Origin of the sequence: Flavivirga sp. 57AJ16, assembly GCF_028736925.1 — a bacterium.
GTDB lineage: Bacteria > Bacteroidota > Bacteroidia > Flavobacteriales > Flavobacteriaceae > Flavivirga.
In genome coordinates, this window is record NZ_JAQZAT010000016.1 from 1 (window position 1) to 57,671 (window position 57,671).

At 36.9% G+C, this 57,671-nt stretch carries 29 protein-coding genes and 1 pseudogene (1 of these 30 running past the window's edge); 20 read left to right on the forward strand and 10 right to left on the reverse strand.

The window, feature by feature from the left end; all coding sequences use genetic code 11:
* Positions 1-356, reverse strand: a pseudogene (locus PQO00_RS16175) (hypothetical protein); the annotation flags it as partial.
* Positions 357-1,545: 1,189 nt separating this feature from the next.
* Between PQO00_RS16175 and PQO00_RS16180 the strand changes: the two are divergent.
* From PQO00_RS16180 to PQO00_RS16190, 3 genes are all read left to right on the forward strand, one after another.
* Positions 1,546-2,979, forward strand: coding sequence for a glycoside hydrolase family 125 protein (locus PQO00_RS16180; protein ID WP_274185897.1), 1,434 nt, complete (start codon positions 1,546-1,548; stop codon positions 2,977-2,979).
* A gap of 84 nt (positions 2,980-3,063) precedes the next feature.
* Positions 3,064-3,882 carry an alpha/beta hydrolase gene (locus tag PQO00_RS16185; protein ID WP_274185898.1) on the forward strand — a complete coding sequence of 273 codons (819 nt, stop codon included), beginning with the start codon at positions 3,064-3,066 and terminating at the stop codon, positions 3,880-3,882.
* A gap of 21 nt (positions 3,883-3,903) precedes the next feature.
* Entirely contained in the window at positions 3,904-5,046 is a 1,143-nt protein-coding gene (locus tag PQO00_RS16190) for an ROK family protein (RefSeq protein ID WP_274185899.1), read from the forward strand.
* A gap of 64 nt (positions 5,047-5,110) precedes the next feature.
* Here PQO00_RS16190 and PQO00_RS16195 read toward each other — a convergent pair whose 3' ends face one another.
* Complete coding sequence (locus tag PQO00_RS16195; RefSeq protein ID WP_274185900.1) at positions 5,111-6,136, reverse strand: LacI family DNA-binding transcriptional regulator; 1,026 nt, start codon at positions 6,134-6,136, stop codon at positions 5,111-5,113.
* A 472-nt stretch (positions 6,137-6,608) separates the two neighbouring features.
* On the opposite strand from PQO00_RS16195, the gene PQO00_RS16200 reads away from it, so the two are divergent.
* From PQO00_RS16200 to PQO00_RS16245, 10 genes are all read left to right on the forward strand, one after another.
* Positions 6,609-9,719 carry a TonB-dependent receptor gene (locus PQO00_RS16200; protein ID WP_274185901.1) on the forward strand — a complete coding sequence of 1,037 codons (3,111 nt, stop codon included), beginning with the start codon at positions 6,609-6,611 and terminating at the stop codon, positions 9,717-9,719.
* Between the two features lie 33 nt (positions 9,720-9,752).
* Entirely contained in the window at positions 9,753-11,570 is a 1,818-nt protein-coding gene (locus PQO00_RS16205) for a RagB/SusD family nutrient uptake outer membrane protein (protein WP_274185902.1), read from the forward strand.
* Positions 11,571-11,755: 185 nt separating this feature from the next.
* Positions 11,756-13,576 carry a discoidin domain-containing protein gene (locus tag PQO00_RS16210; RefSeq protein ID WP_274185903.1) on the forward strand — a complete coding sequence of 607 codons (1,821 nt, stop codon included), beginning with the start codon at positions 11,756-11,758 and terminating at the stop codon, positions 13,574-13,576.
* Positions 13,577-14,159: 583 nt separating this feature from the next.
* Positions 14,160-15,230 carry a hypothetical protein gene (locus PQO00_RS16215; protein ID WP_274185904.1) on the forward strand — a complete coding sequence of 357 codons (1,071 nt, stop codon included), beginning with the start codon at positions 14,160-14,162 and terminating at the stop codon, positions 15,228-15,230.
* A 1,078-nt stretch (positions 15,231-16,308) separates the two neighbouring features.
* Positions 16,309-19,059, forward strand: a complete 2,751-nt coding sequence (locus tag PQO00_RS16220; RefSeq protein WP_274185905.1) for a sugar-binding domain-containing protein — start codon at positions 16,309-16,311, stop codon at positions 19,057-19,059.
* 26 nt (positions 19,060-19,085) lie between these two features.
* The gene (locus tag PQO00_RS16225; RefSeq protein ID WP_274185906.1) at positions 19,086-20,234 is read left to right on the forward strand and encodes a glycoside hydrolase family 130 protein; all 1,149 of its coding nucleotides are present in this window, start codon (positions 19,086-19,088) and stop codon (positions 20,232-20,234) included.
* 56 nt (positions 20,235-20,290) lie between these two features.
* Positions 20,291-22,102, forward strand: coding sequence for an FAD-dependent oxidoreductase (locus PQO00_RS16230; RefSeq protein WP_274185907.1), 1,812 nt, complete (start codon positions 20,291-20,293; stop codon positions 22,100-22,102).
* A gap of 50 nt (positions 22,103-22,152) precedes the next feature.
* Positions 22,153-25,359 (forward strand): SusC/RagA family TonB-linked outer membrane protein, encoded by a 3,207-nt coding sequence (locus tag PQO00_RS16235; protein WP_274185908.1) that lies wholly within the window; start codon positions 22,153-22,155, stop codon positions 25,357-25,359.
* A gap of 28 nt (positions 25,360-25,387) precedes the next feature.
* Complete coding sequence (locus PQO00_RS16240) at positions 25,388-27,421, forward strand: RagB/SusD family nutrient uptake outer membrane protein (protein ID WP_274185909.1); 2,034 nt, start codon at positions 25,388-25,390, stop codon at positions 27,419-27,421.
* Positions 27,422-28,251: 830 nt separating this feature from the next.
* On the forward strand, positions 28,252-28,416 hold the full coding sequence (locus tag PQO00_RS16245) for a hypothetical protein (RefSeq protein WP_274185910.1): 165 nt from the start codon (positions 28,252-28,254) through the stop codon (positions 28,414-28,416).
* Between the two features lie 84 nt (positions 28,417-28,500).
* Here the strand turns inward: PQO00_RS16245 and PQO00_RS16250 are convergent, their stop codons facing one another.
* Genes PQO00_RS16250 through PQO00_RS16260 form a run of 3 tightly spaced genes read right to left on the reverse strand, consistent with a single transcriptional unit; the run spans position 28,501 to position 32,311 of the window.
* Positions 28,501-29,733 (reverse strand): glycoside hydrolase family 105 protein, encoded by a 1,233-nt coding sequence (locus PQO00_RS16250; RefSeq protein WP_274185911.1) that lies wholly within the window; start codon positions 29,731-29,733, stop codon positions 28,501-28,503.
* Between the two features lie 15 nt (positions 29,734-29,748).
* Positions 29,749-30,894, reverse strand: coding sequence for a glycoside hydrolase family 105 protein (locus PQO00_RS16255; protein WP_274185912.1), 1,146 nt, complete (start codon positions 30,892-30,894; stop codon positions 29,749-29,751).
* 43 nt (positions 30,895-30,937) lie between these two features.
* Entirely contained in the window at positions 30,938-32,311 is a 1,374-nt protein-coding gene (locus PQO00_RS16260; protein WP_274185913.1) for a family 43 glycosylhydrolase, read from the reverse strand.
* Between the two features lie 291 nt (positions 32,312-32,602).
* Here PQO00_RS16260 and PQO00_RS16265 point away from each other — a divergent pair, with 291 nt between their 5' ends.
* The 7 genes from PQO00_RS16265 to PQO00_RS16295 all read left to right on the forward strand — a co-directional run bounded on the left by PQO00_RS16265 (position 32,603) and on the right by PQO00_RS16295 (position 51,081).
* Positions 32,603-36,685, forward strand: coding sequence for a hybrid sensor histidine kinase/response regulator transcription factor (locus PQO00_RS16265; RefSeq protein WP_274185914.1), 4,083 nt, complete (start codon positions 32,603-32,605; stop codon positions 36,683-36,685).
* 37 nt (positions 36,686-36,722) lie between these two features.
* Positions 36,723-37,883: an Ig-like domain-containing protein gene (locus tag PQO00_RS16270; RefSeq protein ID WP_274185915.1), complete on the forward strand. Its 1,161-nt coding sequence runs from the start codon at positions 36,723-36,725 to the stop codon at positions 37,881-37,883.
* A 313-nt stretch (positions 37,884-38,196) separates the two neighbouring features.
* Entirely contained in the window at positions 38,197-39,201 is a 1,005-nt protein-coding gene (locus PQO00_RS16275; protein WP_274185916.1) for a DUF4861 family protein, read from the forward strand.
* A 66-nt stretch (positions 39,202-39,267) separates the two neighbouring features.
* Complete coding sequence (gene kduI, locus PQO00_RS16280) at positions 39,268-40,101, forward strand: 5-dehydro-4-deoxy-D-glucuronate isomerase (RefSeq protein ID WP_274185917.1); 834 nt, start codon at positions 39,268-39,270, stop codon at positions 40,099-40,101.
* Between the two features lie 4 nt (positions 40,102-40,105).
* On the forward strand, positions 40,106-40,870 hold the full coding sequence (locus tag PQO00_RS16285) for an SDR family NAD(P)-dependent oxidoreductase (protein ID WP_274185961.1): 765 nt from the start codon (positions 40,106-40,108) through the stop codon (positions 40,868-40,870).
* Between the two features lie 962 nt (positions 40,871-41,832).
* On the forward strand, positions 41,833-49,719 hold the full coding sequence (locus PQO00_RS16290; RefSeq protein ID WP_274185918.1) for a LamG-like jellyroll fold domain-containing protein: 7,887 nt from the start codon (positions 41,833-41,835) through the stop codon (positions 49,717-49,719).
* A 426-nt stretch (positions 49,720-50,145) separates the two neighbouring features.
* Positions 50,146-51,081 carry a leucine-rich repeat domain-containing protein gene (locus PQO00_RS16295; protein ID WP_274185919.1) on the forward strand — a complete coding sequence of 312 codons (936 nt, stop codon included), beginning with the start codon at positions 50,146-50,148 and terminating at the stop codon, positions 51,079-51,081.
* Here the strand turns inward: PQO00_RS16295 and PQO00_RS16300 are convergent, their stop codons facing one another.
* The 5 genes from PQO00_RS16300 to PQO00_RS16320 all read right to left on the reverse strand — a co-directional run.
* Positions 51,082-53,052 (reverse strand): cytochrome-c peroxidase, encoded by a 1,971-nt coding sequence (locus PQO00_RS16300; RefSeq protein ID WP_274185920.1) that lies wholly within the window; start codon positions 53,050-53,052, stop codon positions 51,082-51,084. It abuts the gene before it with no gap.
* A gap of 10 nt (positions 53,053-53,062) precedes the next feature.
* Positions 53,063-54,907 (reverse strand): cytochrome-c peroxidase, encoded by a 1,845-nt coding sequence (locus PQO00_RS16305; protein WP_274185921.1) that lies wholly within the window; start codon positions 54,905-54,907, stop codon positions 53,063-53,065.
* A 404-nt stretch (positions 54,908-55,311) separates the two neighbouring features.
* On the reverse strand, positions 55,312-55,458 hold the full coding sequence (locus PQO00_RS16310; RefSeq protein WP_274185922.1) for a hypothetical protein: 147 nt from the start codon (positions 55,456-55,458) through the stop codon (positions 55,312-55,314).
* Positions 55,459-56,080: 622 nt separating this feature from the next.
* Positions 56,081-56,881, reverse strand: a complete 801-nt coding sequence (locus PQO00_RS16315; RefSeq protein ID WP_274185923.1) for a discoidin domain-containing protein — start codon at positions 56,879-56,881, stop codon at positions 56,081-56,083.
* A gap of 11 nt (positions 56,882-56,892) precedes the next feature.
* On the reverse strand, positions 56,893-57,671 hold the 3' portion of the coding sequence (locus PQO00_RS16320) for a RagB/SusD family nutrient uptake outer membrane protein (protein ID WP_274185924.1). It continues 844 nt past the right edge of the window; the window shows 779 of its 1,623 coding nt (coding positions 845-1,623); its start codon lies off the right edge, out of view; it ends in the stop codon at positions 56,893-56,895.

Below are 57,671 nucleotides of genomic sequence, written 5' to 3' on the forward strand. Positions count from 1 at the left end.
AAGTTCAGTAAGGCATAAGGCACTATAAAAAACAGCATCCATCTTTCCTTTTTGTTCTTGATGATGTCATAGATGGTATACCCTAAATAGACCAATAGCGTGACGCCTGCCAGGACTTCCCCTATAAACAACCATATGTTTTCGCCAAAGCCGTTGACGTCCTCTACGATCTGGAGCGTAATAAAAAACAAGTACGGAATAAAATAGAGGAGGTCCCTGAGTTGAAATTTATCTTGATTGGAACTGTGGTACCTTATTAGTAAAAAGAAGAGTGTGATGATCAATGGAGATTGGAAAAAATACCAGTTCGCATTGGGCAAGAACAGATTGAAATCATCATCCCCGATAACGTTCAAAAGCAATGCAATGATTGAACCTAAAAGTAGCAGGAAATTTACCCGCTTGTAACTTTCCCGCTTGACGAGCAGGACACTCAAAAGGAACAGGCCCTGGATCAGGGCGGTTATCTGGATTATATTTAACATAAATAACAGGACACTTTCTCCAAAAGGGCTAAAATAATTCAAAAAAAACTAAAATAGAATGATGATTCATTAAAAAGCACCAAAACCTAGTACCATCGTTGGCCCGATCGCCGATCGGTTTTCTTGAACAGCCCTGCACCTTTTTCAGGTTCGTTTTATAGATTGGATAACGAAAATTTTTGCGGATGATTGTTCCTGGCCTTCAATATTTTTCGCAATTTGAACCTACCTTTTTTATCTATTACAGCTGCCTGATTGGTATTCTTAACATGGGCAGTTGTGGTAATCACAGGTTGACTATCGGCATCAATAATTTTCCTAGAAAGTTGTCTAGTTAATAAGACCATTTAATTAGTGTGCTATAAGCTTTTATTTGTTTTAGAAAGCTGTATAAGCATATTTAGTGCATTGCAAATTTCGCAGTAAATGGGGGTAAATAATAGCAATATAAGAATGAATGAATGTTTTTATTTGCATAGCTAAAACGATTTAGTATCTTTGTTTGTAAGATATTATTAAAAGTATTTTGTCTTGACAATTTCGTGGAAATTTTTCTAAGTAATAAAAACCATTTCTTGAAAGAAACCATAGGTGGTGATGAAGTTGATGATTTTGAAATTAATTGGGGGCGACTGCGGGCTCTGTTCAAGTAGCTACCTATATTACCTATTTAGGTTCACAAGGTACCTTTGTTACAAACAATCAAGGGGAAAATAGCTTTCAATACGGGCCAAATGCACATGTCCTTTTGCAGGACCAGATTGGCGATTTTTATCTGGAGATAAAACGGATTTAACCACTCAAATAAGTGGTGGGACCCTTATTGAAGCTGCTGCTTTATTAGGACAAAAGAACATTTTATAATTAAAACCAAATCAAAAATTTAAAATTTTATATATCAATAGTTTTATTTTGAGTTAGTTATGTTAGGGGTGGTCGAGCGGTCAATAATAATTTTGACCACCCCTTTTTTAGAATATTTTAATTATTGATTATTACCTCTTGAGTCTGAATAAGCAAAATGTTGATAAAATTTACTTAGAATAATAATTAAAAGAAAATGAAGAGAAGAACTTTTTTACAGAACACTGCCTTGGTAGGAAGTATGGTAACTTTAAATCCATATGAACTATTAGCATCTAATAAATTTATGGATTCAAGCTTTCCTGAAGTTAGAGTAGCTAAGGAATTTAGGAATTTTGAGAGCCAAGATATAGAGAATGCTATAAAAGAATTTCAAAAGAACGTTAAAGATAAAGAGTTAGGTTGGCTGTTTAATAATTGTTTTCCTAATACTCTTGATACTACAGTTACTTATAGTGAGGTTAATGGCAAGCCCGACACCTATGTTATAACTGGCGATATTGATGCCATGTGGCTAAGGGATAGTTCAGCTCAAGTTTGGCCATATATGCAATTTGCGGATAAAGATAAAGATTTAAAAAAACTTATTGCCGGTGTTATTAATCGGCAAACACGGTATATTATTAAAGACCCATATGCCAATGCCTTTTATAAGGACCCCAATAAAGAGGGTGAATGGATAACCGATGGTACTGAAATGAGTCCGGGAGTGCACGAACGCAAATATGAAATTGATTCTCTTTGTTATCCAATTAGATTGGCCTACAATTATTGGAAGACTACAAAAGACACCTCTCCCTTTGATAACGATTGGAAGAAGGCTATAAAAAACACATTGCAAGTTTTTAGGGACCAACAACAAAAAGATGGTTCTAATCCATATGCATTCATGAGAACGACACCATTTGCAACGGATACACGACCATTAAAAGGAAAAGGATATCCAGTTAAGCCAGTGGGACTTATTTGTAGTGCTTTTAGACCTAGTGATGATGCAACAGTATTTTCTTTTTTAATACCTTCCAATTTCTTTGCGGTAGTTAGTCTCAATCAAGCTGCTGAGATGATAGAAGAGATAAGCAACGATCAACAAACAGCAAAAGAATTAAGAGCACTTGGTAAAGAAGTTTCGAATGCCCTTAAAGAACATGCCGTAGTTGAACATCATAAATACGGAAAGATATATGCCTTTGAAATTGATGGATTTGGAAATCACTTATTGATGGATGATGCTAATGTCCCAAGTTTGTTATCACTACCATATCTTGATGCTGTAGACATTAATGATCCTATTTATCAGAATACAAGGAATTTTGTGTGGTCGTTAGATAACCCATTTTTCTTTAAGGGTGAAGCAGCCGAGGGGATTGGCGGACCACATGTTGGAATGGATATGATCTGGCCGATGGCCACTAGTATGCGAGGATTGACCAGCACTAATAACAAGGAAATTAAGGCGTGTATTAAGTCACTTAAATCAACGCACGGTGAAACGGGCTTTATGCATGAATCGTTCCATAAAGATGATCCAAAAAACTTTTCGAGAGCTTGGTTTGCTTGGGCCAATACACTTTTTGGGGAATTCTTATGGAAAACGTATCAAACTAAACCGGAATTATTAAACGAATAAATATAATATCGATTTGATTTCAATGTATAACCGCATCTTTCAACTAACAATATGTTGTTTAACTCCTTACCATAATGTAACCAAATGAAACTTCATCGATTAATAATTACGACCCTATTTTTTATTTCTGTTTTGACCTTAAAGGCTCAAACTGGTGGCTATATTGATATTAAGGACATTGATTATTATGGGGCCGAAATGAAATCAGATGACTATCGTGAAACTCAGTGCAAATTGGATATTTATTATCCTCAAAATGAGGAAGACGTGCCGGTTGTTATTTGGTTTCATGGAGGCGGGTTAACGGGTGGTCAAAAAGAAATTCCAGCAGCTTTAAAGGGAGCGGGTTTTTGTGTTGTTGGGGTTGGATACAGACTTTCTCCAACAGTCCCGGCCAAAACTAGTATAGAAGATGCTGCTCAGGCGATTGCATGGGTTTTTGAGAATATTGAAAACTATAATGGAAGCAGGAAAAAGATTTTTGTTTCTGGTCATTCTGCTGGTGGTTATTTGTCACTGATGACCGTTATGAACAAAGAATATTTGAATAAATATGGGATAGATTCTAATAAAATTGTTGGACTTGTGCCATTTAGTGGTCATACAATTACACATTTTACAATTCGCTCAGAGAGCAACATACCAGATTATCAACCTATTATAGATGAATTTGCACCACTTTACTATATTCGTAAAGATGCGCCATCCATTTTACTAATTACTGGTGATAGAGAGTTGGAAATGCTGGGGAGATATGAGGAAAATGCGTATTTCTATAGAATGATGAAAGTAATCGGGCATAAAGATATTGAAATTTTTGAAATGGATGGATATAATCATGGCATGACATACCCTGCTTTTCCGTTGTTAGTTAAGTTTATTAGATCCAAATGTCAAAACTAAACATAAATACAAATATAGAAAATGAGAGACGTTTATTCAGATGATCGAATTGTCATGACACTAGACGCGGGAGGGACAAATTTTGTGTTCTCTGCAATTCAAGGGGGAAAACATTTAATTAAAAAAAAGGTGCTGCCTTCTAATTCTGATGATATCAACAATTGTCTAAATACGATAGTAAAGGGTTTTAAAGAAGTTAGAAATACGCTGGGAGCAAATAATAGCCCATCAGCAATAAGTTTTGCTTTTCCTGGACCTGCAGATTATAAAAGAGGTATTATTGGTGACCTTACTAATTTCCCATCCTTCAACGGAGGTGTCGCTTTAGGGCCCATGCTTGAGAATATTTTCAAAGTGCCGACCTTAATTAACAATGACGGAGATCTTTTTGCTTATGGTGAAGCCATTGCAGGTTTTTTACCATATGTTAACTCTACGATGAAAGATAAAAATTTAGAGCGTAGATACACCAACTTAATAGGTATTACCATTGGAACCGGTTTTGGAGCAGGTATAGTTGTAAATAATCAAGTTTGTTTTGGTGATAATTCTGCAGCAGGGGAAATATGGTTGACCCGTAATTATTTGGCGAATGATCTTATTGCAGAAGAAGGGGTAAGCATTCGAGCCATCAAGCGAACATATATGGAGCTATCCAACTTAAAGGAATGTCATTTGGAGCCTAAAGAAATTTACCTCATAGCAAAAGGGGTATTAAAAGGTAATAAGGAAGCGGCCATAGAAGCATACGGAAAAGTGGGCACTGTAATTGGAGAATCACTTGCCACTGCAATAACACTTATGGATGCTCCAGTCGTTATCGGTGGTGGAATATCAGGTGCTTCAGAGTTCATAGTTCCTAATATAGTTGAACATCTTAATGGAACTATCCTTGATGGTAATGGGCGACATATAAACAGGATAATATCAAAGGCCTTTTCTATAGACGATCCCAAATCCTTTCCCAAATTTTTAAATGACAACTCTCAAATTCTTGATGTACCGTTTAGTGATAAGAAGGTGCGTTATAATCCACAAAAATTAATACCTATTGGTCTGTCACGATTAGGAACAAGCGATGCTATTTGTTTAGGGGCCTATACCCTTGCAATTAATTATTTGGAAGAGAAAAGGGCTTCTACACCAGTGTATAGTAGAAAATAATATTCCTTAAGACGGAATTTTTGTTGTGTGGATCTTTATTGAGCTTGAATGGTTTTTTTCTTCCCTATTTGGCCAAAGAGGAAGTTCGGATAATTAATTCAGCTTTAAGCTTGATTTGAATGGCTTTAGATATTTTATTTTGTTTTTTTAGTAATTGAAGCATGATACTCATCAACTGTTTGGCAATGTCATCCATGGGTTGGGCAATAGCCGTAATGGACGGCGTATTGATTCTATAAAGATCGTTATCATCAAAGGCAACCAAACCTAAATCCAATGCGGCCTTTTCACTATTTTCTTTTATTATTTCCAAACCGTTCCTAGTAAGATAATTAGTTGAAAAAAATACAGCGTCAATATTCGCATTCTCCTTAAAAAATGTACGCATGATACGCTTACCTTTTTTAGACCCGGTTTCCTCAAATGGAATTTGCAGGACAATGGGTTCGATATCATTTTCAATAACGACATCTTTATATCCTTTTAAGCGATTGAGCATCTGTACTTGTTGAACATCCGTTGTAATAAAAGCTATATGTTTAAAACCATTTTCAATTAAATGTTCAGTGGCATTTTTTGATGCTTCATAATTGTCTATAATGACATAATTGGTTTTTAAATCTTCAAAATATCTATCAAATAAAACAAGAGGTATATTGTTTTTGATCATTTTAGAAAGATCATTTTTTATGCCACTAGAGGGTATTACTATGTATCCGTCAACCTGCATTTCACTAAACAATTCCAAAAGTTCCCGAGAACGCATATCATCATTTTCATTACTACAAAACAATACCTTATAGCCTTCTTTATAAGCAATGTCTTCAATTAAGCGGGCAATTTTAGCAAAAAAGAAGTTGCCAATATCTTCCACCATAAACACTAAAGTCTTTGTAGAACCAGTTCGTAAGCTTCGAGCAACTAAATTAGGTTTATAGCCAACAGACTCTACATAACTCTCAATTTTTTTAATAACCTCATCTGAAATTTTTTTTTCTTTCCCTTTCCTATTTAGTACAAATGATATGGTAGTGGGGGAAACATTGAGTTCTTTTGCGATATCTTTTATAGATAATTTTCTGTTATTCATGGGCTTTTGGCTAAAATTAGATCTTTAGTAAGCTGTAAATTTAAATAAAAAGCAGTTAGCCTTCTATTAAACAAGAAAAAAAGGCTAATAAGAATAATTAAAACCCAGTAAACCAAATTTATTTTAATATCCATTAATTGTTTTCACTAGAATTAATTTGGTTAAACCCAACTATACATTATCTGTAATACATTTGTTCTTTCTTCGTTTTAAGAAGCTGCTACAGAAATAAAAATGATCTCCTTAAAGGTTAATAAAGTTTTGATCATAAATTAATAATCAAAATAAATTAGATAGATAACGGGGTTTTGGTTTGTATCAAAATGATAAATTTAACAAAAAAATAACTCTAGGGATTGTTGTTGTTATATTTTTTTTATGTAAAAATTTGGCTCAACTAAAACGTTTTAGTAGATTTACGATCAGTATTTTTTAAAAACTAAACTATATTCTAACTAAATTAACTTGTATTATGATTAAAAATTCTTTTTTATCTCGTAATAGTCTTGTGACTATAACGACATTTTTTTTGTTTCTAGTTGCATTGTTTGATCCAATATATGCTCAAGATTCAGAATCGTACTCTGTAACGGGAGTTATTACAGATTCAAAGGGACTTCCCTTACCGGGCGTAAATGTTGTAGAGAAAAACACAACTAATGGAGCTCAAACGGATTTCGATGGTAATTATACCATAAAAGTTTCAGATTCAGAATCCGTTTTAATATTTTCTTATGTTGGGATGAAAACAGCAGAGATTCCTGTAAAGGGGGAGAGGCAAATAGACGTTCAAATGGCCGAAGATGCCCAATCCCTGGACGAGGTGGTTTTGGTTGGTTATGGCACCCAGAAAAAAATTAGTGTGGTTGGTGCCCAATCAACCATAAAAGCAGAAGAACTTCAGCTTCCCGTGGCCAATTTGGGCACCATGCTTGCTGGAAGAATTTCGGGTTTGACCGGGGTTCAAAGATCAGGCCTTCCTGGTTTTGACGGAGCAGATTTATGGATACGGGGTATTTCTACTTTTGGAAATAACAGACCTCTCATTTTAGTTGATGGTGTTGAGCGATCTTTGGATAATGTCAACCCCATTGATATAGAATCATTCTCGATTTTAAAAGATGCTTCAGCAACAGCTGTTTATGGTGTTAGGGGAGCTAATGGTGTTATTTTGATTCAGACTAAACGAGGTAAAATAGGTAAACCAAGTGTTTCGCTCGATTATTTTGAAGGGATCACTTACTTTACCAAAACCCCCGAATTAGTAGATGGTGTAACCTATATGAACCTTGCTAATGAAGCCCTCACTACAAGGGGTCAGGTTCCTAGGTTTTCCCAGGAATATATTGATAGAACAGCATCTAACGAAGACCCATTGCTTTATCCAAATGTGAATTGGTTAGACGAGGTGTTTAATGATTTTGGTCGTAATAGACAAGCGTTGGTTAATGTTAGGGGCGGTGCTCAGGATGCACAATATTATGTCTCTCTTGCTTATTACGATGAGACAGGCCTTTTTGTAACCGATGGTGTTGAAGATTATGATTCGGATACGCGATTTAAACGTTACAATTTTACTTCAAACACCACTATCGATATCACAAAAACAACTAATGTTAATGTCGGCATTCAAGGGTATCTTTCTGAAGGTAATTATCCTGGTCAAGATGTTGGGGCCATATTTGGTTCTGCATTAGAGGTGTCCCCAGTTGAGTACCCGAAAATATATCCAGGAGGTTATGTGCCAGGAAAAAGTGCGAATGGAGGTCTTAGAAATCCTTATGCGGAAGTTGCATTAAGGGGGTATAGAACGCTTACACGCACTCAATTAAATACCAATTTGAATATAAATCAAGAATTATCGTTTATTACGGAAGGCTTGTCCCTACGCGGCTTGTTTTCCTTTGATTCTTATAACGAACAAAATACATCAAGATCAAAACGGGAAAGCACTTACTTTGTGGACCCTAACTTTCCCTATACAGAAAACGGGGAACTGCTTTTAAACGAAACATTTAATAGTAGTGATAATTTTCTTGGTTATAGCAATAATAATGGCGGTAATAGACAATTTTATATGCAAATGTCATTAAATTATGAAAGGAAATTTGGAGAACATTCAGTAAGTGGTCTTTTGTTAGCTAACCGTGAGGATTTTGTCAACGCGTTTGCCGGCGATGTTATTGGTTCTATACCATTTAGAAATCAAGGTTTGGCTATGAGAGCGACTTATTCCTATGATGATAAATATTTCCTTGAATTTAATGCCGGTTACAATGGTTCGGAAAATTTTGCCCCTTCCGAACGATATGGCTATTTTCCAGCACTTGCATTTGGTTGGATCGTATCAAACGAACCCTTCTTTGAGCCTCTAAAGGAAACTATTAATTATTTAAAGTTAAGGTATTCCCATGGTATTGTAGGGTCAGATTCTGGGGCTAATAGATTTGCTTATCTAAATAATGTTAGTGCGGGTCAATCAGGCTATAATTTTGGTTATAATAGACGTTTTACAGGTGGGATAGCGCAAACAGCATATGCGGTTGATGTAACCTGGGTGGAATCAACTAAAAAGGATTTGGGTATAGAGATTAATGCATTTGACAATAGATTGCGCATTATATATGATATTTTCACAGAACGGACTAAAGGGTCATTTTTACGACGTGCTGACATTCCAAATTATATAGGCCTCACTACAGATCCTTTTGGGAATATAGGTGAAATGGAGAATAAAGGTTTTGATGGCTCGATTGAATATAGACAGCCCATTAATGATTTGACCCTCAACTTTAGGGGAACCTTTACATATAATGATAATAAAATATTGGAAAATGGGGTGCCGGAACAACCATACCCATGGCTGGAAAGGCGTGGTACAACGCTTCTAGCGAATGTAGGCTACGTGGCAGAACGGTTATTCTCATTAGAGGACGATGTGAATGGAGATGGTTTTATTACTCCAGAAGATGGATTTCCTACCCAGTTTGGTAGAATACAACCAGGGGACATTAAATATCAAGATTTGAACGATGATGGACAGATAGATGACTTCGACAGAAAGGTTATTGGAAAAGGTGATGTTCCTGCCTTAACCTATGGTTTTGGTTTAACTGCAAAATACAAAAATTTTGATTTGAGTTTATTTTTTCAAGGACAAAATTCAGCCGAGCGCTTTGTGGGAGGACAAGGAATCCAACCTTTTATCGGCGATGGTGGTGAAGGAAATGTTTACAAGGCAGCGCTAGATAGATGGACACCGGAGAATGATAATATCTATGCTACAACACCTAGATTGTCTTTTGGTTCATCTAGTGACGGACAAACCAATAATACACAATTAAGTACTTGGTGGCTTAGGGATATAGATTTCTTAAGGCTTAAGACTGCCGAAGTAGGATTCACGTTGCCTTCTAAAATAACGGATAAAATAAATATAGTTAGCTTTAGGTTATACGCACGGGCGACGAACCTCTTTACTATTGGTAATTTTGACCTTTGGGACCCAGAACTGAATACTAATAATGGTTCTCGCTACCCTAATATTTCGGTTGTATCTATAGGGGGTACATTTAACTTTTAAAAAATGAAAAAGCAAAATTTAAAAATATATATTATGAAAAAATCATTTTTGTTAATCTTGATCGTTATGGCTATTTTTTCCTGTAATGATGAGTTTTTAGATCAAGTACCGGACGACCGATTGACCTTTGAACAAACATTTTCCGATCGTGTAACAGTAGAACAGTATCTGGCAAATACATACTCTCAAATTCCCAATGAATTCAATCAGAGATATACTACCAACGAAAATTCGGGACCTTGGACAGGTGCTTCGGATGAGGCTGAATATGTATGGGGTTTTCATATGGGGAATTCTCTTAATGTTGGTGATTGGAATTCGACTACCCAAGGAGTAAGTAATTTGTGGTCAAATTTTTATAGAGGCATTCGCTCTGCGTCAACCTTTATTCATTCTGTTGATCTATGCACGGACTGTGGTCAGGATTTAATTAGTCAATATAAGGCTGAAGCTAGAGGTCTTAGGGCGTTCTACTATTTTAATTTAATGAGAAGTTGGGGGCCTGTAATAATTTTACCGGATGAACCAATTCAACCGGATACTGATTTAAATACACTAGGTCTTGAGAGAAACTCAATCCCTGAAGTGGTTGACTATATTGTGTCGGAATTGGATATGGTAGCAGCAGCATTAGAAGACGTGCCTTTTCTGGAAAATAATTTTGGACGTATGAGCACACCATTTGCTATGATCATCAAGCAAAAAACCCTATTGTTTGCTGCGAGTCCTCTTTTCAACGGAAACTCAGATTATTCAGATTTTGTGAATGACAATGGAGAGCATCTTATACCAGTTAACTATGATGAACAAAAATGGAAATTGGCAGCCGATGCCGCAAAAGCATTTATAGATAAATATGTGCCTGGTGTATTTGATTTATACCGAGAAAATAATGAAGATGGTTCTTTTAATCCGTTCTTATCTTCAAGAAATGTGCATATTGTTGACCCTGGCCTAAACGGTGCCAACAAAGAAATTATTTATGCCAGACCAGGCGGGGGTAATACCTATCATTATGATGTCACGCCATATCATTTTGGCTCTGCTCCAGAAGTTAGGGGAGCTGGTGGTTTAAGCGCTACGCAGGAAGCTGTGGATGCATTTTTTACGTCCAACGGCCGGTCAATTGACGATCCACAAGCGAATTATGAGGCCGATGGATTTTCACAATTTCAAGCGCCTTACGATTTTACTTCTCGATCTACCTATAATCCATGGACGAATAGAGAGCCTAGATTCTATACTAGTATAACATATAATGGCAGTTTATGGCTTAACCGAGATTTCGGAGATATCATTACTAAGACTTGGTACGGAGGAAATTCGGGTCGACAAGTAGGAACTAACGATTATCCGCCAACTGGTTATGTGGTAAGAAAAAAATTGCCTTTAGGAGATCGAAGAGTAAATCTAAGAATGTTCCCAATGGTAAGGTTAGCGGAAGTTTATTTAGATTACGCGGAAGCATTGAATGAATACAACCCTGGCAACCCTGATATTCTTAAGTATTTGAATTTGATTAGGGAGCGTGCCGGTATCCCAGAATATGGTTCTCTTGAAATTGAGGCTCCATCAAACCAATCTGAAATGCGGGAAGCTATAAGAAAGGAAAGATTCGTGGAGTTGTTTGTGGAAAACCATAGATATTTTGATGTGAGACGATGGAAAATAGCGGAAGAGGTCTTAAATGGGCCAGTACACGGTATGGACATCAATGCAAGGGCAGAAGAAGATTTTTATAATGTTGTTACTGTTGAGGATAGAGTGTTCGAATTTAAGCATTATTTGTGGCCAGTGCCACAGGATGAAAGAAATACCAATACAAGTTTGGTGCAAAATCCTGGATGGTAAGTTTGTTGAATCCACATTAAATAATACTTGAACGATTTGGCTTCAAACCTGAGGGCACTCAATCGTAGAGTTAAAAAATAGAAATAAGTATTAATCAACCTCTTTTTAATTTACAAATTAAAAATGTAGTTAATTATATAATACAAATGAAAACAGCTGAACTTTAACAAATTAAAAATATTATCATGAAAAAAATATTATTCAAATTATTTACACTAATAATATTATCTTCATTAACTTTTTCATGTGAAGAAGATAATAACTCTGTAATTGATGGTCTGCCTGATGCGGTAGTCAACGACGACCCAGAGGGGTCGCCACCTCGCGGACTTATTGAAAACTGGAACGGTCACGATGAAACTGTGCTCAGACAGTTCTTGAGTACAAATGTCGGGGTCTATTACGACCCAGAGGTAGATCGGTCTATTGAATGGGCTTTTCAGTTTTTAAACGATGCATGGGGGCATACGAGAAGTACGTATGGTGATTTTGGGTCAAGTGCTTTGTATATAGTTGCCCATGGTGAGCAAGACGATAGTTTTTATAAAACTTATTTTGAGTCTGAATCCGGGAGTGTAAATCTCATAGATTTTTCATTACTGTCCGATAATCCTAGTGGTGATGCTATTGATGAGCCAGCCAGACTGATGTCCTTGATAGTTGAAAATGCTAATAATGGGGTTCTGGGCTCTCCAGGTTCAATGATATGGGGAGACGCTTTTAAAGAAATCTATATTTACGATTTATATCTAGCATTAGGTTTAGATCAAGAAGCCCAAAGAGTAAAATCAGACTACCTTAACAGTACCTACGATACTCCTAATGGAGGAACTTATTGGTTTAGGGATTGGCTTTTACCTATTTATGAAAATTATAGCGAAGGTGAGACTATTGCGAATTTTTTCAAACTTTTATCAAATTATTATCCAATCGATGGTATTTCTTATGCACGAGACATGAATATTGGAGAAATAGTTCATTTCTTTAGTGGAGCGACTGGTGAAGACCTGGAACCTCTTGCCATTGAGGCTTTTGGTTTTAATGATGCTGATAAGAATTTGCTATTACAAGCTAGAGCTGAATTTCCAGAATTGAATTATCCGTTTGAACCTGCATCAGAAATCATTGACGTAACCTCTGAAGCGAATGCCGCCATTGTAGTTAGTAAGGATAATGATGGTGGAGCGACAGCTGGCGAGGGATCACTTAAACTTATAGATAATGACATAACAACAAAATTCTTGACTGGCGGTTTTCCACAGACGTTCTGGATGCAGCAAAATCTTGAAACAGCCTCAGTTGTAAATCGTTATACCTTTACCTCTGGAAACGATGCCCCAGAGAGAGACCTCAAATCCTGGGACCTACAGGGTTCGAATGACGGAATTAATTTCGTGACACTCGATACAAGAACGGACCAAGTATTTACCGAAAGACGCCAGACAAAGGAATTTACGTTTGAAAATGACACACCTTACCTGCACTATCGAGTAAATGTGATTGAAAACAATGGCAGTAGCTTAATACAGTTGTCGGAATGGAGATTAATAAATCTTAAGCTCTTATCTTTTGGTCCAGAGGACGTAACGGATTTGGCAACCTTAACAGTAAACCAGGAAAATAGTAATGGAGCAAATTCAAATGAAGGGTCTTCAAAATTAATAGATGGGAGTACTGGTACAAAGTTTTTAGTTTTTAACGTAACATTTCCATTAAACGCGACGTTGACCTTTCAGGAGGCATACCGGGTAACTAAATACTCAATGACTTCAGCGAATGATGCCCCAGGAAGAGATCCAACAGCATGGACGCTTCAAGGATCCAATGATAACGTGAATTTTGTTGACCTTGATACAAGACAAGATCAATCATTTTCCGAAAGAGACATGACCGTTGATTATTTTGTTAATAATGAAGAATCATACCTGTATTACCGTCTATCAATTACGGCCAACGGAGGTGATTCACTGTTTCAACTTGCTGAATGGCGTGTTTTAGCAGAGTAGTCGTTTAATTTAATTAATAGAGTATAGCTTTGGTAGTATTAACAAAGCTATACTCTATAATACTTATTTTTTTCTGTCATGAAAAAAACATAGTAAAATAATTTCTCGACTTATCTTATGCATCTTTTAATGGTTTTAATCAATTATTTTTTATGTGCCATTTAATCGCTATTGCCGCCCTTTACTTGATTAAGCCTATGCTATCTATATATACCATTAAAATTCAATTTAATAGATGATTCCAATATGTTTTTTTGTATATTCGTTCTTACAACTAAATCGATTTATCTATAAAATGATTTTCGAATTAAATCTGATATTGAATTTTAATTAAAAATTTATTGTTGTCCCCTTAAAACTATAGACTATAATAAGAAGCCCATCAATAATAGTAAAAGCATTACAGATTAGACACCTTGCTTTAAAAACAAGTAAAAACAAACAAGAAATATTTAGGTTTCAGGAAGTAAAACAATAGAGGAGTCTGTGTTTGTCAGTTAGTTACAATCAAGTCTTTGTTCTTGGTTCAAATAGCGAAGCGGTCTTACGTCTTTAGTCGGACACTAATGTTAAAAATTATAATATGAAAAATTTTAAAATATTATCAATTCTCTTAATTGTTTTTTTTACTATTACTTTTTGCTCAAAAGATGAGGGCTCAAAGGATTCTAAAAATAATAATGCTTCAGTAAATGTTGAGAAAATTACTGTTAAGAATATGGACAACGAAACGCCTAAAAAAGGAGATGTTCTTCGTTTCGATATTGTTCTTAAAAATGAAGGGAATGTGACATCAACAGTGGTTGTGTCTCCTAAAATTTCAAGTAAAAGATTTGAAGATTTTGTTAATGTATCGGTGGCTTTCCAAGAAGTTTCTTTAGGAGCTAATGAGCAAAAGACTATTATTGTAGAAGTGGGGCCATTTTTACATGATGAGGCTAAAGCAAAACATTATGCTTTAGGGCGTGGGGATTATACTGTAGACTATGTGGCAATAGATGAAAAACGGGATTTTGATTTTGAAGGTAAAGATTTTAAGATTGAGGGTAGTAATGTTATATTAACCCCAGTTATTTATGATCAAAATTACTTAAGTAAAATTAATTATTTATATAGTATAAATACTTATTTAACCTCTGCATTTACTCGTAAAGTTATGCTTTATGAATCTGGAAATTATACTGAGTTCGCAGGAGGGTTTGATGACATGCTCAATACTAAACATCTTTTTCACCCTATCTCTGCTCCAAATGTTTCAGACTATCCTATTGAAGATGGAAAATGTGAAAAAGCAATAGCGTTGGCGGGAGATAAACTTGGTCTTAATCATGATTGGAAGGGGCCTAATGTGGGTACACAGATTGAAAATCATGGATTTGATTATTTAATGGTACTATCACCAGATTCTTTTGGAGGCGTGACATGTGGATGGATTAATGTACAAATATCGGGACTTTTCGATTTTGATCTAAGTCTCGATAGATCACAGGTTATTATGGTTCATGAAACAGGACACATTTTAGGAGCACCACATTGTGATCCGCTTCAAGGATATGTGATGTGTTCTGGGGAAAAGCATGAAAAATATATTAATGAAGGTATTTTTGTATTTCATATTGATTCTAAAAATCACATGGAAAATAGGTTTGATTAACCAAGAAATACAAACCTCACAAATTTTTTTGTAAATCGAATAGGGTTTTTAAATAAATACACGGTTCGTAAAGTACCGCCTCAACCATTTCATATATCTTGAAGTCTACCGACTGTCATCTTTCCTTTGGCATCGAAATTTATCAAGATTTTTTTGAAATTGTAAAGAATGTAACCGTTACAAAACCCAATAATTCTAACACCCCCCATTCATTTAAACCGCTTCTAAGCGTTTTTTCTATTTTGAGACTGCTGCTATATCAGCTTGTTAAAACGTATCTATAGGCTTGCTTAAATGCTTTTTGAAGTTTTAAAAACAAGCCGAGCACCCCTGCTTCGCTTTTTACCCGTTTTTGAGTGAATTTGAGGTACTTGTGTAGGATTCCCTAAAATAGTTCTTATTCTGTATTAGGACTTGTACCTAATTACGGGAGGAGACCGTTTCATTTAAATTTTTAGAAAATGTAGCAGTTCTAGTCTGAGAAGCTTATAAGTGTTATCAACATTTCAGAATAATTAAATTATCACAATCCGTTCTATGTTCAAATTGGTATAATACCATACTGGGTAGGGACTTTAAATAAATCTGAGAGCTATTCAAACTAGTGTGTCCTAGCATCTCCGATATCGCTTGTAACGGCACTTCCTGCAGCATCGCTTGTGTAGCAAAACGGTAACGGCTACATATGCAGTGAGTGTCTGTTGAATCTGGTATTTTTATCAATTTTTCGTAAGTCTGAATTATAGAGACGGCTTACACCGTGTAAGTCTTATTGATGATTTAAGCCAGACATTTCGGTTTAAATCGAATCACATAAAATCTTCCAAAATTGGTGGTGCCTATTAATTATGAGTCCAATTAAAATTGTGTTATTAAAGCTATGCTAACGAGCGGGGTGCCCGGTTAGGTTAAATCTTTCTAAGAATATATATTCAAACTTTTCATTTAACATGTAATTGTACTTGGATTTCGCCAAAAGTGTTTTCGACCAAAATTACCCTCAAGAGGTTAAGTTTGGCAAATACGAGAACAATTCTTAGCTGCATGACTGTGTATATTTGGCTGTTTAACTACAACTATGCCGAATAATAAGACTAAAAAAGTACTATTACTAATTGTATGTTCTATTATAACGATTTCTTCTTTTTCACAAGAAGAGATTCAAGAACGTACATATAATTATACGTTAAGTTCAGTGGAAGGTCATAACGGAATGTATGACTGGAAAATGAAAAAAGCCGATGAATTGACTACGCGCTCTGAAGCTATTTCAACGCTTGAAGTAAGTACAAAAGATTGGATGCCGGCCATAGTTCCAGGAACCGTTTTAAATTCTCTTGTCTACAACGATGTATATCCAGAACCTTACTATGGGTTGAATAACAAATTGGAGTCTCAGCTCATTCCGGATTTATACCATGCCGGCAGGGATTTTTATACCTATTGGTTTCGAACTGAATTTAATGCTGACGAAAGCTTGTTTAAAGACCAGAAGGTTTGGATGCAGGTTGATGGTATTAATTATCGAGCTGAAATATGGTTAAACGGAAAGATGGTAGGTAATCTCTCGGGCATGTTTTTGCAAAAGCAACTTGAGATTACAGATTATTTAGTTTATGATCAGCAAAATGTACTTGCTGTAAAGGTTTATCCCGTGGATTCTCCGGGAACGATCAAGCCTAAAGGCGGAAAATCTTTCGGAGCTGAAGGAGAATTCCAAAACGGAGGCAATGGTGAGATAGGTAGAAATATAACACAGTTAATGACTGTAGGTTGGGATTTCACTTTTCTGGATGGGATCAGGGATAGAAATACTGGTATATGGAAAGACATCAAGATTTTCACAACCGGAAAAACCATTTTAAATCATCCCTTTGTAAAATCAGAACTGGCAAAACCTAATTATGATAGCTCCAAGCAAACGATTTCAGTAGAGGTGGCCTACCCTAATTATCTTCCCCAAAACAGGCGACAAAAAGTTAAAGTTATCGGAGAGATCAAAGGGGAAAATATCCATTTTGAAAAAGAGGTAGCTCTTTATAGGGAAGAAGTAAAGAAGGTAGTATTTAACCCAGAAGAGTTCCCGCAACTAATCATAGCTAACCCTCGCTTGTGGTGGCCTGTAAATAAAGGAAAACAAGAATTATATGATCTGGTCTTAAAGACCGAAATCGATGGAGTAGTGACCGATTCTATTCTTACACGCTTCGGCATACGGGAAATTACCTCAACTACAGACACTCCAGACCAATCCAGGACTTTCCATGTTAACGGCAAACCTATGTTTATTAGAGGAACAAATTGGTTGCCTGAAAATATGCTTCGTACATCAAAGGAGCGAACTTATGCTCAATTAAGATACTCCGCGCAGTCCGGGATAAACCTCATTCGATTTTGGGGAGGTGGCATTACCGAATCTGATTATTTTTTCCAGTTGTGTGATGAACTGGGTATACTGGTTTGGCAGGAGTTCTGGATGACAGGCGACACCCAACATCCGCAAGACATGGGGTTATACCTGTCTAATGTTACGTCAACGGTAAAAAGAATACGCAACCATCCCAGCCTTGCTTATTATGTGTCGTCTAATGAAAGCACACAGATGCCCTATATCGAATCTCTGCTGAGTTTTTTAGATGGTACCAGAGGGTATCAAATGCAATCTGAAACCGATGGAATTCATGATGGAAGCCCTTATAAGCAGGTAAATATTATGAATCATTATGAAAATACGGCCTCAGAACGAGGAAGCCGTATTGATGGGTTCAATCCAGAATATGGAGCGCCTTGCCTTCCAACAGTAGAGTGCCTTCGAGAGATGATGGATGAAGAAGACCTTTGGCCCATAAACAAAGAAGTTTGGGATTATTTAGATGGTAATGGGTTTCACTTAATGACCTCTATGTATACCGAGATGACCAATGAATACGGTGTGTCTGGCAGCATTGATGAATTTGCGATGAAGGCTCAGTTTGTAGGAGCTATGAATTATAAGAGCATCTGGGAGGTCTGGAACTATAATAAACTTAATTATGGTGATCGATATGCTTCAGGGTTTCTATACTGGTACCATAATTCTCCTATTCGGCAGGTATGTGGGCGTATGTGGGATTGGTCCTTAGAACCTACAGCTGCATTATACGCCGCGCAAAATGCTTGTGAGCCGTTGCATCCCCAGTTTGACTATTTAAAAAATACAGTGTCAGTAGTTAATGACTACTACCGGTCTTTTGAAAATTATAGGGTGACAGCAGATGTGTATGATTTAAATATGAATAAACTATTTACCAAATCTGAAACAATAGATTTATCGGAGGCTGCTGTGGCAAATGATATTTTTAAAATTGAGTTTCCTGCTAATACTACTTCCATTCAATTTATTAAACTCAGGTTGTTTGATGCTCATAATAATCAGGTAGGAAGTAATTTTTATTGGCGATCAAGCAATACTTATAAAGGTCGAAATACACTTACCGGGCCCGCTACAGCCGGATTTCAAGATATCAATAAACTGGATCAAACCACAATAGATGTTAACTATACCACTTCGGTCAAATCAGGCAAGCATTTCATCAATCTCGATTTAAAAAACACGGGAAAGACCCTTTCCTTTTTCACACAGATACAATGGTTGGATGACAAAGGGAAACCAGTAAGGCCCTCTTTTTATTCCGATAATTTTATGAGTTTATTGCCAGGTGAGTCCCAATCTGTAACTATAGAAACAGCTGTTGATAAACTTTCTGAAGCATCATACTCCCTGGTTGTAAAGGGAATTAATATCAGTACCAAAAAATTCAAGATAAAACCTTGTGCAGATTGCTTTTGATAAAATCAAACTAAGAATACAAGTATATGAAAAAGCAGATCATTTCTATTATTGTTTTAATACTATTCTTACTCAGTGTTTCATGTAGCACAATGAAACAAACTAAAGAGGAGAAAAGTGATAGTATCCCCTCTTGGGCACTGGGTGAATTTGTACGGCCTGATATAGATCATCCAGTCATTTCACCGGATCCTGCCAGTACGTTTTATTGCCCTATGAATCAGGCTGAAGTTAAATGGGAAGAGAGTGAGACCTTTAATCCAGGAGCGATCGCACATAATGGTAAAATAGTCGTTCTCTACCGGGCAGAAGACAATTCAGGGCAAGGTATAGGCAAACGTACTTCACGTATAGGATATGCCGAAAGCAGTGATGGTATCAGTATGGAAAGAAGGGGAGAGCCGGTGCTTTTTCCTGCTAATGATGATTATGCAGATTTAGAATGGCCCGGAGGCTGCGAAGACCCAAGGGTTACCATGGCCGAAGACGGCCTGTACGTGATGCTCTACACCGCCTGGAACCGTAAATTGGCCCGTTTAGCCGTGGCTACTTCAAGGGACCTTATTCATTGGGAAAAGCATGGTTTAGCATTTGAAAAAGCTTACAACGGGCGGTTTAAAAATCTGTTCTGTAAATCAGCCTCTATGCTAACAGCCATTAAGGATGACAAAATACGAATTCAAAAATTCAACGGCCAATACTTCATGTACTGGGGTGAACATGCAATCTACGCGGCTACTTCTAAGGATCTGATCAACTGGGAGCCCGTATTAGATGACAATCAGGAGCTCAAGGTAATAGCGAAACCTCGTAAAGGCTTTTTTGATAGCATCTTTACAGAATGTGGCCCCCCTGCCTTAATCACTGATAACGGAATTGTTTTACTGTATAATGGTAAGAATGCGCGAACCGATGGTAACGGGGACCCTAACTATCCTTCGGGCGCTTATTGTTCCGGTCAACTGTTGATGGATGCCCGCGATCCCCTCAAAGTATTGGACCGTTTAGATAAACCGTTTTTCTATCCGGAAGCACCTTATGAAAAAAGCGGGCAATATGCTCAGGGTACCGTATTCATTCAGGGCTTGGCTTATTTAAATAATACACTGTATCTCTATTACGGTTGTGCCGATTCTAAAGTTGGGGTCGCTATGTGCCGCTATAAGAATAAATAAAAAAATAAATCTAATTGAAGAAGATAGTCAGTCCTATAATCATCTTAATCCTTTGTGTGAACAAACTGTTTGCATACGAGTATGATGTTGTTATTGTGGGGGGAACACCTGCTGGAATAACCGCAGCAATTGCAGCAGCCCGGGAAGGGAAGGATTGTCTTATTTTAGAACGAACGCCATATATAGGAGGGCTTCCGGTAAATGGACTGGGTGCAACTGATATCGCAACAAGAGATGCTACTACCGGTTTGTTTAAGCAATTTGTTAGCTTGAATAAAGAATACTATAAAGCTCAATTTGGTATTGATTCCCCACAGGCAAAACAAAGTAGTGATGGCTACCATTTTGAGCCGCATGTGGCTGCTGCATCATTTGATAAAATGATAGGGATGGCCGGGCCAGGTAAGATAGAGGTTTTAGTACTTAGACAATTTGATTCTGCACCCAAATATGTAAACAAAGAAGGGAATACAATTCAATCCATTCGAATACTTAACAGACAAACCGGACAAGAGGAGTATTATAGTGCTAAAGTATTCATTGATGCAACTTATGAAGGTGATCTTGGCGCTGCTGCGGGTGTCCCCTATCGGTTAGGGAGAGAAGGAATCGATGAATTTAAAGAACCTTGTGCGGGTAAAATTTACCGTTGGTGGAAACTTGGACCTGATGAAGAAGGAACTACCTATCAAGGTGATAATGCCATACAGGCATATAATTACCGTTTATGCCTGACCAACAACCCTAATAACCGTTTGCCAGTGGTTAAACCAGAAGCTTATGACAGGGAAGAATTTGTGTCACTAATTGAAGATGTGCTTAGCGGACGGAACACCGATATCCGTTTCAGTCAGGTTGATAGTGCCCAAATACAAGCAAATAGAAGAAAAATTCTTGCAGGGGAGAAAACTGCCATTCCCGGAGACCCTTGGGGTATTTGGAAACTTTGCAGCATGACCTCCTTGCCAAACAGAAAGGTAGATGCCAATAATCAGCACCTTGCCTTAATATCTACAGATCTTCCCGAAGAAAACTGGCCTTGGCCCACATCGGGGTGGGCATGGCGCGATCAATATGCTAAGCGACTTAAGTCATATACGTTAGGGTTATTGTGGTTTGCTCAAAATGATAAAGCCCTTCCTGAACATTTTCGGGAGGCATGTAAATCATGGGGCTTTGCTAAAGATGAGTATCAGGATAATCATGGATTTCCACGTCAGGTTTATGTGCGTGAAGGTAGGCGCCTTGAAGGAGTACACCTCTTTACAGCACATGATGCGTTACCTGTAAATGAAGGAGGTCGGCCACCCATTTATAAGACATCAGTCACTGCCAGCCACTATGCGCTTGATTCGCACGCGGTACGTAAGCGTGAGCTGGGACGTGTACACCTAGATGGTTTTTTTAGTCATTTTTCTGCCCCTTATACCGTTCCTTATGAAGTGATGGTGCCAAAATTTATAAACAATTTGTTATTTCCCGTGGCAGTTTCTGGGAGTCACGTGGGGTTTTCAACCTTGCGGATGGAACCCTGTTGGATGGCTCTAGGTGAAGCGGCAGGTATTGCAGCAGCTTTGATTGTTGATAATGGGGTGACCGTAAGGGAAATTTCAATAAGTACACTTCAGAACACTCTACTCAATAATGATGCTACATTAATCTATTTCAAAGATCTCAAAACTACAGATGCCGAATTTAAGGAGGTACAAAAATTAGCCCTGCGTGGTTTTTTTACCGAATGGGAGGCTTCTCTTGATGAAGACTTAGATGAAAATACAAGCCGCTTGTGGAATAATTTAATCAATAAATCTATACCGTATAAAGGAAAAACAAAAAGGGAAATAATTGAAAAATTTATAAAACAATGAATGCCAAATTGAAAACTAAATATGATTACTAAACTTAAATTTAAATAAATATGATTTCAAAAACTACGTATTATATACTGATTTGGTTCAGTATTATGATGTGTGTGACTGCTAATGCACAAAATGATAATAAGGAAATTTCAGGTGTGATTTTAGATGTAAATAATGTGCCTATAGTTGGTGCAACTATTTTAATAAAAAACACTAATCAAGGCACCGTGACCAATTTTGATGGAGAATTTAATATACAAGCTCCAGAGAATGAAATACTTGTGATATCTTATATTGGATATCTTACTCAGGAAGTGAAAATTACTGATCAATCAAATTATAATATAATCTTAAAAGAGGATTCTTTTGAATTAAATGAGATTGTAGTGATTGGATATGGATCCATGAAGAAAAAAGAACTTACGGGAGCAATTACACAGATTACTCCTGATAATATTGTCAATGAGAATCCCAATACCGTTCAGGATATTTTAAGGGGAACTCCCGGAGTGCAAGTAGGTTTTAGCAATTCTGCAAAAGGGGGAGGAGGTATACAGATTCGGGGACAGCGTTCTGTTTATACCGCAGGAAACCATAACAGTCCCTTGTTAGTTCTTGATGGGATGATATTTTATGGTGAACTATCAGAAATCAACCCCGATGATATAGAGCAAATTGATATTCTAAAAGATGCTTCCGCGGCAGCCGTGTATGGAGCGAAGGCGGCTAATGGTGTCATTATTATTACCACAAAAAAAGGTAAGAAGGGGAAACCAAGTATCAATTTAAGTTTGAATACAGGCGTTTCACAGGTAACGTCCCTCAGGGATAGGTGGGGTCCTGATGATTATTTACGTCATCGTCAAGATTGGTTTGAAACCTCCACTTATGGGGTAAATTACCTGACTGAAGGTTATGAGGCCTATCAAGTTGGCCAGATGGCTTCTAAACCGGGATATTATACAAACCCAAACAATCTTCCAGCCGATGTAGCTTTGGAAGACTGGCGAGCTTATACTCAAAATTCAGGAGATGAATCCGATTTAAGTATCTGGGCTCAAAGGCTTGGCATCAGAGGGAATGTCCTGGAGAACTTATTAGAAGGAAAAACAGTTGACTGGAAAGACCATGCTTTTAGAACAGGCTTCAATCAGGATTATAATGTAAGTGTAAGTGGAGCCGGAGATAATGCAGATTACTATTTCTCCATGGGTTATTTAAGTAATGAAGGCGTTGTAAGAACAGATAATTACAGTGCGATACGAAGTAATTTAAAAGTGAATTTAGATGTTACAGACTGGTTACAGATTGGGGCTAATGTGAATTTTCAGGACAGATCAGATGATAATATTGGTTTGAATGTAGGGTCTACCTTAAATAATAGTCCATTTGCTGATTACGCTGATGAAAATGGTAACCCGGTTCAATATCCTTTTGATGATAACTACAGCAGAAGAGGGTATAACTTTGATTTTGAAAGAGAATATGCCCAACAGGAAAGTGGTTACACTACGCTTAATAGCATTTTCAATGTTAAGGTCAAATTGCCCCTCGATATTACATATACATTTAATGCTTCACCTCGATATCAGTTCTATTACAACCGAAAGTTTACTTCAGCAGATTTACCCTTTTCAAACCCCAAAGACCGAGGTGTAGACAGAAATCAGGCAAAACGTTTCAACTGGTCGTTGAACAATACTATAGAATGGGATCATATTTTTAACAAAAAACACCATTTCATTCTAACACTCGTGCAAGAAGCAGAAGAGCTTCAGTATTGGAGTGATGATATCTATGCACGTAATATACAGCCTTCGGATGCTTTGGGGTTTCATAATACACAAAATGGTACAAAGGAAGATAGTTCGTTTTATTCTTCCGATAGCTACCAGACAGCAGATGCACTATTGGCACGCTTATTTTATTCTTTTGATAATCGTTATTTGATTACCGGCTCTATACGTAGAGATGGTTATTCTGCTTTTGGATCATCTAATCCACATGCTATTTTTCCTTCTGTATCTCTGGCATGGACATTTACCAATGAAAAGTTTTATAATTGGAATCGTATTATGAATTATGGGAAATTACGCCTTTCGTATGGTAAAAATGGAAACCGTTCATTAAGCAGCCCATATTTAGCATTAGCAAATTTATCTTCCGGTGCCGGTAAAATGCAGGGGTATTTAAACGGTAGCGGGGATGAAGAACTTTATCGTTATTTAATAGTTGATCGTATGGCAAATCCTGGCTTGCAATGGGAAAAGACAGTTTCATGGAACGCTGGGCTTGATTTTGGCTTTTTAGATGGGCGTATAGGAGGGAGCCTAGAGTTATATTATGCAGAAACTCAAGATATGATTATGTCGCAACGATTGCCTGAGTTCACGGGATTCTCAGATATTACAACAAACTTAGGGCAGGTAAATAATTCTGGTATTGAATTTACACTGAATACTAAAAATATTGCTAAAGAAGATTTTCAATGGAATACTACTTTAGGCTTTTTCTATAATAAAAATGAAATTAAGCACCTGTATTACGAATATGAAAATGGAGAAGAGGTAGATGATATCAGCAATGGTTGGTTTATTGGAGAGCCTATAAGCGCAATTTGGGATTATAAAGTAACCGGTATCTGGCAAAAAGATGAAGTGGACGCAGCAGCAGAGTTTGGACAAAAACCGGGAGACCCTAAGGTTGCTAATGTGTACACAGAAGATGATATCATAAATAATGATGGCTCTGTAACGCCGGTGTATAACAATAACGATAAAGTAATCCTTGGTCAGTCTGCACCCCCTATTAATTGGTCATTGCGTAATGATTTTACATTCTGGAAAAATTTGACATTCTCGTTTAATATGTATTCGTATATGGGACATAAAAGTTTAAATAATGTATACCTTAATGATGATGATCATGGGTCTAATATGTCGCTCGGTTTTATAAACCTGCCAGAAAAAGAATATTGGACTGTTAATAATCCTTCCAATACTTACGGGCGTATAGGTGCCGTAGGCCCTACCGGCGCACAGGCACCAGGTCGACTTATTGATCGTTCCTTTATACGTTTGGAAAATATAACTGTTGGGTATTCATTCCCAAAAAGAATAATTAATAAATATAATTTAGAGCGTCTTAAGGTTTATGCTGCTTTACGAAACGTGGCTACCTGGGAAAAGGAATGGGAGTATGGAGATCCGGAAATTGGTTCATTTGCGCCTCGCATAGGTACTTTGGGATTGAATATTACTTTTTAAAACCTAATATAAAATAAGATAATATAGTATGAAAAATAGAATTAAAAACACAAAATACACACTACTTTTAGCCTTAATGGGGTGTCTGGTATTGCTTAACGGGTGTTCTGATGATTTTCTAGAACCCGATCCCGTATCAATTTATGAACCAGGTCAAACGTTTTCGACCGAGTCAGGGCTTAGGTCTTTATTGGCTTTTTGCGATCGACATTTAAAATTGTTTTACACTTCAGGAGATAATAATGCCATAAACCCAATTGGGACGGAGTATATCTTCTCTGATTTGATGGTACCGTCTGCACATAATTATGAAACGATGCTGCACAATGTGGCTGAGGGGCTTACACCTACTAGTGTAGGGATTGGTGGCGGAAGGTTATTTAATTCTTTGCTCCAAAACCATAGTATATGGCACTTTTGGCATGAGAGTTATTATACCATTATGCAGGCTAATACCATCATTCAATATGTAGATGATATTGAGTCGCTAGATGAAGAGACTCGAAATGCCTATAAAGGTAGAGCGTTTTTTCACCGTGCTTTTCGTTATTACAATTTAGTATTTCAGTTTGGAGATGTACCCTTGTTAACCAAGGTAACCGAAGTTCCTAAGCAAAATTACAGGAGTACAAAGCGCGAAGCAATTTTGGAGATGTTAGTTCAAGATATGGAACAGGCTGTTGAGTGGGTACCAAATCAGTCTGAAGAGCCCTTAGTAGGTATGGTAAACAAAGGGGCTTGCCGTATGTTATTGTCTAAATTGTATTTAGCAATGGGGGAATATAGCTTAGCTGAAGAACAACTTGATATGTTAATTGATGGATCAGAATATTCATTGATTCAGGGAGATGAATTTGGTTCTTTCAATGATGGTGGGGAACCTGAAGCGTGGCCAATTGACCGTAACGTTATTTGGGATATGCACCGTGCCGAAAACAAATTAATCCCTTCAAATACCGAAGTTATACTTGGCATTGTAAATCGTGGTTCAGATACGGAAGGTTTTGTTCCTATGCATAGTATGCGTATTTACTATCCATTTTACTTTGAAAATACCACAAGTGCTCCAAAAACTAAAGATGGAAAGCAGGCATTATTGAATTTATCCAGAACCAATAGCGACTACGTTGAAGAATATGACTATTTGCGGTCTTTAGGCCGGGGTATTGGTACATTTCGTCCTACTTATTATCAAACCCATACTATGTGGAAAGTTAATGGCAGAATGGACGATACCGACTTGCGCCACAGTTCTGAAACTGGAAATTGGGTACATATGGAAGATCTTAAGGTTAATAACAAAGCATCCGCTCAGTACGGGGAACCTCTAACCTTATATGATGATTCTGGAAATTTACTATGTACAGATACCATTAGGCGCTGGTATGATGTACCGCATTACAAATTCTTTTTGAATGATCCCATAAATGAGGCTCGATTAAATAGTACCAGTTATAATGGTGCAACCAATGGAGGTAATGCTGATTTTTACCTGTACCGTTTGGCAGAGGCATATCTGTTACGTGCAGAAGCTAAATTTTATCAAGGTAACCAAGGTGGCGCGGCATCAGATGTAAATGAAATACGTAATCGGGCAAAATGTACCGAGCTTTATCAAGGTACGGTAACCATAGGCGATATTATGGATGAACGCGCTCGTGAATTATATATGGAAGAGTGGCGTAATGTTGAATTAACCCGAGTATCATTATGTCTTGCCCGTAGCGGAATGCCAGACGAGTGGGGCAATACCTATAGTCTGGATAATTTTGATAAACAACAAGGTACAGATCCTAATGGGGGTAGCTATTGGTATCAGCGGGTTACTAGATGTGGTAAAATTTATAATGGAGAGCCTATTAGTGTAGAAGGTGGAAAAATAAACCCGATAAATTATACTATGGATAAGAAGAATATTTACTGGCCTATTTTTAATCAATCCATTACTGCTAACAGAAAAGGTAATTTGGCACAAAATTATGGGTATGACGGTTACAACTTCGCAACTCCTAAATGGAATACTTGGGAGGAAGCTGTAGCAGATGAAGATAGAATAGAGTAGAAAATTATATAGTATCTAAAATAGACTGGTCATTCAGAGGTATGGCCGGTCTATTTTGTGAATAATACCAAATTATGAATTAAAATACGCAATTCAAACATATTCATTAATTCGTTTTATCACTTATATCAATTTGAGTATAAAATATCGTATAAAAGCCGAAGTTATTTTAAAATATAAAAACGCTGTGATTAGATTGCATAGAGTAGCTACGGAATTTAAGAACAAGGCCTTTAAATTTAAAAAAAGCCTGTACTCAACTTGATTGGGTAAACGAGTCGACATGTGACATTTTATATTCTAATTGGTATTGCTCATCATTTCCATAGCTTAGGCTATGCAAATAACTCGCAGCAGGCAAAAACAAAAAAGCAATGTCGTTTTCAGTAACTCATTTTAATTCATAATTGGTATAATACCTAAAAATAAATGAAGAAATTAAAGAATTCATTGAGATTGCTTGTTCTAATAGCTATATATCTATTTTCGTTATAGCTTGTGGAAATAAGAAAAAAAAATAACGATACGGGAGTAGCCTACTCAAATCCCTTAGCCGTCAAATATGGCGGTCCTTTTATACTTAAGGCCTCTGATGGTAAATAATATATGTACGGTACCGATGGCAATGCTCCAGGCTTTAAGGTTTATTAGTCTGAGGACTTGGCAGATTGGAAGTATGTGAAAATGGCTTATGAGGGTGGTTAAGAAGATTCTTGGACTAAGGATAGTATTGGGCACCTGAAGTTTATGAGCGCTATGGTAAATATTATATGTTTTTCAGTGCTAATCAGGAAATACAATCCCAATAATGAAGCCCATTATAGATGCAAATGTCTTATTTGATGACGTTGGATAATAAAACCTACTTGTATTATTCTAGATGTTGTTACAAACATCCTGTAGAGAGCGAGGTTGCCGATTGGGCAAAAGACAAAGGCTGGTATGATGAGATTGAAGAAAGTTGGGTTTATGGCGTTGAGATAACTGTGAAATAAATAGAAAAATGAAATCAAAGAAATTAAGAAAGCCATTCTTTAGAATTAGAGAATGGCTTTCTTAATTAAGCGTAAAACCAAGAATTAGGGTTTATCTAATAAAGCATAGGCACACCACATCAAGGCTGCTTGTCCATGAAGATCGCCCACCCATCTGCGACGGTCTTTATAGTAATCATAAGAGTAGCCTATACCTGTTCCTTCGCATACTTCGATTATATCATTTTTGCTATCAAGATACGTGAGTAATGCCAGCCAACCCTTACGCGCAACCGTTCCATACTTTTCTTCTTCAAGCCAACCCTTTTTCACTCCCGTAATCATTGCATACGTGAACATGGCACTTCCGGAGCTCTCGGCCCACATGTCACTGGTATTGGGGTGATCTACCAGCTGTGACCACATTCCGTCAGGACGTTGATATTTCGCCAATTCGCTCATCATTTTTAGGTAAGCATTCATAATTCTTGAACGGTCAGGATGATTTTCGGGGAGTAATTTAAGAACCTCTACCATACCTACGGCCATCCAGCCATTACCCCGTGCCCAATAATACGGCGCAGAAGGAGCATGATAAAACAAGCCATTATCACGTTGTATTCGGTCAAGATATAGTACCATTTCATTGGCTGTTCGCTCCCTGTATTTCTCATCTTTAGTAACCTGATAGGCCTGAGCTTGTAGCGCGGTAATCATAAACATATCATCAATCCATAGACGTGTTTGCCACGAGAACCCTTGGTCATGCCATTCTTTTTCTGTTGAGCTAGCGTTGTTGGGTAAAGTCCACTGCCGGTCTGCATACGTCATCCCCAAATCAAAATATTTGGCTTCTTTTTTTCGCTGATATATCTGTAAAGGAATAGCTCCAAAAACATAGTAATCTACTTTGTTACTAGCCGTAGGTGTTAGCGTGGGTTGTAGATCTTTATCTGTTGTAAAAAGAGGGGCAAATTTGTTAACCACACCATTATACAACAAATCATCGTCTACAGCATCTGCAAACCACAGTGCGCCGAGCCAGGCACAGGCATCTGGATAAGTGACGTGGTCTGCAGTATAATTAGAGTATATGTTTCCCCAAAAGGAATAGTCAACATTTATAAATCTTTGGGTCAACTTTTTACCCACTTCTACAGGTCCCTGACCTTTACGGAAATCAATCAGATTATAACTGGTAGTATCTTTCTCTTCTACGATGGGATCATCATCATCAGTGGCTATGGGTTTATCTGTTGAATCACTGCCGCAAGCACCCAATAGCAATGATAAGTGCAAAACGATAATTATCGAGGCTAATAATTTTATAGTTTTCATGGTGTTAGTTTATCGTTACTTGCTTAAGGCGTATGAACACCAAATTAGGGCTGCCTGACCGTGAAGATCTCCGGTTAATTTTTTACGGTTGAGGTAATGATTATAATCATTCTTAGTTCCTGTACCTTCACAAACATTCCGCAGATTATAATCCTCGTCCAGATAGGTCAACAATGCAGACCATCCTTTACGTGCTGCTGCCCCATACACTTTTTTGTCAAGCCATCCGTTTTTAACACCGGTAATCATTGCGTAAGTAAACATCCCCGTACACGATGTTTCTTTCCAGGAATTAGGATCGTCTATTAATTGATGCCACATGCCGTCATAACTTTGATAGCGCAGCAACGTCTGCATCATACTTTTATATGCTGTTTCTATTTTTTCTCGGTTAGGGTTGTCTTTAGGCATTAGACGTAGCATTTCGGTCATGCCAACCGCCATCCAGCCATTACCCCGCCCCCAAAAAAACGGAGCATTCGGTGCATGATAGAAAAGACCATTCGGGCGTTGTATATTATCTAAGTACAGTGCCATTTCATCCACTGCCCGATTTATATATTTCTTATCACCTGTAACCAGATAGGCTTGAGCCTGTACGGCAGTAATCATGAACATATCGTCAATCCAAAGACGTGTTTGCCAAGAATATCCCTGGTTGTGCCATTTTTTTTCGTCTCCTCTGGGGTCGTCAGGAAGTATCCATTGTTTATCTGCATAAGCTAACCCCAGATCAAGATATTTCTTGGCTTTTTCTTTCTTATATATCTCTAAAGGAACAGCGCCAAAAACATACCAATCCACTACATTGTGAGGTTTAGGACGAAATTCGGGTAGCATATCCTTTTGCGTCGTAAAAAGGGGATCGAACCGATCTACCAATTGGTCATATAAAGCGTCATTATTAGTGGCTTTTGTGAGCCATAGCGCTCCCAGCCAGGCACATACATCTGGATAGGTAACAAATGGGGCTTTGTTTTTTGAGTTGGTGCGTCCCCAGTCAGAAAAAGGTGTCTGAAGTAAATGCTCAACTAGTTTAGCGCCTATTTCTTCAGGTTGGCTACCCTTAGGAAATTTATTCAAATCTGAACTTTGAGAGTGAGCACTGAAAACAACCGTGACAAAAAATAAAATGTTTAGAATAAGAGTTCGAATTTTCATTTTTAGGAATATAATGTGTTTAATGTTATTAATTAATAGGTTTCTATCGACTTTCTCCAGAGGGCAAGGCTATGGGCTCTTCCCATCCTACGGGTCTGCCAAAATAGGGCGTACCGTCTTGCTCATCCCATGTAAACCTCTGAAGAAATGTATAACGGTTGGACCATCCATTTTCATTGAAAGCTTTAACGTGGTAAGCAATCCAATCTTCAGTACCGTCGGGAGACTTGGTAAAACTGCAATGTCCTACTCCATTCACTCCGCTGGTAGGGTTTACGGTTTCATCATTACGGAAGAAGACTTCGTTGGCCGATTTTGTCCAGTTGGAAGCAACAAGAGGATTAGATAGGGTATCACTAAGTTCTAAATAGCCCAATCTGTATTGTTTCGTCCAAGACCCGTTAGTGGAGTACACGACAAAGAATTTTCCTTTCTCCTTATTTTTAAGAAATGCAGGGCCTTCATTTACTTTCCCGGAAAAAAGTTCCCAGGGTTTATCAGGTTTTGATATGGCAACTCGAGAAGATGATATAGTATAGGGGTTATCCATTTTTGCTATATAGAGCCATTGGTCCCCACTATCTTCCGGGTTTCCAGACCATACAGCATATAACTGGTTGTTTAATTTGAAAACACCTAAATCAATAGCGTAATTGGTGTTTTCGGTGGTAGCTACAATTCCCGGCTCATAATTATCTCCTGTATAAAGCATTCCTAAATCCTCCCATTCACCCTGCGGGTCATCAGTTTTAGACCTCAGAACTCCACTGCGTTGCTTGGTATAGGAACCGTTAGATTCACCGGTAGGCCTGCCAGCGGCATAGTAGATGTACCATTGCCCGTCAATAAAATGCAGCTCGGGAGCCCAAATATTGGTAGGGTTCCATACTTTATTGTCATTAGTATCAGTAGGGGCATTCCACACCTTACTGGTTAATGGGAAGCTGGTTAGTTTATCTGATTTGGCTATGTTAATACCATTACCTTGAGCCTTGCATATATAGTAACTGGTGCCATGTTTAATAATCCAAGGGTCAGGGATGCCTGCAATAGGATTTGTGAAAGTAAGTTCAGTCTGAATAATTTCAAGCTCAACAGGAGGCAATCCATCGGCAGTAAATTTTACTATGCCCGAACGCTCGTTTGTCGTATTGTCACTATAGCTAATCCTAACACCCATATTGCCTTCTCCTTTATTAATATCAAGCGTTAACCAAGAAGCTTGCGATTCAACCGTCCAGTTAGTATTAGATACCACGTGAACAGTGATGTTTCCTGAAGAATTGGTAATAGTAAGGTTAGTACTGCTTAAGCGCAGGCTGGGATCTGGGGTGTTTTCTGATAGCTGGTCACCACCACCACAAGATCCGGTTGCGAAGACCATCAAAAAAATAAAAATAAAATGAGTATTTTTCATAAAGCAACTATTTAGTTTATGGGGTATTAATTATGGTGATTTAGAAATTTTTATTTTTAATCTCTAAGCAATTTCGAGCAGTGTGTAAAGCGCGAAGTACAAATATAGAAGGCCCCCCTAAAAACCTATAATCTCATTTTTGCCAAATGTGCTCTATCCGGCATAATTTTACTTAAGGACACTTTTGGCTATAAACGATACATATTAGGGCTCTAGAAATATCTTATTTAACTTATAATTATTGTTTATTTGTGTATGGTTCACTTTAGACCTAAAATATCTATTACTTCTATGAAAGGCTTAAGTCTGATAATAGTATTCATAATTTTTATAAGCCAGTTATATGGAAATGACGTCCGTAATATCAACAGTAGACATGGCTTGTCTAATAGTGCAGTGACCTGTCTGTTTCAGGATAGTGAACGCTACTTGTGGATGGGTACTTATGACGGTCTCAATAAATATAATGGCATTGATATAAAAGTTTACAAGCCAAGTATTAATAATACTCATAGCCTTTCTGGCAATGTTGTGAAATCTATAATAGAGTCAGAGCATGGGTACTTATGGATATTAACCAAATCTGGTTTGGATCAATATTCAAAGAAAAGCGACCGGGTAGAAGCCCATTTTTCAAACTTTGGTGTAAACAGCTTGATGGCAATTGACAGCAATGGGACATTTTATGTCATGAATCAAGAAGGTAAGCTGTATTGGTTTGATTTTAAAGAGCAGGTATTTAATGAAATAAGGCTTCCGGATACAAAACAATATAAAAATTGCGAGAATTTTATTATTGATTCACATGATACTATCTGGATTTCCAATAATGGGATAATTAAAAGGTTTGATATTAGCTATTCTCCTAATTCAGAGCCTCTTTTATCCCCTATGGATAATTTTAAACATACACAAGCCATTTCAGATACATTCTATGATAACGACGAAAAAAGTGTCATTTTTATTGATGAAAAAAGGGATTTATATGTTGTCAGACAAGATACTGTTGAATATATCAAAAACATTTCATCTTTAATAACTCAATATGGAGGTATATCTTCCATTTTATATGATGATAAGGATATCCTGATAGCATTTAGAGTGAGTGGATTAATCAAGCTGACCAATAAAAATGATTATCAGGTAGAAAAGATGTTTATGAATTGTGGTGTTTTTTCGCTCTTAAAAGATAAAACACAAGATATAATATGGGTGGGAACTGATGGACAAGGGGTGCAAGCCTATATTAACGAGGAGTTTGTATTTAATGGGATCGATTTTAATGAATTACCGATAAATATACAAAGGCCGGTACGTGCTATTTATACCGATAACAACCATGACTTATGGTTAGGGACTAAGGGTGACGGTATTGTAAGGGTAAAAGATTACCAGAAAGGTATAGAAAAAGGTAATAGAACCAATATCCAACACATTACGAGTTCGGAGGGGCTAAGCGGCAATGCTATTTACGCCTTCGAGGAAAGTAAAAAAAATAAATTGCTGTGGATAGGATCAAATGGCCCCCAGCTTGACTATTATTCTTATAAAGATCAAAAAATCCATCGTCTGATCAATAAGACCCCCACCCGGTTTGTTGATGTACATAGTATACTTGAAACATCTGATTCTACATTATGGGTTGCCTCTTATTTTGATTTGCTTAAGGTTAAAATTCAAAAGCACGGTGATGAATTAGAAGTTAGAGAAGTTAAGAAATATGATTTTGATAGGGCTAAAGGGCACCATTACAATCAGGTATTTTCAATCAAGCAAGAAAATGATTCTATTTTATGGCTTGGGATGCGCGGTAGTGGAGCTTTAAGGCTAAATCATTTTACAGGTAATTACCACCTTGTGAATTTTGAAAAAAATGGAATTGCGCCTATGAATGATATTCTAAGTGTTTGTATTGGGAGAGATGGCAGCAAATGGTTTGGATCTAGTTATGGTCTCGCCAAAATAGGAAGAAACCGTGATAGCATTTTTCAATATGAGAATTACAACGAAAGCGATGGATTGCAGAACAATACCGTACATGGAATACTTGAAAATAAAGAGGGTAAGTTATGGTTAAGCACCAATTCAGGTATTGTGCTGTTTGATCCCCAAGAACATATCTTTAAAAATTTTGACCAAAGAACAGGTTTAAAAGTTATTGAGTTTAGTGATAATGCCTACTATGAAGATAAAACTACCTCAACCTATTTCTTTGGAGGGATTGATGGGGTGGTCTGGGTCAAACAGGGCCAAAAAACCGCAAATGATTATGTGCCGCCTGTCTATTTTACAAACCTTCGATTCTTTAATGAAGACCATAATATAAATGATTTTATGGTTAATAAAGATAATCAAGAACAGCTTCGTTTAAACTATAGTCAAAATTTCTTTACCGTTTCATTTGTAGTAAATGATTTTATAAATGGTAGGAATGGCAAATACTCCTATAAATTAGAAAATTTCAGTGAGACCTGGATGGATGCAAATAACAGGGAGGCCCAATTTACAAATATACCTCCTGGGGACTATATTCTTAAGGTTAAATATCAGGGCGGTGTTACAGGTCAAATCCAGACGGCTAGCTTGAATATTTCTATATTACCACCTTGGTATTTGAGTGTTTATGCGAAAATTGTATATGGCATAGTTGTAGTCAGCCTGTTGTTTTTATTTAATTATTACAAGAGAAGAAAGTACGAAGAAAAGCAGAAGAAGGTAGCGCAGCGTTTAGATCAAAAGTACAAGGAAAAAGCATATGAAAGTAAACTTCGCTTTTTTACAAATATCACCCACGAGTTTTGTACTCCCCTAACTCTTATAAATACACCCAGTGAACGGATACTTAATTATGAAGGAAGTGATTCGTTTATAAAAAAGCATGCTTTAACTATCAAATCCAATGCAACAAGGCTAAATAATTTAGTGCAGGAAATCATTGATTTTAGGCGTATTGAAACAGGCCATAAAAACTATGTCATAAAGAGTTGCAATATTAATACGATCTGTGATGAAATAGTAAAATCTTTTGCTGATTTGGCAGAAGAAAACAATGTAACACTTAGTTTGAATTTGAAGTCAGAGATTATATGGAACCTTGATCCAAACAGTTTTTCGAAAACCCTTACCAACCTTATTTCGAATGCTTTTAAATACACCCCTAAAAATGGATTGATCAGAGTAGCAGGTTATACAGAAAAAAACGAACTTATTTTGAAAGTTTACAATACAGGTAAGGGTATTGATCCGAAATATATACCTTTTATTTTCAATCGATACTCAGTCTTGGATAATGTTGACTCTAACTCTATTAAGGGGCTTTCTTCCAGAAACGGATTGGGACTTGCAATTTGCAAAAGTCTTGTAACTAAACATGGAGGAACGATTGATGTAACAAGCCAGGTTGACCAGTATGCAGAGTTTATAGTAAAGCTGCCTGCAGCAAAGCCATCTATAGTGCTAAAGTATGATAGTATCTCTCAAGAGTGTAAAGGAGCTAAAGTTAAAGATATAAAACAAAGATTTACGGAATCGTTTGAGCAACTCGATGATAGCACCCAATTCCAAAAAGCTTCAAAGCATACCAGGAATTGTTCCTCCATACTCATCGTAGATGATAATCAAGAGATAGGGGAAATATTGAATGAGATATTAAAAGAGGAGTACAACATAGTAATAACAAAAAGCGGAAATGAAGCCTTTGAAAAATTAATAAATACGACTCCTGATCTAGTTATTACAGATGTAATGATGCCTGATATGGATGGAATATCTTTTACAAAAAAAATAAAAGGAGATCCGCATATTAACCATATTCCTGTAATTATCCTCTCAGCGAAAACTACGCTTAATGATAAAATCGTGGGCATAGAATCGGGTGCTGATGCATACATCTCAAAACCCTTTGATACACACTATTTAAAAACTGTGGTGCAGCAATTATTAGATAAAAATTTAAATCTCAAAAAGTACTACAACAGCGCAGTAAGTGGATATGATTATCTCAATGGACAACTCTTGGCTAAAGAAGATAAGGATTTTATCAATTTAGCTGTAGAAATTATAGAGGACAATATCAGTAATGATAATTTTAACCATGAGGATCTAGCCGCTAATTTAAAAGTAAGTTTGAGAAGTCTGTATAGAAAATTTAAGGACCTTGAGCTTCCTTCCCCTAAAGATTTTATAAAAGAACAACGTATAACCTATGCGGCTAAACTTATTTTAAAAACAAACCTGACTATTCAGGAAGTTATGTATAATACAGGGTTTACGACACGTTCCCATTTTTATAATGAATTCAAAAAAAGATATAAACAATCCCCCACAAAATACAGACAAAGCGGAGGAGTCGACACATCCGTTAACAGTAAATAATCAAATAATTAATTAAACTAAATTTATTAAGAATATTATGAAAACAATTAGACTCGTAAAAAAGAATTTACCAACGTTTTTATTATTTACGCTTATGCTTTGTGCGTTAGCTTTTTTGAGTTGCGATACAGAGGATGAAGGAAATTTTACAGAAGAAAAAGAAGAGGATATTAGGGTTGAGAATGTGGAATGGAAAAGCGACCTTAAAAGTGGATATGAGGTGACTATTAGTGATAAGTCATTAAATATCGCTAACAGGATGAATATTTCTCCAGAAAATGCATCAGATCAGGAACAAACATTTTCTTCTTCAAATCCGAGTGTAGCTACTGTTTCAGAGCAAGGACAGGTAACTCCATTGTCTTTGGGCAGCACAACAATTACAGTGACTGTTGATGAAATGACTGATGAATTTGCTCTAAAAGTTGTAGAGGAAAAGATTATAAATGTTTCTTCCATATCAGTAAATGAAGCCAATATTGAATTAGAATTAAATGCTACTGTTAATTTAGCTTCAAAGTACACCATATCACCTGTGCAAGCCACCAATAAAGAAGTTATCTACAGTTCTTCAGAGCCATCTATAGCTTCTATTGATGAAGAAGGGATTGTAAAAGGCCTTAAAAAAGGGGCGACAACCATCACTGTTACCTCAGTAGATAACCCTGATGCCAAAGGCGAATTTAATGTCGTGGTAACTGAAGTTTCTTTTAAAGGGGATTATTCCAGGGAGGGATGGACATTAATGTCCTCGCAGGATGTATTTGATGAAGGAAGCAATTCACTAACCAGTCCGTTAGATGGTGATTTTGATACCTGGTTTGGTTTAGTAAAACCAGGAAAATCTTGGAAAGAAGTTTCTATACCAGATAGCGAGGGAATCTATTTTATCATAGATATGAAAGAGAAAAAAACTGTTAACTATTTCAAAATACGCCATAGGAATGATAGTCAAATTTTCTTAAGGTATAGACTTATAGAAGAAGTTTATGGTAGTAATGATGGGGAAAACTTTACTCTGATTGCAAGTGATGTTCCAGTTACCGATTATGAGCAACCTGAGCCTATGTCTCCTAACTTGTCAATACCAGAATCAACATACAGATATTTTAAATTTTATTGTAAAAAAGAAGCTTGTTTTGATCCTTCTAGAGGTTCTACTGCACAAATGTCTGAGTTTTACTTAGGTGTTGAATAAGATTATTTAAAAACGGTTTAATCGATCAATAAGATTCATTTACTACCTATGGATTCACAAAATGATGAATCTGTAAATCTGGCTTCAACAAAATGGTCAGGACAAATGGGAGAGTCTATTAAGAATCGCAATGCCTATAATTACCATTATTAACGTTAAAGATGTTGATTAAGTTTACGGTCTGGTGTTATAGGCATTTTTTTACCTAATGATGATACTTGGGATTCATCCTATTTTAACTAGGTAGCAGAATGTACAGATGTCCTTAATTAACGATTATAATTAGATCGCTAACCACAACAAAAAAATAAAAATGAATTCCAAAATTGTTTTAGGAGCACTTGCTCTAACTGTAATAGTAGCTTGTAAAGAGAAAGAAAATAAAAATGTAGCTGAAGAAATTATTGAAATAGAAGAAGTACAACCTGCTACTTACGCAGAAATATCTGTTAAAGAAGGGGGAAGCTGGAAGGAAGATACCCGTGAATACATTGGTGGGAGTTTTGTAAATGTTGATGAGATGGAAGTTCCGGAGCAACACACAGATCACTCTTGGTATATTCGCTACGAAGGGCCGGGTTGGGAAAATAAGCAAATCGCATATCGCCTGTATTTAGACTGGAGAAATGCTATAGATATTTTTGGTAAAAAGGTCGATACTCTTGTTTTACCCTATGTAGGTACAGATGGTTTTAATTCCTATCATAATGATGCGCCTTGGGGACAAGATATTTTAAAGGCAGGTCGATCTATGGGTATAGGCGGCTATGGTCGCTTTACGGGAGATACAATTGCGCATTTTGATGAAGTCGAAAATACTCTAGTTAATGTCGATAATTCCACAGCAAGTTCTAGTGTAACTATAGATTATCAAGGTTGGAAGACCGGCGATATAACAACAGATTTAAAATCGGTTATCAGTATCTTCCCGGAAGATCGATTTTTAAAAGTTGAATTAACACCAAGCGTTTCTTTTGACGGTTTAGCTACAGGAATCGTAAAGTTTGATGATATTCCATTAATGGAAGAAACCAGTGAAAATGGAGACTGGGCCTATATCGCGACTTACGGCGTGCAAACTTTGGCAGGTGAAAACGATAAGTTAGGTATGGCGATTTTTTATAAGATCGATCAGGCTAATGCAGTTGAAGGTCCATACGATCACTTAGTTGTATTTAACCCATCAAAAGAAAAACATATTTATTACATTCATAGCGCCTGGGATCAAGAGCAAAACGGTATAAAAACCGAAGAAGCTTTTAAGCAAGATTTACAAAATAAGTTGTCAGAGTTAGACAACAACGGCAAATTAGAATAAACTCAACCATATAGCACAGAATAAGTTTTAGAACGAAGATTCTAGTAGAAATCAAACATATTAAAAATGACAAAGTCAGAATTTAGATACGCACATCATCCAGAAGATGTAAAAAAATATACGACCAGCGAATTACGAGAACATTTTTTGATTCCTGAGTTATTTGTAAAAAACGAGATAAACCTTACCTATACAATGTATGACCGCTATATTGTAGGTGGTGCATTTCCTGTAGATAAAGCTTTGAAATTAGAAGCTATTGATGAACTCAAAGCTGAGAACTTTTTAGATCGTCGTGAATTGGGTGTAATCAATGTAGGGGGAAAAGGCAAAGTGACTGTAGATGGGGAAACTTATGAACTAGGTCACTGCGAAGCTATTTATGTAGGTAGAGGAGCTAAAGATGTTGTTTTTGAAGCAACTAAAGAGCAACCGTATTTCTATATCAATTCGGCTCCAGCTCACAAATCTTATCCTACAAAAAAAGTTGCTAAAGCTGATGCAGAAGTTGTTGAATTAGGTGATACAAAAACATCTAACAAACGTGTGATTAATAAATTACTCGTTAATAGTGTTGTTGAAACTTGTCAACTTCAAATGGGAATGACAGAGCTTCAGGAAGGAAATGTATGGAATACTATGCCTCCGCACACGCACGATCGCCGTATGGAAGTTTATTTTTATTTCGATTTAGAAGAAGGTCAGTCTATTAGTCACTTTATGGGGCAACCTCACGAAACACGTCATATTTTTATGAAAAATCATCAGGCGGTAATTTCTCCGGAATGGTCTATTCATGCTGGTGCAGGAACTTCAAATTATACCTTTATTTGGGGTATGGCTGGTGAAAACCTAGACTATGGTGATATGGATAAAGTAACTCCAGACGAATTAAAATAGAAAAATCATGAGTTTATTTAGTTTAGAAGGAAAAACAGCATTAGTTACCGGGTGTAAGCGTGGTATTGGTTTTGCAATGGCAGAAGCTTTAGCAGAAGCCGGAGCAAATATTCTTGGGGTTTCGGCATCGTTAGAAACTTCAGGATCAGCTATAGAAAAAGCAGTAGAAGCAACTGGTAAACCTTTCAAGGGATATCAGTGCGATTTTTCAGATCGTAAATCGCTTTATGCTTTTATTGAAAAAGTAAAATCAGAAAATCCTACTATAGATATTCTAGTAAATAACGCAGGTACAATTTTACGTGCACCGGCAGCAGAACACAGCGATGAATATTGGGATAAAGTGATTGAAGTTAATCAGAACGCTCAGTTTATTTTGAGTCGTGAGCTAGGTAAAGAAATGATTAAAAGAGGCAGTGGTAAAGTCATATTTACTGCTTCTCTTTTAACTTTTCAAGGTGGAATCACTGTTCCGGGATATGCAGCTTCTAAAGGAGCTATCGGCCAGTTAACCATGGCGTTGTCTAACGAATGGGCAGGGAAAGGTGTGCAGGTAAATGCTATCGCTCCGGGTTATATTGCTACAAACAATACCGAAGCTTTACGCGATGATCCAGATCGCAATGCTTCTATTCTTGCCAGAATTCCGGCAGGAAGATGGGGTAAACCAGAAGACTTTAAAGGGCCGATTACATTCTTAGCTTCTAAGGCTAGCGATTATATAAGTGGTACTGTTATGACGGTAGATGGCGGTTGGATGGGTAGATAATTAAAATCTACTTAGCAAAAAAATAGAATAATTGGTATAAATAGACATGTGAAAAGTAAAACAGATATTCAAGCTCTACAGTGAGGGCGTAAGCAAGAGGCAGATAAGTTCAAGGTTAGGTCTATTACGCAACACCATTAGCAAATACATTGCCTTTTAACTTACCAAGTTTCTATTGCATGCCCTTTTCGGTTATGGTGTGAGTTGAGTATTCATAATTTATTTTGGTGAAACCTTTCTGCTGTGATATTAGATTAACGTGAGTTTCGATGTAAGCATAAAATTATTGAACAGACTATCAATAATTTAATCCAGGTTGTCAGGTTGAGTACTTCGGTAAACAGAGCACAGGCTCTATAGAAACCCATTTAAATAGCAGGATTTAAAGACCTTTCGACTATAGTTTATCTTGAGTACTTCGACTTCAGTATAAACTATAGTCGAAAGGCTCAAGGCGACAAATCGTATAATTAGCGAATTTATTGTTAAAAACTCCCTTGCCTGCCTGTCGGCAGACAGGTTTTAAATCGAACTCACGTTAGATTAGCATTTTATATTTACTCTTATTAATCAGATAAAATTTTAAGAACAACCAGAGGGTTTAGGTCAAATAGTTTGACTGTTAAGCTTTTAGGTTTATATTGCTCATCAGTCCTAATACTGTTTGTTTTTGATAGAATTGTCCTTCGCTCTTTATTGTCTTTAAAATGATATCAATGGCATTCTCGCATTTAATAGATTGGTTGTCTTAACAATTTAGCATTAAAAAAGAGCACATTACATAAACATATTTACCTTGTACTAATTCTTTTTTAGAATAAAAAGTGTTCATAGTATATTTAACAGTTTGTTTAAATCGTTAATGTTTTTATAATCAAATCGTAACCTACTAAAAGTAGCATGAATTTGTATAGAAAGTAATTTTGGGTTCTCTCTAAACCATTAATTATTTAAAACAAATCATGACTAAAAAATTACTTTTATTAAGTGTGTTACTCTCATTGTTTATGAGCTTTGAAGTTCATGCACAAATTACAATACCGGGAGATTCTTTAGTGTACGGACCTATGTTTAGTCCTACCTATAATAACTCGGTACGTGTATGGATGCTAACTAAGAACAATACTGGGTCTGGCGATGCGCTTTCGCTATCGTTTACAGCTTCAGGCAGCCCTTCAACAGAAATAACGGGTTCTGTTTACAACTCAGACTCAAGGTTAGAGTACAACCTTCGTTCCTTTGAATTTACAGGATTAACACCTGGAGAAGCCTATACGGCTAAACTACTCGTCAATGGAACGGCTTCCAATCGTGTAAGTACCATAACCAATGAAGCCGATATTATTGATGACTTTGAATTTTTATCTGGAGGATGTGGTAGAATATACGACCTAACACGTTGTATAGACCAACCGGAATCACAGTTTCATATTAATGGAACTCCAGAGATGTTTAATGTTATGGCTACCGAAGGCAGCGATATGATGATCTGGCTTGGCGATGCCACATATCTGCTAGGGCTTCAGCATGCCATGGGGCAATGCCCAGATGGTGTAGACGACTGGGCCAATAAAGATATGGCTTTTGATAGGTACCGCTTTCAAAGAGATTATCACGATAGCTTAACAGTGGCAATGCCACAACTGGCTATTACAGATAACCACGATTTGGGCCCTAACGAGTTCAATAAAACCATGCCTACTATATCCGAGATGAGGGAAATCTTTATGGATTGGTGGCCAAACCCTGAATATAATAGCACTACAGAAGGACAAGGGTTACACTCTTCGTATGTTTATAAAGATGTAGAATATTTCCTTACAGATAACCGCAGCTACAGAGATGGTACTGCAGACCACTTTGGTCCAGAACAATTAGATTGGTTAAAACAAGGACTTTTAAACTCTACAGCTACATTCAAGGTCATTATTAATGGCACTCCAACCTTTACACCCGTTGGAGGAAGAAACTTTAGTGTAAGTAACCAAGCAGACGATTTTTTTAACTTTATACAGGACAATAACATTAATGGCGTATTGTCTTTAAGTGCCGATATTCATGAGCAACGTTTCATGGTACGCGATGGGGATACAAAATATCCGTTGTACGATATTTTATCGGGTAATATAAATTCTGATGTAGGTAGCGGTAATTACAATATCCAATACGATAGCAGTAATATTATTCAAGGTGTTAAACAAACGTATTTACGAATAAATGTATATGGCGATATAGATGACCGTAGAATGAAAGTAGAGTATGTTGACGAAGTTGGGCAACCTTATTTTGAAGAAATTATCCACGAGGATATGCTTACCAGTCAAAATGCCGATGCATTTAAGCTTGGGTTAAACATAAACAACGATGTAGTAGATGCCTCAGGTTATACACATGCTATTAATGCATCCAATTATACCTTTGCTAACGATAGGGAAGATACTGCTAACGAAGCCTTGGTTTTTACAGCAGGGACATCAATAGATATGCCTTCAGACAAGGCATTAAATTTTCATAATCGACCATTTAGCTTAAAATTTTGGGTAAATCCAACAGCACTATCTAGTGGTGGATCAACCATTTTTTCGAATGCAGAAAACGGTGCCGGAATTTCCTTTGGAATATCCTCTGAAGGAAATCTAACATATACAGACCATGCACAAAACACAACTTTAGAAAGTACCTATAGTATTCTACCAAACGAATGGTCGTTTATCACATGGAAGTATGATAACGTAAAAAGAAAACTGTCTTTATATTATAATGGTTTTCTAATTCAAAATTGGACAAACGTCATATCTCCAGAAGCATCCAGTGCAGATATCGTAATAGGAAACAACTTTGAAGGAAAGCAGTATATAGGTCTTTTAGATGAGTTGCATTTGTATGGTAGGTTAATATCTGAAGAAGACATATTAACAGAAGCCAATGTTCAAACCAATAGAGGGGGCGTTTTAAAAGTGAGCGGCGGACAGCAAATGGCTATCCCTGGAGACGTTATAAACCCCGTTTTGAGCGATAATTTTACGATTGAATTTTGGGGGAAATTAAATTCAGACCCAGGAACAAACCACAAAATACTTTCTAGTAACGGAAGGGTTAACGGTAATTCTACAGGGCTATCGTTTGAGTTTCCAGATAGTAATAAGTTAAATGTTGTTTTTGGAACCAATGAATCTGGATGGAATGCCATAACCGAACAAGGAAACCCATGGAATGTTGGTGAATGGAACCATATAGCTTTAGTGGTATCCCATACCAATGGAACTATAAAATATTACCAAAACGGTAACCTAATTGCCGAAGGGTCTTATGGAGGTTATATAACAAATTCATGGGGGTTAGGTTTGGGTTACAGTCCTCATTATGGAAGCCCTGTACAGGCAGAATTGGATAACTTAAGAATTTGGGAAAAGGTTTTAACAGAAAGCGAGATCAAAGCCCACATGCACTATCCATTAGTTGGTAGTGAAACGGATTTAGCTATTTATTACGATTTTACACCAGTTACAGATACAGATACTAATATTGTTAGTAAAGGGGCTGTAAATTATGATATGTTATTGGATGGAGGTGAATTAGTTACGGCTACCTCTCCAATTGGCAATATAGGTGTCGATTACCAAACTGAAGTTTCGGGACAATGGAGTAAAAGTAATGACCTTAATAATTCAGGGTTATTATTACCCCTGCCAATAACAGCTTATAATAGCAATATTATAATTGGTAAAAAAGCGACAACTGGGTTACAAACCGTTCCAGGAATGACAGAGGTGTATTATGCAGATGGTGGATGGAAAATAGACCCATTGAATAGCCCGTTTGCAACGGTTAAAATCAATCTAGAAGAAAGCTTAGGAGCAGATGCTGCCTCAGTAATGAGTTTAGCTGGACAATATTATTTGGTAAAGGAAGATGAGGATACCAATACATTTTCAATAGTGACAGATGGTAGTTTTGATGGCGCTAATGTCACGTTTTATAATGCTAATTTAGAGGAGGCTATTTATTACCTTGCTTGGGAAGAAGGAAACTTTGTTTCTGGTAGAGGTGGTGCACTATCGCTTACAGGAGGCCATCAAGTGCATATTCCTTCATCTACTATTGAAAGCATTTTAGCCAACGATGTTACCATAGAATTCTGGGTAAATGTAACCCAAGACCCTGGAAACAACGATAAGTTATTATCAAATCACGGTAGAATCGATGGTAATTCAACAGGGTTTTCTTTAGAGATGCCAGATAATAACTCGGTAAGTGCGGTATTTGGTACAAATACAGGTGGTTGGAATGCAGTAAACTCCAGTGATGCACTTATAATAGGTGAATGGAACCATATAGCGGTTACGGCTTCACCAGGCGGAGAAATTAAATTGTACATTAATGGTGGGTTAAAAGGAACCAGTGCTTTTGGCTCTTATGCACCTAATAGTACATGGGATTTTGCTTTAGGGAATAGTATTAATTATGGTGGACAAACATATTCTATAATGGATGAGTTCCGAATTTGGTCTGAGGTAAGAACCCAAGAGCAAATCAATGAAAACATGCATAAGATATTGGATTTAGATGATAACGCTCTAGAGTTTCATTTTACTTTTGGCCAAGATGATACAGCAACCTTGGAAAATGGTGGAGTAGCGACAGATGTAATAACTTATACCAACGCTTCTATTATAGATGCTACATCGCCAATAGCTATTGCAGATACTAATTTAGATGATGCTGTATCCGCAAGTTGGAGTTTTACCAATGAGGAAACCAACGGGATGTTTATTGGCGAGAATATTACCAGTTTTACACAAAACACAGTATTTGTACGCCATACAGATAATACTATAGCAGATTTGCCGAACACGATAGAAGACACTAAATATGTTATGGGTGGATGGCACGTTAATGCATTAAACATGGCAACTGCCAATGTATCTATAGATTTAGCCTCTGTGTTCGATAATGTTAACTTGGTAAATGCCACGGTCTCTAGTTATATCTTAATAAAAGGAGATCCAGAATCAACGTATCAAGTTGTTACCACAGGAACAGAAACAGATGGAGTCGTTACGTTTTCAGGTGTAAGCTTGGATTTAGGAAATTATTATTTGGCTTATGAGATTGATACTTCCGCAGCTATTCTAGCGCAAGGTGGTGCCTTGGATTTAACAGGCGGACATGAAGTTTACATTCCAAAAGATGGTGTTAATACAGCACTTTCAGGTGAGTTTACAATAGAGCTTTGGGGACGTTTAAACCAAACAGCAGGCGGGAATACAAAACTTGTTGGGTTCTCTAACTTTGGTGGTGGCGAACATGGTTGGGAAATGGAATTCCTTAACAATCAAACGTTACAAACTATTACAGGGAACGGTCCTTCCGGGGGATGGAATTCCTTAAATTCTTCACATTCTTGGAATGTAGGCGAATGGAACCATGTGGCTGTAACATTTGTTCCTAATGGGGAATTTAAATTTTATGTGAACGGAGAATTGGCAGATAGTATGTCGGTTGGGTTATTTTATGACTGTGCCAACGATTTAGCTCTAGGCAAAAACATGGCCAACAATGCACCAACCAATGCATCTATTGACGAATTTAGAATTTGGACAAAAGCTAAAACGCAAGAAGAGATACAGGACGACATGTATCTTACCATCACAGCACCAACTACAGATTTGGTATACAATTACACATTTAACCAAGATGATACAGGAACTTTAATAGATTCTGGGTCTAACATGGTAGATGTAGCTTATACCAACGCTACTATTATTCCAGCTACGGGTCCCATTAGGGATATGCAAGCACCTTTTAGAAATAAAGTAAAAGGTAACTGGAGTGTAATGAATGATGCTGGAAATGGTGTGTATATTCAGGATGCTATAACAGATTTTAATACAAATGTGGTTATTGGGCAAGAAACTATAGGAACCATAGAACATGTTTTAGGCGATGTAAATAACCAAACATTGTATTTAAACAGCCGTTGGAAATTTGATCCTTTATTTTTGGAAAATGGAACGCCTAAAGTAGACCTTGCCAATATTTTTGACAACTTAAATGATGTTGATCTTATTGCATCAGATTACTATTTGTTAACAGGAGATCCATCCATTCAAGTAGATGTACTGGCCACAGGAACAAAAGATGGAACCGTAGTAACCTTTACAGAAATTCCATTAGAGGACACTATGGTATATTTGGCTTGGGACAATATTTCTGAATATCAGAACGGAACATTCCCAATAGCAGAACAAGGTCTTTGGAAATACAATGACACAGGTGCAGACTTAGGAACTACATGGAAAGATAATAGCTACGACGATAGTGCTTGGGCATTTGGAAATTCAATTTTAGGGTACGGTGATGGTGTAGAAAGTACCACATTGGATTTTGGAGCAGATGCTAACAATAAATACCCAACATACTATTTAAGACATACATTCGATGTGGCAGATGCTTCACAATACGGAAACTTGGTATTCAATGTCATGAGAGACGATGGTGTAGTAGTATATGTTAACGGTGTAGAAGCTTTTAGAATGAATATGCCAGAGGGATCTATTACGTATAATACGTATGCGTCTTCAGCAGTGGCAGGATCAGATGAATCTGCTTGGAACGAAATAGTTACAACAAACCTATTACAGGATGGTGAAAATGTCATTGCTGTAGAACTGCACCAAGCAGATGCAACGAGCTCAGATTTGCGTTTCGATATGCGAGTAGATTACCAATTGCCAGCTATAGACATTGCAGATTTTCCATTACCTAAAGATCAAGAATGGTACTATTTTGATAAAGGAACCAGTTTGGATGCAGAAACTTGGTCGGAAGCATCTTACGATGTATTGAACTGGGATAGAGGCTTTGCTCCTTTTGGATATGGAGATCCTGTAAACACAGAGATTTCTTATGGACCAGATTCCAGTAACAAATACATTACCTCTTATTTTGTAAAAGATATTAATGTAGATATAAGCGCACTTACCGATATGGTTGAGTTCGGATTACGTCGAGACGATGGCGCCATTGTATATGTAAACGGAGTAGAGGCGTTCAGAATGAATTTACCGGCAGGACCTGTAGATTACTTGACAACTGCACCTTCGGCTATGGGTGGAATAGATGAGAATATCTATTTTATTGCTGAAGTACCTAAAACAGCATTTGTTGATGGCGTAAACAGAATTGCTGTAGAGATTCATCAGCAATCTGGAACCAGCTCAGACCTTCGATTCGATATGTATGCTAAAAATATAGAAGACTTATCGGTAGATTGTACAAACCCACACATAGGTTGTTTTACATCTATAGAGCCAACAGGTCAAACAAATAACTTGATTATTTCTGAAGCGCATCAATTTCAATTAATCTTCAAACAAGGAGATGCTTATACTATTGGAGGTGGAAATGTTCCAGGAAACAATGATTATACAGCCTATATTGGTACAGGAGGAAGCAGTGAACTTGGACACCTTGCTGTGAACCATGAAAATACTCCTGGAGGTGTTTCTATGGTAGACTTACATTTAGATACCACTACTAATTTATGGGTAATTGACGACAGCCAAGCAGTAGATTTATATAATACAAACTTGGTAACAACAACCAGAAACTGTTCAGGAGGAAGTACACCTTGGGGTACTGTGGTTACGGCCGAAGAGAGTACAAACTCTGGCGATGTTAATGGCGACGGTTACGAAGATGTGGGTTGGTTGGTAGAGATTGGCCCTGTAACAGCCCAAGTAATGGATTATGGCTCTGGCCAAGAGAAACTTTGGGCTATGGGTAGAATGAACCACGAGAATGTTGTGGTGTCTGCAGATGGAACAACAGCTTACTATGGTGAAGATGGCGGTACACACTGTGTTTATAAATATGTAATGGATGTACCTGGTAATTTATCGGCAGGTACGGTATATGTATTGAAATTGGATTTACCGTTATCTGGTAACGATCCAAGTTCTTCAACCGCAGAATGGATAGAAGTTCCTAACGATACGCAAGCAGACCGTAATAACTTAAATACCCTAGCAGCCGCTTTAGGAGGAACCAACTTTAATGGTGTAGAAGATTGCGAGATCAACCCCATGGACGGTAAAGTATATTTTACTGCTAAAGGTAGAAACCGTGTATATAGATTTAAAGATGATGGTTCTACAGTTTCAGAATTTGAAACCTTTGTTGGTGGGATGTCTTACGATTTAGTAACCCATAACGGAACTGTTTCAGAGCCTTGGGGAAGCGGAAATGATAACTTGGTCTTTGATGACAAAGGAAACCTTTGGGTTTGCGAAGATGGTGGTAACAACTACATTTGGGTAGTGCGTCCAGACCACACGCAAAGCATACCGAATATAGAGTTATTTGCTTCTATGCCTTCAGGATCGGAGCCAACAGGATTAACATTTACACCAGATTTTAAATACGGATTCTTCTCTGTTCAGCACCCAAGTGGTAGTAATGCACCACAGGAAGATGCCACAACTAACGACGTCACATTTAATGCGTCATCTACAGTGGTATTTGCTCTAGAGGATAATTTGGGAAGTGGTACGTTAAGTGTAGACCCAATAGCTTTAACAGAAAACGGCATGACCTTGTACCCAAATCCAACACATGGAGAGGCTACTTTAGTATTAAACATGCCTAACTCTAATGAAACCATAGACATTCAAGTGTATGACATCTTGGGAAGAAATGTATTAAACCGTAACGATTTAGTAACTACTGGTGGGCAACAGCAAATTTCGTTAGACCTATCTAAGGTTACTACCGGAAATCAAGTACTACTGGTACAGGTTAAAATAGGAAGCATCAATCAACAATTTAAAGTAATTGTTAGAAACTAAGATAGAAGCCTATTGAATATAAAAAAAGGGCTGGTAGTTAATGCTGGCCCTTTTATTTAATGAACTCATCTTGACTTTTTGTGTTTAACCGAAAATGAGATAAAATTTGTCCAGATGAGGCACTTTTAGAAAGGCATAGCATCGCTCAATGTCATTAAGTTAAGGCCGTAATGTCAGTCTGAGCGCAGTCGAAGACCTATTGGAGTTCTAGTTTTTATTAGCATTTCGACTGCGCTCAATGTGACAAATAAAGAACAAATTTCCTTAACTTAATGACATTGAGCATCGCTACGGATAATAAAAGTAACGAAATAAGGACGGATTTTAGCCATTTTTTAGGAAATAGAAAAAGTCAAGATGAGTTCAATAATAACTTAAACGATGTCTTTGCGTGAAGACCTATTTTTATTGTGTAAAATTTTATAAATGACATATACTGTTACCACATATACTGTTACCCATACTTTGCAAGTACTTTCATTATGCTTGATTATTGGTTTTTCTGCTAAAGGACAAAATGCCAACCCTATTGAAAAGCCTGTTTTTGGAAGTATTCAAGAGGCCTTACAGGTTAAAAACGCGACACAGCTAAACCTACGGGATCACCATTTGTTTTATGTTTCCAATGATTTAAAGAAGTTGAAATCCCTTGAGTTTTTAAACCTTATGCGAAACAACATAGAACAATGGGATTCGGCAATATTGACATTAAAGCATCTTGAGGTACTTAACCTAAAACTCAATGCTTTAAAGTATATTCCAGACGAAGTTTCTAATTTGGATAAATTGATTAGGTTAAACTTGGCGAGTAATAAAATATCGTATGTACCCCATACTTTAGGTGAGCTAACACAATTAAGATTTTTACACTTATCCATCAACTTTATAACATCAATACCAACATCTATAGGGAATTGCCAAGAGTTGGAAGTTTTAGAATTGGATAATAACCAATTAAGTCATTTGCCTGCTTCGGTTTCAAAGCTTTCAAAATTGAGGGTTTTGGATTTAGGGTATAACCAATTTAATGAGTTTGATGAGCCATGGACACAGTTACGATCTTTAGAAGAGTTGAATTTAGAATACAACCAGTTACAGAAATTTCCCGAAAGTATTAAGAACTTAAAACACTTAAAAACCTTAATGTTTAATAATAACAAGTTAGAATCGTTACCAGACGCTTTAGGTGATTTACCCGAGCTGGACTTGCTTATTTTATCGAATAACCAGATAAAGAGACTTCCTGAAAATTTAGAAGGGTTAAAACACTTAAAAACACTCATTCTCTTAAACAATCCATTACCCGAAAAAGAACAGGAGCGCATAAAAAGAGCGTTGCCCAATTGTAAGGTTTATTTTTAGTTATTCGTTGTAAAATGGATTATCTGTAAGTGCTTCCATAAAGGCGATAATATCTGCAATCTCTCTTTTGCTTAAGCCCAATTTATCTGGAGGTAATGTTTGGTTGGGTACTTCATAGTCCAATCCGTTTCCTGCTGCGCCACCTTCATTGTAAAACTTAACAACTTCTGTTAATGTATTATAGGCGCCATTGTGAAAGTATGGTGCTGTTAAAGCCACGTTTCTTACAGAGGTTGTTTTAAAAGAATTGGCATAAATATTAAAATTGTCAAGAGGAATACCATTTTTAATACGTCCAGCATCAGTATCTACCATAAGGGTTTCAGGGTGTTGTAAAATGCCCAAGACTTCACTTTCATTTTCTTGATATAAAGGCGGAACCAAGCCGCTAAAGGTTGGTGCGAAATGACAGGTCGCACAGTTAGCTTTCCCTGTAAATAGATTAAAACCACGTTTTACTGACTTTGAAATGGTCTTGGTTTTTCCTAAAACATATTGGTCGAATTTACTGTTGAACGAGCGCAATGAAATAATATATGATGCTAGTGCCGATGAAAACTGATATCTGGTAATCGTTTTGCTTTCATTCTTAAAAGTAAGATTAAAGTCTTTGGTATATGTTTCGTTGGTATTGATTTTTTTCAGAATTTCTGAAAAACTGGTATTAAACTCCAGATGGTTTGCAATAACATGCTCTGCCTGTTCTTCAAGGTCGTAGGCCCTTAAGTCGTAAAAAAATCGATCGGAAAAGACCGCATTAATAAGTGATGGGGAGTTTCGTGATACATGCTTTCCTTTTATACTCGCAGAAGATTTCGCCAATCCATCGGTAAAAGCCAATTTAGGATTATGGCAAGTAGCACAGCTCATACTTCCATTTTGGCTAAAGGAGGTATCATAAAACAACATCTCACCTAAAGTTTGCAAAGCTTTACTATCGTCTTTTTTCTTTAAAAGACTATAGTAGTAAGGGTTTAAAAAATCGGAGGCAAATATATTATCGCTGTAAGCATTCCAAGATGGTGTTTCTCCATATTTTTTTGCTGAAGAAGGTATTTCCAATTCCTTTTGAACTTGTAAAAGCGTTTTATAAAGCGGATTTATAAAGTCCGTTAAAAACGTTAACCGATCAAAACGCTCGAAATTAGTATTCTTGTTGAGGTAGATTTCAACATCTTTAAAGAGCGCATGAATAGCGCCTGCATTATAGCTTTGCCCAATTAAAGGGTTCAGGACTTCTTCAAGAGCTTTTAAAGCAGTTGAAGCCTCGGCAATGGCATTTAAAGAACCAGGTGTATCAAATCCGGTAATGCCTAACGAAAAGATTCTGATTAGCTCTAATCGGGCAGCTTCCATGATTTCAAAATCGGTTATATAGTTGCGTTTTTCAAAGGCAATTTTAATAGGCTTAAAATCGGCTTGCAATGTTTTGGAGAGCGTTAATATTTGGTCTTTCTGTTCATTGGCTTCATCAGAGAAAATAAGTTCGTCCAATATCTGTAAGCCCACAGGATCTATAACTTTGGTTTTGGTGATAAAGTGGCTTTTGTCCCGCTCATCCAAAGGTAAATTTTCTGCATACTCGTTAGGAGACACTACATAGTAACCATTATTGTTGGAAGTGTCTATAACTGGATTAGGATCTACATGTTTAAGTGGTGCGCCATTAATGTAAGCTTTTATATGTTCTGGGTAGAAATAAGCGACTATAAACTCCACTTTTTTATAGGCATTTCTAGTACTGGTTATTTGGGTTTTTAACTCTGAAATAGAAGAAGAACTGTTTTTAAATGCCAATGAAACACTGTAAAGTTTATCTATTTCTACATGAAGTTGATTGAGGTTGTCATTAATGGATTTTTTATAATCGGTTACAGTAATATATTGGGTATCGTAAGGCTTAAAACTACAGATAATAATACCAATAAGCCCTAGCGTGATTATAAAAGTAAAAGGTTTTTTTAGGTACATAAAAGAGCGGTTACATGTCTTTAGGAGCATCATTTAAAGATTTTAAAAAGGCAATTAAAGCGTCTTTTTCGTAATCGGTTAGGTTTAGTTTATCTGCCGAAAGCGTTTGGTTACTTACCGAGAGTCCTAATCCTTCGCCGCCACCTTCTTCATAAAAATCGATAACATCTTCTAAGGTCTCATAAGCGCCATTATGAAAATAAGGTGCCGTAAGTTCAATGTTTCTTACCGTTGGAGTTTTAAAGGATTTTCTGTAAATCCAGGCATTTTCACTGGTAATTAAATTGTCGTAGCGACCTTCATCTGCATCCAATGTTAAAATAGGGTCTTTGGGGTCTTTGGGAACACCTAGTATTTCACTTTCGCTTTCGCTGAAAAAAGGTGGTACCAATCCGCTAAAGGTGGGTGCAAAATGACAGGTGGCGCAATTGGCCTTTCCCATAAACAGGTTAAACCCATCTTTTATCCTAGGCTCTATAGTTGAGGTTTCGGAACGCATATATTTATCAAACGTACTATTATAGGAACGTAGGGACATAACATAAGCGGCCAACGATTTTACAAAACCGTCTCTTTGTAAGGTCTCTTTTCCAAAAGCCGATTTTATTTTTGCTTTATAATCATTGGAAGTATTGAGTTTTTCTAAAATGGAAGTGTAAGAAGTATTAAATTCTTTGGAATTAAAGATCACATGTTCTACTTGTTGCTCTAGGGTAAAAGCCCTCAAATCGTAAAAATACCTGTCTGCATATACCGAATTTAATAAGGTAGGTGCATTTCTTAATACCGTTTTGCCTTGAACATTACTAAACGATTTAGGTTGGTTGTCGGTAAACGCTTTATTGGGATTATGGCACGACACACAGCTTAAACTTTGATCGTTGCTTAAAATGGGGTCGTTAAAAAGCTGTTTTCCCAAGGCCACGATTTCTATATTGTTTTCGTCTTCTTTAAGTTCTGTAAAGAAATAAGGATTTAAAAAATCGTCAGAAAACATATGGTTGTTATCTGGATTCCATGAGGAAGTATATTTTAAGTTTTCTGTATCCTCTTGTTTGGATTGCAAATTTGCTAACCCACTATAGATAGGCTGCAAATGGTTTTTGTAAAAATATAGACGATCAAAATCTTCAAATACAGTATGGTTCTGTAGATACGTAATAGCACTTTCAAATACAGGAATAAGATTTTTAGAGGTTTTGTTTTTTGGATTATCCTCAATAAAACCCTTCATGGCCTGTAAAACAACTTCGGCTTCTGGTATGGCATTTAAAGACCCAGGCGTGTCAAAACCCGTTAACCCCAATGTAAATAGCCTAATCAATTCCATACGCATGGCCAGAACATTAGGGTTTTTAAAGTTGTCTTCAATCTTTAACCGCTCGTAAAGCATCGTGTAGCTGTTACGGAGTTTCGTGGTTAAGTAATATATTTTGTTACGTTCTTCGGTAACCTCTTCAGAAAAAATTAGTTCGTCCAATACCTGCAAGCCTTCGGGTTCTACTATTTCGGGTTGTGTTCCTGTACGTTCTATGTGCAATAATGGGGCACCATTAATATGGCTGTTAACATAATCGGTATGATAAAACGCTAAATAAAATTCAATTTTTTTATAAGCTAATCTAGCAGCGGTAACCTGTTGTTTTAGGGTATCTATACTGGTCTTGTTGTTTTTAAAAAGACGCGCAGTACTTTCTAAAGACATAAAAGCGATGTTAACAGCTTTGGTATAATTGTTAAACCTAGGGGATGTATAGTGTTTTTTGTCACTTTTTGAAACAGATAATAGCAAACAAAAAATGGTCATAGATAGTAAGAATAGACTATGTGTTTTTACTTTCTGGGTTAAAGCCATTAAAATGATTTTTTGAAAGTAAAATTAAATATCTGGCTAGGTAGAGGTGTTACTTTAACATTACTAAATTGTGAAACTAAGACTAGTGCCCATTAAATAGGCTGTACCGATTTTTGGATTTAATAAAAGATAAAGTAATATTACCAAAACAAAAAGAATGGGTTGATTTATTAACAATTAATAAAAAACATTAGTGTCCGACTTAAGACTGCTTCGCTATTAGAACCAAGAACAAAGACATGATTGTAACGGATCAAGAACAAAAGTTGTGTGTGCGAATTAATTTAAAAAGTCATACTCTAAATGAATCATGCTGTTTAATGATTAACTTTTCTTTGCTCGTCCAAAGAAAAGTAACAAAAGAAAGGACGCCCCTTCGTAGGAATTTCTTCTTTTGCTAGCGCTCAAGAAGAACCAAGCCCAAAACTTGGCGTCGCCCCATCGCTCCATCCTAGGCGGTGCTCCTGGTTTTCCAAGTTTTGGGCTTTATTCTTACGAAGGGTCTGGCTTGCCTCATGGTCTGTTCTTAACGATGATCTTGGAGTCTTCATCGAGAGGACGATTAGGACGTAGAAATCTGTTTTTTATAAACACAACAATTAGTCTTGATCCATTGTAACTAACAGACAAACAGAGACACCACTATTGTATTACATCCAGAAACCTAAATATTTCTTGATAGATTTAACTGGTATTAAAAGGAAGGCGTCTAATCTGTAATGCTTTTACAAATACTATTATAGATGGGCTTCAAATAAAAGTCAATAGTTTTTATTGGCCAACAATAAATAAAATTATAAAAGTTCGAGGTCATTTGGAGTCTAATTATTAGAAATTAATCCAAAAAGAATACCTTATAATTTATACTATTTGTGATACTGTATAGGTGATAATAGGGGGTGGATAATAAAATTCCAGAATGGTTTTATTAAGGATGCTTCCAATCTTTTGTTTTTATTTGGGCGATTGGCTTTGTTATTATCAGAAACATCGTTCTGCAATAGCTCTAATATCTTGACCCCAAATTTTTTTAGTCTATAAGGAAAGTTAAATTTCAGATATTACCATGCACAGAGCAAGTTAGGCAAAGGCATGGTAATGTCTGATATTGTTATGAATTTTTCTTCAAAAATGAATCTAATCGTTATTATTTCGTATTATAAATAATTTGATTTAATCGGGTAATGTAAATAGAGCCCATTCACTCATTTGAAAAAGACCGTCTCCATTATTTGCAAGGATGTCAAATCTATAATACTTGTAAGCTGTATTATTATTGAAATAAAATTCTCGGGTCAAGTTTCTTTCTCTAAAAAGTTCATCACTTCTTGAGTCTAAAGTATCCCAGTTTGTGCCATCGTTCGATCCTTGAATTTCCCAATCGCGAGGATCACGACTTGGAGCATCATTTCCAGAAGTAAGGGCATAATATCCTGCAATTACAGCATCGTCAAATTCAAGTGTCGCCCAAAAAGGAGTGGAGTAACTAGCTAAGTATTTAGTGCCTAAATCGCCATCGACAAGTTTTGGCGAACCTTCTCCTGCATTGGGACCTCCGCCGTTTTCATTGTTTACGCTGATGGATCCCATAGCAGTAATATCAACGGGATTACTCGCTATTACTTTTAAAAAAGCACTTGCGGTCAAGCCTTCATTGTCTTGAGAGGTAATGGTTACTTCGGTCTCACCAGAACTTTTAGCAGTTACAGAAACTGATTGATCAGAATTCGTTTCTATATCGGCGATGTCTGGATTATTAATTTCCCATAAATACTCACGTTGAGGATCGATGTTAGGTTGAAATCGAGGAACGATATCCGCGGTTTCACCTGTAATCAGTAATATGTCTTTATTTTCAATATCCACTCCGGATTCTAGGAGTTGAGGAAAATCTCTCCGTCCTTCACAAGAACACAGAACTATAGCAAAAATGACAATAGCTATATTTTTAAATATATAAAATTTACTTTTCATTAGTTTTGGTTTTAGTTGTAGCCAGGATTCTGAACTAGGTTAGGATTAGCTTGTAGTTGTCTTAATGGGATAGGATAAAGCGTCCTATTTATATCGTTTGAAGGTGTGTGATCCCACCAAGCACTGGTCGTGAATTTACCAAAACGGATCAGGTCGGTTCTACGCATACCTTCAAATATGAATTCCCTGCCACGTTCGGCAAGTAATTCATCCATAGTTAAAGTAGAAGTGTTGTACATCTCTGTTGGCCAATCTGCGGCTGTAAAATAACGTACTTTACTTTGATTGATTAAATCTACAGCTTCTTGGTTGGCTACGCCACCATTTTTACGCATTATAGCTTCAGCTTTATTGAACAACAATTCGGTTAGTCTATAGATGACGTAATCACCTTCTAAATAGTTAGGGTCATCTATTTCGCCCGATCTGTATTTGTGGAATCTTGCACCGCTATTCTCTTCTCCATTGGTCATGGATCCTTCCCCTGTTTCACCTTGTGTGTTTTTACGTATGTTATTTACATAAATAAGGGGTTGGCCTCCATACTCTTCAGAACCTAAAATTGGAATTGTAGTGCCCTTTTCATATTGAGGGCCAAATAAAAACCATTCTTGTTTACGGATATCATTTTCTTTATACGCATCAAATGCCGTTGGGATTACAACGAAAGCATTATTCCCGGAAAAATCGACATTTAATGCAGCTTTCATATTTGAAAAGCCCATATAAAAAGATCTCCAGTCATAAGGAAAATCGTTTACTTTACTAAATGGAAATTGAAAAATGTTTT

Excerpts from the sequence above, each read along its gene's own strand:
- PQO00_RS16275 (WP_274185916.1), top strand. The coding sequence starts at position 38,197 with ATGAATTCCAAAATTGTTTTAGGAGCACTTGCTCTAACTGTAATAGTA.
- PQO00_RS16190 (WP_274185899.1), top strand. The coding sequence starts at position 3,904 with ATGAGAGACGTTTATTCAGATGATCGAATTGTCATGACACTAGACGCG.
- PQO00_RS16305 (WP_274185921.1), bottom strand. The coding sequence starts at position 54,907 with ATGGCTTTAACCCAGAAAGTAAAAACACATAGTCTATTCTTACTATCT.
- PQO00_RS16255 (WP_274185912.1), bottom strand. The coding sequence starts at position 30,894 with ATGAAAATTCGAACTCTTATTCTAAACATTTTATTTTTTGTCACGGTT.
- PQO00_RS16265 (WP_274185914.1), top strand. The coding sequence starts at position 32,603 with ATGAAAGGCTTAAGTCTGATAATAGTATTCATAATTTTTATAAGCCAG.
- PQO00_RS16240 (WP_274185909.1), top strand. The coding sequence starts at position 25,388 with ATGAAAAATAGAATTAAAAACACAAAATACACACTACTTTTAGCCTTA.
- PQO00_RS16205 (WP_274185902.1), top strand. The coding sequence starts at position 9,753 with ATGAAAAAATCATTTTTGTTAATCTTGATCGTTATGGCTATTTTTTCC.
- PQO00_RS16220 (WP_274185905.1), top strand. The coding sequence starts at position 16,309 with ATGCCGAATAATAAGACTAAAAAAGTACTATTACTAATTGTATGTTCT.
- PQO00_RS16250 (WP_274185911.1), bottom strand. The coding sequence starts at position 29,733 with ATGAAAACTATAAAATTATTAGCCTCGATAATTATCGTTTTGCACTTA.
- PQO00_RS16225 (WP_274185906.1), top strand. The coding sequence starts at position 19,086 with ATGAAAAAGCAGATCATTTCTATTATTGTTTTAATACTATTCTTACTC.
- PQO00_RS16215 (WP_274185904.1), top strand. The coding sequence starts at position 14,160 with ATGAAAAATTTTAAAATATTATCAATTCTCTTAATTGTTTTTTTTACT.
- PQO00_RS16315 (WP_274185923.1), bottom strand. The coding sequence starts at position 56,881 with ATGAAAAGTAAATTTTATATATTTAAAAATATAGCTATTGTCATTTTT.
- PQO00_RS16270 (WP_274185915.1), top strand. The coding sequence starts at position 36,723 with ATGAAAACAATTAGACTCGTAAAAAAGAATTTACCAACGTTTTTATTA.
- PQO00_RS16290 (WP_274185918.1), top strand. The coding sequence starts at position 41,833 with ATGACTAAAAAATTACTTTTATTAAGTGTGTTACTCTCATTGTTTATG.
- PQO00_RS16295 (WP_274185919.1), top strand. The coding sequence starts at position 50,146 with ATGACATATACTGTTACCACATATACTGTTACCCATACTTTGCAAGTA.
- PQO00_RS16235 (WP_274185908.1), top strand. The coding sequence starts at position 22,153 with ATGATTTCAAAAACTACGTATTATATACTGATTTGGTTCAGTATTATG.
- PQO00_RS16180 (WP_274185897.1), top strand. The coding sequence starts at position 1,546 with ATGAAGAGAAGAACTTTTTTACAGAACACTGCCTTGGTAGGAAGTATG.
- PQO00_RS16210 (WP_274185903.1), top strand. The coding sequence starts at position 11,756 with ATGAAAAAAATATTATTCAAATTATTTACACTAATAATATTATCTTCA.
- PQO00_RS16185 (WP_274185898.1), top strand. The coding sequence starts at position 3,064 with ATGAAACTTCATCGATTAATAATTACGACCCTATTTTTTATTTCTGTT.
- PQO00_RS16245 (WP_274185910.1), top strand. The coding sequence starts at position 28,252 with ATGTCTTATTTGATGACGTTGGATAATAAAACCTACTTGTATTATTCT.
- PQO00_RS16260 (WP_274185913.1), bottom strand. The coding sequence starts at position 32,311 with ATGAAAAATACTCATTTTATTTTTATTTTTTTGATGGTCTTCGCAACC.
- PQO00_RS16310 (WP_274185922.1), bottom strand. The coding sequence starts at position 55,458 with ATGAAGACTCCAAGATCATCGTTAAGAACAGACCATGAGGCAAGCCAG.
- PQO00_RS16300 (WP_274185920.1), bottom strand. The coding sequence starts at position 53,052 with ATGTACCTAAAAAAACCTTTTACTTTTATAATCACGCTAGGGCTTATT.
- kduI (WP_274185917.1), top strand. The coding sequence starts at position 39,268 with ATGACAAAGTCAGAATTTAGATACGCACATCATCCAGAAGATGTAAAA.
- PQO00_RS16200 (WP_274185901.1), top strand. The coding sequence starts at position 6,609 with ATGATTAAAAATTCTTTTTTATCTCGTAATAGTCTTGTGACTATAACG.
- PQO00_RS16195 (WP_274185900.1), bottom strand. The coding sequence starts at position 6,136 with ATGAATAACAGAAAATTATCTATAAAAGATATCGCAAAAGAACTCAAT.